This is a genomic window from Siminovitchia thermophila (assembly GCF_016909185.1).
GTDB lineage: Bacteria > Bacillota > Bacilli > Bacillales > Bacillaceae_C > Siminovitchia > Siminovitchia thermophila.
Map to the genome: position 1 here is coordinate 1 of NZ_JAFBFH010000034.1, position 51,602 is coordinate 51,602.

Sequence of the window (51,602 nt, forward strand, 5' to 3'; positions counted from 1 at the left end):
CATCATGTCCTCCATGTGTTTTTCTTGGTCGAAAACATTGTAACATGGTCATGATGGTGACCTATTCTTTTTACACAATTATATGGACTTTATCTATTCAAAACAGCTCAAATGTTAAAAAATACGCTTTCCTTGACGTTCGTAATGTAAAAGAGTGGGAGCAGGGGCATATATCCGGCGCGCTTCATATTCCACTGGGACAATTGCCAAAACGGCTGAATGAAATTCCGGAAGAGGAGCCGATTGTTGTTTATTGCGCTTCTGGTTTCCGTTCGGCAATAGCCGCCAGTATTTTGCAAGCGCAAGGGATCAAAGATGTCGTTAATTTGTCAGGCGGGTATAACAAGTGGAAACAGGGGGCGGAAGCGTCCGTCTAAGCGGATTTCCGGATCATAAGATCGTTCGCCGGCGTTTTTTGCCGGCTATTTCTGTTTTATGGAAGCATACATGTCGTCTTCATGCACCAAAGAAGGTATAATCAAATAATAGTTTGCGATTTGGTCGAAAAAATGACCGGGAGGTGCTTAAATTGAAGATTTATTCGTTAAATGTAGGCCTGCCCCAGTTGGTCAGTAATCAAAAGGGACAAGTCGTGAAGTCTGGCATTCGAAAAAAGCCGGTCGCCTCCGTCTTCCTTGCAAAAAACGGATTCCAAGGGGATGATGTCGCTGATAAAGCGAATCATGGCGGGGATGATCGGGCGGTTTGTTTTTATCCATATGAACACTATGAAGAATGGAACGATTTGGTTGAAAGAGAGCTTTCCATACCGGCTTTTGGCGAAAACATCACGATTGCCCATTTTCCGGAAACCGAAGCATGTGTGGGAGATGTAATAGAAATTGGCGAAGCGGCTGTCCAAATTACTCATGGCCGCATACCATGTGCCAAAATCGATATTTTTAACCGTGTCAATGGCATGTTTTATAAAGTGATTCAAACAGGAAAAACAGGTTATTTTGCAAGGGTGCTTAAAGAGGGGACAGTTACGGAAAATAGTCCGGTGAAATTGGCTGATCGTCTGGAATCAGCGATGACCGTTGCTCACTTAAACCATTTGTTTTTCTTCGACCGTACTAACAAGCCTGAACTTGAAAGAGCGGTCTCCATCCCCGAACTGGCAGAAGATATGAGATCCAGACTGAAGCAGTTGCTGGATAAAATATGAAAAGTGATCAACAGAAGGAAAAAAGCGCTCTCGTCAACTAATGCCCCTTGACTTTTTTCGTGATAATCATCATAATGAGTTACAAACTATGAACGTTAACGGAGGATCAGTAAGCGGATCTTTCTGTGCAAGAGAGCGAAATTTATAAGCTGGAAGATTTCGTCACAAGAAAACCGCCGAACCTGCCTCCCGAGTCCCGTGCAAACACGGGCGCGTCCTGGCGTTATCAGGGAAAGAGGAGTGCCTGCGGGCACTCAAATAATGGTGGTACCGCGGAAGAAGCTCTTTCGTCCTTATGGAAGGATGGAAGGGCTATTTTATTTTCCATTTATTTACTGAAGGATCATGTACGAGGAGAAGGATCATGAAAAAGAAAAGAATTGTCGTCAAAATAGGGAGTAGCTCCTTGACAAATGACCAAGGGGAAATAGATCAAACAAAGTTTATGGATCATGTGTACGCATTGGCAGCTTTAAAAAAGGCTAAACATGAAGTTATATTGGTTTCTTCGGGGGCGGTGGCGGCAGGTTTTAAAAAGCTAGGATATCCGACCCGCCCTGTTACGGTCAAAGGTCGCCAAGCTGCCGCTGCTGTCGGACAAAGCCTTCTCATCCAATTATATTCAGAAAAATTGAGCGAATTTCACATTGTTCCTGCCCAACTGCTTTTAACGAGGAGCGACTTTGCGGACAGATCGCGGTTTAGAAATGCGTTTGCCACGATTACAGAATTATTGGATCGCGGTTTATTGCCGATTATTAATGAAAACGATACGGTTGCTGTGGATGAATTGACATTCGGGGACAATGACATGCTCTCAAGCCTCGTGAGCGGCTTTATTCATGCGGATATGCTGATTATTTTAACGGACATCAACGGTCTGTATGATTCAAACCCTCAGACGAATCCACACGCCAAAAGATTTGACAGAATCGAGGAAATTACGGATGAACTGCTTGCCTTGGCGAACGGAACGGGTTCGAAGGTCGGAACAGGAGGCATGAAATCAAAGCTGTTGGCGGCAAAAACGGCGTTATCTTTGGGAGTTCCCGTTTTTATCGGCAAAGGGGAAGGAACAGATAAACTGCTTCAGATTTTAAAGGGATGCGGAGACGGAACTTATATTACAAATGAATCGCTCGGCTCTATTAATGCGATTCGCCAGTGGATCGCGCTCCACTCCGAGACTTCCGGAAAAATCTACGTTGATGAAGGGGCGGAGGAAGCCATTTTGTATAGGGGCAGCAGTTTATTGCCCGCAGGCGTAGATCAAGTAAAAGGAACATTTCAAAAAGGGGATGTTGTAGAAGTATTTGGTGTCAGCGGCTTGCTTGGCCGGGGCGAGGTGGAATGTTCCGCGGATGAGTTACGAGATTTTATTCAAAGTAAACGAGCGAATATAAACAAAAGAACATTGATACCGACCGTTGAGGTTATTCATAGAAACCGTTGGGTCAGTGTTTAATCAATTTAAAGGGGGATGAAAAACATGGATATTATGGAACAGGTAACAGCGGGCGAAGTGAAGAGGAAGGGAAAGGCCGCAAAAGCGGCTAGCCTAAAGATGGTGAATTTGTCAACGGCAGAGAAAAACAAAGGTTTGGAGTTGATCGCAGAACAGTTGTTGGCGCAACAAGCCTTGATTTTGACGGAAAATGCCAAAGATTTGCAGTTGGGAAAAGAAAATGGTTTGTCCGATGCCGTGTTGGACAGAATTATGCTGAATGAAAAAAGAATCAATGATATGGCGCATGCTGTAAGGTTGCTTACTGAATTACAAGATCCGATTGGTGAAACATTGGAGACGATTCAAAAAGATAACGGTCTGTCCATCCAGAAAAAACGGGTTCCCATCGGTGTGATCGGCATGGTGTACGAAGCGAGACCCAATGTGACCATCGATGCGGCCACGCTCTCGCTGAAAACTGGAAACGCAGTGATTTTAAGAGGAAGCTCATCTGCCAAATATTCGAATATGGCACTCGTCAAGATCATTCATCAAGCACTTGACAAAAGCAGTATTCCGGCAGACGGGGTGCAATTGATCGAGGATATGAGCAGGGAAACGGCGAGGGAACTTTTTCGGTTGAACGAATATTTGGATGTATTAATTCCCCGTGGAGGTAAAAACCTCATTGAAACAGTCATTCGGGAATCTACCGTGCCAGTCATTGAAACAGGTGCCGGAAATTGTCATATCTATATTGATGAACATGCTGATAAGACAATGGCGGAAAAGATTGTCTTAAATGCAAAATTACAAAGGCCTTCAGTATGTAATGCGGCCGAGTCCATTTTGATACATGAGCATTGGTTGCGGCAAAATGGCAAGGGGATTTTGGAAAAACTTGCTGAACAACAAGTGGAAATCTATGGTGATGAGCAAGTGTGTTCCAGCTTTCCAAGTGCGAAACGCGCCACTGAAGAAGACTGGGCAGCAGAATACTTGGGCCTGCAAGTCAGTGTAAAGACTGTTCAATCCGTAGATGAGGCCATTGCCCATATTAACACATACGGAACAAAACACTCCGAAGCAATTGTGACCAGCAACGAAGCCAATGCCGAGAAATTTTTAAGCAGCGTTGACGCCTCAGCGGTTTACCACAACGCTTCTACCCGTTTTACAGATGGGTTTGAATTTGGTTACGGGGCCGAAATTGGCATCAGCACACAAAAATTGCACGCGCGGGGTCCCATGGGATTAAAAGCCCTCACCTCATCCAAGTTTTATGTTTATGGAGATGGACAAATCCGGGAATAAAATGATTAAATAGAGATAAGCAGATTATGAGAGAAGGAGATAGTATCTTGAAAAGTAATCAAATTACCGTTGAAATTAGCGATAATCGAAAGGAAAAACCCGCCTTTTCGAGCCTTCAATTTGGAAAAACGTTCACGGACCATATGTTTGTCATGGATTATACGGAAGATCAAGGTTGGCATCATCCAAGAATTGTTCCTTACCAACCGATCACGCTCGATCCAGCAGCAACCATCTTTCACTACGGACAAACCGTTTTTGAGGGACTAAAAGCATATTTGTCAGAAAATGAAGAAGTCTTTCTTTTTAGACCAGAAGAAAATATCAAAAGGTTAAATCGGTCATGTGAACGACTCTGTATCCCGCAGGTCGATGAGGAAATTGCCTTGGAAGCTTTACAGAAGCTTGTTGACATTGACCGGGAATGGATTCCGAATGTCGAAGGGATGGCCCTTTATATTCGTCCGTTCATCATTTCTACGGAGCCCAATTTGGACGTGACTCCGTCAAAATCGTATACATTCATGATCATCCTTTCGCCTGTTGGTGCTTTTTACAAAGAGGGGATAAATCCTGTAAAGATAGCGGTTGAGCAAGAGTATGTCCGGGCGGTCAGGGGCGGAACGGGAAATGCCAAAACAGCCGGGAATTATGCCGGAGCCATGCTCGCCCAAAAGCAATCCGGAAAATCCGGCTATTCGCAAGTTTTGTGGCTGGACGGTAAAGAAAATAAATATATCGAAGAAGTCGGCAGCATGAATGTATTTTTCAAAATAAACGGGGAAGTGGTAACCCCGGAACTAAGCGGCAGCATTTTGGAAGGTATTACCAGAAAATCGGTCATCGAATTGCTGAAACATTGGAATGTCCCTGTATCGGAACGAAAAATTTCGATTGACGACATTTATGATGCGTATAAAAACGGACAGCTCGAAGAAGCGTTTGGAACCGGTACTGCAGCCGTTATTTCACCTATTGGCGAGTTATTTTGGAAAAGCGAAAAACTTATCATTAACGATGGAAAAACGGGAGAGTTGGCCAAAAAAATATATGATGCGTTAACCGGCATACAAACAGGTAAGGTCGAAGATCCATTTGGTTGGCGAGTGACAGTTCAATAACGAAAAAATAAAGCCTCTAAAAAGCTGAAATATGTGCTTCGGAGGCTTTTTCCATTCAAGGGAGGCATGTAATTGGAATCGATACCAGACCATATAAAAGAAAATTTGCGAGTGTTGTTTATTGGCTTTAACCCCAGTATTCGCTCCGGTGAGACAGGACACCATTATGCGAATCCGACAAATCGCTTTTGGACCATATTGCAACTGTCGGGGCTTACGGAAAGGAAATACTCGTCTGAAGAAGATTACAAACTTCTTGATTTGGGATATGGCTTGACAAATATTGTGGCAAAACCGACGAAAAATGCCGCGGAACTTACAAAAGCAGAATATGAGGCGGGTAGAAAAGCATTAATTCAAAAAATAAGCCGATATAAGCCGAAGATCGCTTGTTTTGTTGGGAAGGGAGTCTATGAGCAATTCAGCAGGCAAAAGAACATTCCCTGGGGGAAGCAACAGCGTTCGGTTGTCCCTGGAACAATTGATTTTGTCGCGCCTTCTTCGAGTGGCCTAGTCCGCATGAAAATCGTTGAAATAGCCGCAATCTACCGCGAACTAAAAGAACTGCTTTCGCAACTGGAAAAGTAAAAGCTCGGATAGAAGAAATCCGCCAAAAGCCAATAGGCAAACGGCTATAAGATCCACCTACTGGAGAACACCCGCACATATCAAAAAGGTGGAACATGAAGTAGCAAGGCTAAGAGTAGCATAGCCCTTTGTTTTTTATGACTCTTTATATTTCGGCTATGTTAAAATATATCTTAAATAATAAAAGAAATAAGGTGATTGACATGACGACTACAGATAAAAATCGAGAGCTTCCCCCAAAAACATGTACGATTGAAAGACTTGTTACTGTAAAAAGAGATGTTGAAAATGTCATTAAAGGAATCAAAACCGCAACACGAAGAAATGGACGATATGCAGACATTGGCGAAGTGATGGATTTGAATGGATATCAATTTGTCGTTCATAATGTATATTCCCAATCACTGGGAGAGATGAAGGACGAGCATGCGCAACAAGAAGGCTATGAAAGTCTGGAAAAGTATAAAGAAAATATATTGAAGCTGCATCCAGGCATGCCGTGGTCTCCCAAGATGAAAGTGTGGGTACATGAATTTTCACCGTTGCAAAAATAAGCCCTCAATCCAAATGCCGAGATATCCAAGCTGTTGCCAGGCATGCAAGAGTTTATTGCTATGTGATCCATAGGCTCGATGATGAGGTTAATCATGTTCATCGACAAATGAAAGATACAAATCTTAAAGCGCTTTTTTCCAAGCTCAAAGGATTTGGCGGCCAGAATTGTTGCTACTATTGAACTTAACGAAATTGCATTTTATTGAAAAATAATTTGGATGAGTATTTCACAAGGCTGAGATACTCATTTTTTAATCATTCAAATCGCCTATTATGCTTTTAACAAAAATATAGTGGAAAAGCTTCTGAACAAAAGACGATTAACATGGCTCCCGCCATGTAGATAACATACTTGACAACTCATTGTATTGTCGTCTGTTCGGGACTACTTAAACGATAAATTGCTGATGTGGTGGTTTTTGATTATGGGTAAAATTAAAAAAGCCGGAAATAATAATCCCATTCCGAAAAGGAGGAGGTTTTTTTATGAAACGTAAGGCGGGTAGTGAAAAGCAAACAAGCAAACAACCATTTCACCATGACGACGCGACAACAAACACTAAAAGAAAAAACCGCAAGTCTGTCCAATCTGAGAGGATGCGCTACAAAAACGCCGATGATGTATATGAATAAGAAAAGCCGTAAGATTTCCTCGATGTTTCATAATCTTCTTACTTGCTCATAAAATGGACAAGGAAGGAAATTTTTTCGGAGGGGAAACGATGTGGAAGATATAAATGTCCGTTTAAAAGGTAATGACCACTTCTTATGAGACGTCTATTCCTAACATATGCTTGTTTATTTGGCGGCGCTTTTTTGCAAGGGATGTCCATGTCCATCTTTCTTTTTCCACATTCTATTCCTTCCGGAGGGGCAGCCGGCATAGCGTTGTTATTGAATCACTGGTTTGATTTAACACTCGGATTTTCTCTATGGCTCGCCAATGCCGTATTTTTGTTGTTTGCCTTAAATTATACATGGACGTTTCGAACGATCCTTTCTGTTGCCACGACCTCAGCGACCATCAGTGTTTTAACAGCCCAAGTCACTTTTCCCCACGGGCATATTGTAATCGATCTATTAGCTGGCAGCTTGTTTTTTGGATTGGGAGTGGGGCTGCTGATCAGGGCGGGGGCATCGAGCGGAGGAATGGTTATACCGGCACTCATGATTGCCTTTCATAAAAACTGGAGCCCTGGAAAAGTGATGATGTGTATTAATTTGGGCATTTTTTTGCTTACATCGCTCGTGATAGATTATAAGATTGTCATTTTTGCGATTGTCTGTCAATTGATATCCACAAACATCATTGATTTTATATACGGGCTGAACTTTCACAAAATGTTGGCTTTAACCCCCTATTGGAGAAAAAAATAAAAAGCTGGGCTGGAACATGGACACTCGCGTGTAAAAAAGAAGGAGATCTTAAAAGATCCCCAATGTCCGATGATTGAAATTGAGTGTCATAAACTCATTATTATCAAAAGATATTTTGTTCATTTCTTTTATATCTCCGGTATTATAGTACGAAATCAAAGCTCGCGCCCATGAACCGTGGCCAAAAATCAACACGTTTTTTTGATTTTTATATTTTTCCAAACATAATTCAATTCGTTGTTTTAGATCATTCAATGATTCCCCCAATTGAATCTCTTTCGGATTGCTGGTCCATCTATCGCCAAAGGTTTCAAATAATATAGATTTATGCATACCTTCAAATGGACCGAAATCCAATTCATCCAGCAACGGGTCAATGGTGGGGCGATAACCGTATTGCTCGGCTGTTTGAACTGTTCGTTGCAATGTGCTGGCCAGCACTTTACTAAACGGTCCGAGCCGAGAAAGGCTTCTTTGGTTTTTGGCAATTTGTCTTTGTACTTCCCGTGTTACCGGTGCGATGGGTATATCTCGTCTGCCTTGCAGCTTCCCCAGTGTATTCCATTCAGTGGGAAGATGCCTTAAAATGTTAACTTGCATGCACGCTCCTCCACATAAAATGTTTCACAACGCAGCCCGCAGCGTTGCGCCTCCAGAACCAAGACATCCGCAGGTTTCACATTCCCCAAGTTGACATTCGGACCAATTTCATTTATAAAATACATTTGATGCTTGGGCAAGGGAGCTTCAAAAATAATCTTTTTGCTGTCAATTTCTTTTAGCAACTCTTGAATCAAATAAGATTTAATATCCCCGCTTTTTTCGTAAATTCCCGATGTCCCCGAATCCCTTCCTTCTGTAATCACATAGTCGCAGCCTGCCTCTAATAATTGCGCCACTTCCATTTTCCAGTCACATACCGACATTTCTTTATTCGCGTCTTTTGAACCGACTTCGGCAATAATGTGGAATTCTTCTTCCAATTCTTGGATGAGGCGCAGCCTGTCTTGAAGCGGAATATCGATCGTTCCGTTAGATATTTCAATCCAGTGAATACCCAATTCTTTTAAATAAGAAGCATATTCGGGGATTTTATGTTGTACAAAACATTTTTCGAACAATGTCCCTCCACAGTAAACATCGATTTCATATTGTTGATAAAGATTTATTTTTTTCTTGATGTTGGGAGTAATATAGGCCGAGCCGATTGCCAACTTGGCGATATCAATGAATTGTCCGAAATCCGCCAATATGTTTTCCAGTTCTCCAGTGGGTATTCCAAAATCAGCTATGGATGTAATGCCATAGGTTCTTTTTCCTGAAGTTCTTACAGGTAAAGATAGAAACTCCATTGGTAGCGCCTCCTCCGTAATTCTAGGATAGGATATTCAAAATATGGTTGAACGTGTATATCATTATGTGGTGATGGGACATTGGCCGTCTGCATAAAAAGAAAGCGGAAATCAAATAATAACCGGGACAATTTTTTTCGCCAAAGCGAGGGACAATGAAAATGCCTGAGAAAAGAAACAAGGGGTTGACCATCCTTGCCATCAGTTCAATCCCGCTTATTTTAGTCCTAGGGAATTCCATGTTAATACCTATTCTGCCCAAGATGAAAGCAGAACTGGATATTTCACAATTTAAAGTCAGCCTTGTCATTACTGTCTTTTCCATGGCGGCAGCCATCGCGATTCCGGTATTGGGCTATTTATCTGACCGATTCAGCCGAAAAGCCGTTATCATCCCGGCCCTGATCTTATATGGAAGCGGGGGAATTTTAGCCGGTGCCGCATCAGCCTGGTTTTCCAATGCGTACATATGGGTACTGGCGGGCCGGGTAATGCAAGGGGTCGGGGCAGCAGGAACGGCGCCCATTGCGATGGCATTGACGGGAGATCTGTTTAAGGGCGGGGAACAAAGCAAGGTCTTGGGGCTGGTGGAAGCATCCAACGGGTTTGGCAAAGTGATTAGCCCGATTCTTGGCTCTTTGTTGGCACTCATTATTTGGTATGCAGCCTTTTTTGCTTTCCCGATTTTCTGTCTCATTTCCATACTATTAACCATTTTCTTTGTCAAAGAAAAGAAGAAGGAAGAAAAACCCCCTTCAGCAGGAACATATGTGAAGGGATTATTGTCTGTTTTCAAAACGGAAGGGCGCTGGTTGTTTGTTGCTTACTTTGCAGGGGCAGCCTGCCTGTTTACACTATTTGGCATTTTATTTTATATTTCAGATATTCTTGAAAAGGATTATGACATTAACGGCTTGTTAAAAGGCGGGATTTTGGCGATTCCCTTATTGTTTATGACAACAACCTCTTATTTTACGGGAAGCAAAATTGGCAAAAAGATGAAGTTGATGAAGACTCTTATTGTCATCGGCCTTATTTTAATGACCGCTTCTTTTTCTACACTGATTTTTTTTAAAAGCTTGATTCCCTTTTTCTCTATTCTCGTGTTTAGCAGTATCGGAACCGGACTTGTCCTTCCCTGCATCAACAGCTTTATTACCGGATCGGTGTCAGCCAATCGGAGAGGGTTTGTCACGTCATTGTATGGCTCAGTCAGATTTTTGGGCGTGGCGGTCGGACCTCCCGTGTACAGTGCCTTAATGGATTGGTCACGGACGGGAATGTTTTTAACAACGGCTGGTTTAACGCTATTTGCGGCCATACTTTGCCTGTTTTTCATCAGAGTGGGGAAAAAAGAGACTTCCAACAAACGGGATACGCTGTTTGAACAATTAAAGTTTACGTAAAGGAGTATGTATGCCAGATGGAAATTTATTTTTCACCGGAGATTATGACACCCCATTTTCAAGTGTTAAATGTTGTGGATTCAAAAGAACGCGCCGTCGGAAATGTTGCTTTTTTATTTGCTGAAAAAAAAAATGTACGTATACGGCATTCTGGAGGAAGAAGGTGTGGAAGCAGACTTTAAAGATTTGCTTACACCGTATCTAAAAGGCATGATGAAAGCACAAGAAGGATTGGATCTGTTTTCCTGCATTTATGTTGGATGTAAAAAAGTGAAAATGAACGAAGAAGGCGCAGAAGGGGATAACGGACAGTGAATACATTCATAGAGGCCAAAAAAAGCCTCTTTTTTTGTTTGTCATTTGCAGAAGGATAAAGGACAACATTCGAAAAGCATATGATGTAAATAGGATGTCGTTAGACAGGGAAATCGTCTGGAGGTGATATGAACAATGACCGATCTGGCAAGCCGCATCCAATCTCTGTATGAACAAGTGGTGACCGAAGTGGAACGTGCTGTTGCCCAGTATCCGGTACGCCAAGGTGAAAAAAGCAGGAACAACTTATTGGCATACCATGCTCTTCAAAAGCATCCGATCAATGATTTGGAAATGCTTTTAAAGGAGCGTGGACTTTCATCTGTTCGGGAGTCACTGCCTCATATCATGTATACGTTACAAAAAATAATGGAAAATCTGGGCGTGCATTTTTTACCTCCATCTCATCTTTCGGCTTTGTCACCGTTTGAGGCCAGACTGATTTCCCGGATCAGAACCGATCTCGCCCTTGGGAATATTGTCGGCGGCCGCCATACAAGAATTATGGTGACCCTTGATTCGCGAATGCTTGATCAACCATCCATAATGGACCATTTATTAATCAATGGAATGGAAATTGCCCGGATTAATTGTGCCCATGATCATCCGGACATTTGGGAGTCGCTCATACAAATGGTTCGGGAATCTGAACAAAGGCTTCACATTCCATGCAAAATATATATGGACTTAGCAGGGCCCAAAGTGAGACTGGGAGCTTTTCATAAAGAAAAAAAGCCATTAAAAATACAGGTTCCTACAGACCTATCTGGAAAATGGAAGGAAGTTTCTGGTTTTCTTGATCTATCCGCCCCGGAATCGAAGGTGATGAAAGGAATAGATGGCCAAAATACTTTCGTGTTGGCTGTAAGAAATAAGGATATGTTCAAAGAAGCGCAAAAGGGAGATGACATTTTTTTTCGTGATGTTAAAAATCGGCCGCGAACACTCAAAATTGATGAATGTGTCAGTCACAGCCGCATGAAAGTTACGGTGGATCAAACATCACTGATTGATGAACATGTTGTTTTTCAACATAAAGCAGGCAAGTTTTCGATTCATTCCATTAATCCCAGTCCTGTTGACATAAAAGTAAAAAGAGGAGACATATTGCGATTGTATCTAAATGAGGCACGTCCTGGACACGCGGCAACCGAACATGAACCCGCCGGCGTTCCCGTCACATTGCCAAAAGCGTTCCAAAATGTGCTGCCCGATGACCGAATTTTTATTGATGATGGCAAAATCAACGGTATTGTCCATCAAGTACAAAAAGATTTTATTGATGTGAAAATTCATTTTCCGACGATTGGCTATGCGAAAGTAAAAGAGGGGAAAGGGATTAATTTGCCGGATTCACTGGTGGATTTGAATGTGCCGGCCATTACGGAAAAAGACTTTCAAGATTTGCCGTTTATTGCCAAACACGCCGATATGGTTGGTATATCGTTTGTTCATCGACCCAATGACTTAATCAAACTTCGCAAGGAACTTGAACATCTTTCCGCGGACAACATAACAGTCATTGCAAAAATCGAAACAAAATCAGCTTTTCAGCACCTTGCCCGGATTATGATCGAAGGGTTAAACTTCCAGCGTTTCGCTGTAATGATCGCCAGGGGCGACTTGGTGATTGAAACCGGGCCCGAACATTTATCTCATATACAGGATGAAATTTTGGCGATGTGTACTGCCGCGCATATTCCGGTGATATGGGCTACAGGAATCTTGGAACGATTGACGAAGAAGGGCATCCCGGCCCGTTCGGAAATAACAGACGCTTCTTACGGAAAGCGGGCGGATGCAGTGATGTTAAATAAAGGCCCCTATATTATACAATCGGTCAAATTGCTTGATCGGTTGTTGCAATCGGGCGATGAATTCATTTCAGGAAGCCCATACCGTCAGGCATGGCACCAGCCGGGGCTTTTTATTCCCTCATTTCGGAAAAAGCTGCCTGTTCGGCAACATATGTAAAACGGCCACATTGTTCTCGGTGTGGCTTCCAACTACCACAAGGTAAAAACGCTTGTATGTAATGCGTGTTCAAGACCTGACCGGCTTAAAACGAGGCCGGCATATGTGTAACTCCGTTTCCCCTTGGAACAAGCTTCATCACTTCTGGCATCGGTCATTTGTGGAACGACTTTAGGATTGACAAATGAAACCGCTTCGAATTTTTGATTCCAGCATTGATTAGTGTAGAAATGAACTGAACTTCTTGCTTGGTTTTTTGAATGCCATCATGAGGTCCAACTTCACAAATTCGAATCATATAAACGTTCCTTTCACTTTTCCATTGAATTATTTTCCAAAAAGGTCAACACATGATCGCGCGCCCCGTAAACATGCTCCTGCATGGCGGATTTTGCCCTTTCAAATTCCTGGTTTCGAATGGCTTCCATAATGGTGTTATGGACTTCATACGAACGGTATAGTTGACGGTCATGATACGAGTAGAAAGAGCGGAAAACGAGTGGGACGACAACGACTTTTGCCAAGTGAAAACCCAAGTGTTCATTTTTCGCCGCTGATAGGATGGCTTGATGAAATTGTTTATTAGCTTGAACAATTTTCTTAATGCTGGAAATATCCGCCTCTGTATATTGGTCAATTGCTTTTTTGTATAAAGAATTGGATTCTTTCATTTTCCATAAATCTTCATCTGAACGGTAGAATGCGGCTTCGCTCGCAACATAGCTTTCCAAAAGAGCCCGTAAATCATAGATTTGGCGAATATCATCTTTGGTAAATGTTCGAACAATGACACCACGTTTGAGAGGGGTGACTAAACCATCATTTTCCAATTTTTTAATGGCTTCACGAATAGGAGTCCGGCTGACATGATATTCTTCGGCCAATGCCTCCTCGGTTAATCTTTTACCCGGTTCAAACCTGCCCGTTATAATGGCATCTTTTATTAGGTTGTAAGGTTCCATTCCGACACCTCGCCATTGCTGTAGATAAACCTTATTGTATACAATGAGAAAACAGACATCAAATTTTAATGGTAAACACTTCTCATTTTTAACGAAATAAAACAGTTGTGATGATTATATAAGCTGTTTATCTGAAAATTTACATATTACAAAAAATAGCATTGCTGGTTTGTATACAAACTGCTATGATAAGTGAAATAGAGAATAAGTAGTGCAGCAATCCTGTTACGCCCCGAAAGACCCCGGATGTTCATGACAAGCAGAAATGTGTCGATACCGCTGTGTTTAACGAGCATCAAACATGATAAAAATGGAGGTTTATGAAATGAAGAGTGAAGATAGGTTGCCTTTGGAAGGGATACGGGTACTAGAATTGGGGACACTGCTTGCCGGTCCGTTTACAGGCCGGTTACTCGGAGATTTTGGTGCAGAAGTAGTCAAAATCGAAGCTCCAGACAAAGAAGATCCGATGAGAATATGGGGAAAACAAAAAGATGGACACGGATTATGGTGGCCGATTCAATCACGAAATAAAAAATCAATTACACTCAATTTAAGGGTTGAAGAGGGACAAGAAATCTTTAAAGAACTAGTGGAAAAGTCGGATATTATCATTGAAAATTTTCGGCCTGGAACGATGGAAAGATGGAATTTATCATATGAGGTTTTATCCGAAATCAATCCAGGAATTATTATGGCTCGCACATCCGGATTCGGACAAACGGGTCCTTATAAGGGTCGGGCGGGGTTTGGAAGCGTGGGTGAGGCGATGGGCGGGCTTCGCTATGTAACAGGCTTTCCTGATCGGCCGCCTACAAGAGTGGGGATTTCTATAGGTGACACACTGGCGGCATTATATGCCACAATCGGAAGTCTGATCGCCCTGCAAGAACGACAGCGTTCCGGGAAAGGACAAGTTGTGGACACGGCTTTGTATGAAGCTGTTTTTTCTGTAATGGAAAGTGTAATTCCGGACTATTTGCTGGCTGGCCATGTTCGTGAACGCACGGGAAATATTTTACCCGGCATTGCGCCCTCCAATATTTATGCGACGAAAGACGGAACGTATATTGTCATGGGCGCGAATGCGGATGGGGTATTTCGCAGGCTTGCCGAAGCAATGGGAACTCCGGAACTGGCCGCGGACTCAAAATTTGCGACACATGCTGCGCGCGGACAAAATATGAAAGAACTCGATTTTAGGATTGAACAGTGGACAAAAACAATGTCGGCAAGTGAAGCTCTTGAAATATTGGCTGAAAAGGGTGTGCCTTCCGGATTGATTTATTCGGCAAAAGACATAGTGCAAGATCCGCAATATAAGGCGAGAGAAATGATCATTGATGTGGACCACCCGGTGCTGGGAAAGTTTCCTATGCCGGGGATCGTCCCAAAGCTTGGAAGAACTCCGGGGAAGGTGAAACATCCCGGCTCTGAAGTGAGGGGCAAGCATAATCAAGAAATATACAAGGGTTTACTTGATTATAGTGAGGAAAAACTTCACGAATTAATGAAAAAAACAATTATATAATGGTCTGTCATTGGCTAAGGAGGGAGGGGGAAAATCGCTTTAATTTTTAAGTCTGTCATATAGGGTTGTAATAGAAAAGAAAGGGGATAGATATGAGAAAAGTCCAAATCAAAGAACCCATCAAAAAAAAGTGGATTTGGATTGTGCTGGTGCTGATCTTGCTTGGGGGTGTGCCGTGGTATTTGCCGACTGGCTCCATTGAACCGTTTATTCTTGGTTTTCCTTTTTGGGCATTTATTTCCGCAGTCTTTGCGATCATTCTATCTTTTTATTTAAGCTGGCTATGTTTGAATGAATGGCATATTGTCGAAGACATCGAAGAAAAGGAAAAGGAGTTGAAGGAATGAGTCTTACGTTTTCCGGTACGGATGGCATTATTATTCTTGTTGTTTACGCACTTATTATGTTGCTGATCGGATATTGGTCAGGACGTGGAGAAAAGGATTTACATAATAGTTTAAGCGGTTACTATTTGGCTGGAAAAAATCTTGGGATTATAGCCCTTTTCTTCACCCTTTATGCCACACAATACAGTGGGAATACGGTGGTTGGTTATGCCCCAACTGCGTACCGGACAGGGTTTTCATGGCTACAATCGGTGCCGTTCATGACGATTATTATCGGGGTGTACTTGCTTTTCGCACCAAGGCTGTATGTGATTTCAAAAAGAGAGAACTTTGTTACTCCTACGGATTGGATCGATTATCGCTTTCGATCGAAAGCGGTTACATTGTTAAGCATTTTTCTCATGCTTTGGGGACTGGGAAATTATTTGCTTGAGCAACTGGTGGCCATTGGACAAGCGGTGTCGGGGCTGACAGGGGGAACCATACCGTATCAAATTGCCGTCGTTGCTTTCGTTTTCGTCATGTTAACTTACGAGTGGCTAGGAGGAATGAAAGCGGTCGCGTTCACGGATGTGATGCAAGGTATCGTCTTAATGGCAGGTATTATCACTTTACTTGCAGGGTCACTGTATTTAGTCGGCGGTGATTTTGTCAGCACGACTAAAATGATCGCAGAAACGGAACCGGCCAAAGTTGGTGTTCCCGACATGATGACATTGATAAATTGGTTTAGTATGTTTCTGTTGATTGGATTTGGAGCGGCGATTTATCCCCATGCGGTTCAGCGAATTTATTCCGCGGAAAGTGAACGCACTTTAAAGCGTTCTTTTGCGCGAATGGCTTGGATGCCTCCGATTACGACCGGCTTGGTCTTTATTGTTGGAATTATAGGAATTGCCCTCTTTCCAGGGCTTGACAGAGATGGATCCGAGCAGTTAATCGGGATGATAGCCAATGAAGTTGCCGCCATAAATGGGTTATATTATTGGTTGATGGTTCTCTTTTTTGGCGGGATTGTTGCTGCGATTGTTTCAACCGCAGACTCGGTATTATTAAGCTTTTCTTCGCTTATTTCAAATGACATATATGGAAAACTCATTAACAACCAGGCATCTGAACGGAAAAAAGTACTGGTCGGAAAAATTGTTGGAATTATTGTAATTGTGGTCTTGCTTTGGATTGCATGGTATCCGCCAGCTACACTGTATGAGATTTTTGTGTTAAAATTTGAATTATTAGTTCAAGTTGCTCCGGCGTTTATCCTTGGCATTTATTGGAAACGAATGTCGGCCATGCCAGTTTTTTGGGGGATGCTGATCGGTGCCCTCGTTGCGGGCTTGATGACATTTACAGGACACAAAACGTTTATGGGCGTTCATGGCGGTGTGATTGGTCTGGCTATTAACTTTTTCATTGCGGTGATTGGCTCGTATATCGTTCCGCCAACGGCTGCAAAGCAAAAGAAGGTGGAAAATATGACATCACTTCACGTGAAATCTTCATGATCATAACTTATAAGTAAAAGAGATGAAACCTAATAATGAACATTTCGAGTTTTTCACAACAGTCAAATTACACATTGGAACCTTGGCGGATGCTCGGCTGGCTTTTTGCTGCACAGGTACTCGTTGCTTTCGTTGGAAGAAGTGTATCACCGCTGGGTGTGTTGATCGGCGAAGATTTATCACTTACGAAAGCGCAAATCGGGATGTTGCCCGCTGCTCTTTTTTTCGGACAAATGGCCGCCGCTATACCGGCCGGAATTGTGGCGGATCGCATTGATTCCCGCAAACTGCTGTTAATGTTGAGTCTTTGTCTGGGATGCGGATTTTTGCTTACAACCTTTACGTCTTCTTTTGTTTTGATCCTTCTATTAATTGCTTTGGGAGGCGTGGGATACGGCACAATCCATCCCACGTCAAATAAGGGAATTATTTATTGGTTTGATTCCAAAAAACGCGGCACGGCAATGGGCATTAAGCAAATGGGGGTAACGGCCGGCTCTGCGCTGGCGGCACTCGTTCTTTTGCCCATTGCGGGCACGTGGGGCTGGCGGACTGCCATCATTGGCGCAGCGGTTTTATTAATCTTCGTTGGCGTATTGTCGTTTCGTTTTTATCATGAACCGCCGAGCGTTGCGGAAAGAAACGGTTCGATGAACCGCGGCCATTTTTTATCCTCCCTTTTAAACATGTTTAAACATAAACCGCTATTGCTTGTCAGCCTGGGGGCTACTGGCTTGAATGGAAGCCAACTCATGTTAAATACATACATCGTCCTGTTCGCCTATCAAAAGCTTGGTATCAGCCTGTTTCTTTCCGGACTTCTGCTTGTCATTTCAGATGTGAGTGGTTCATTCGGGAGAATTGGGTGGGGGATCATTAGCGACCGATTATTTTATGGGAGAAGAATTATTATTTTGATGATCATTGCCTTGTTAACAGGTTGCGTTTCTCTGCTTGTGGCTTTCCTTCCCGCTGACACTCCTTTTTGGGTAATGGTTCCCGTTACGATAATGTTTGGCTTCTGTACATCAGGCTTTAACGGAATTTGGATGAATGCCGCAACTGAGCTTGTACCGAGGGAGCAAGCAGGTGCAGCCAGTGGCTTCAGCATTATGATTGGTTCATGGGGAACGGTCATAGGGCCGCCGCTTTTTGGTTTTATCGTTGATCAATCTGGAACGTTTTCGGCAGGATGGATCTTCCTTTCCTCCATCATGGTGTTTGTGTTTTTCACCCTGCTCTCTGCTAACATGCTAGTAAAAAAACACGGGATTAGTAGACAATAGTCCTGAACATAGATTTTAACGACGACGAATAATGAAAGCAACGTGCACAGAGCGTCTTCCAGTATCTGCGTCATATCGGCTCCCCAATGCGATGGGAACTATATTCGAAAAGCATTGACAAGCCATCTGCGGCAAGCCAGGGATAATGTAGCGCCATCAGATGTTGGAATGCTCCATGCGGATGGATCCCTGCTAGGAAAATGGCAGAAAGCAAGAATTTAACTGCCGTTGTCAGAACAGCTGCCTTTTACACGAGCTTAATAGATTGATAGCGGTTGCCATTTTCCTTTGCAAGCATAGCAGTCCGTATATTTGAGTCGCTTTAGAGAATCTTGCTTCATGATGTAAAATGACAAGGAAGACACAGATGTGAATGACATGACCGGAAAGTTGGGGAAAAGCCGCTTCATCAAGAAGCGCTTTTTTAATGGAGAGATTTTGCCCAAAAGGAGTTTTGGCGGAAAGTAAGAAAGACTCCCCATCATCGCTTGGAACAAGTGCCAGTGGTCTTTTAGGTGAACGGAACAGGGCTATAGATCAACACGATGGGGGCCGTCCAAAAAGTAACATTGCAGCTTGAAAACTAAAAAAAACAAACCCAAGATTCCCGTAAAATCAACATTCTTGGGTTTTACATTTTAATGCATTTGCTCTAATCTAAATTGGTCTTTTTAGACAGCCCCATCGTAGCTTGTGCACAACCAATGTGTCAACAAAAGCCAACTCAAAGATCACCAGGTTACCATAATTATTTTATGTAAACTAAAAAATGACGGTCAATTGCCTTCTCATCCAAAAAAAATCCATTCACTTATTTGATTTTAACCATGGTATAATGAAGCATAATTGTAAATCTATTTAGAAATATCGTTAAAATTTATTTTTTCAAAATAAGGCGGTGGGGATGCTGAAGAGCAGGATGTTATTGTTTGGGCTCGTCAGTATGTTTATTACAATCTGTACATCCGGTTTTGCGCGAATGTCATATGGCATCTTGATGCCATTTATGAAAGACAGCTTGTCATTGACGTATAAACAGGCAGGTATGTTGGGGACCTCCACGGCACTGGGGTATTTGGGCATGGTGCTTTTCGTTGGAATCATGACTTCAAAATGGGGATCTAAACGCCTCATTATTATCGGTACGTTTTTTGTCGCTGCCGGTCTTATGTATTTATATGTAGTCAATGATTTCCTCACGTCTTTAATCGGGATGGTTGTTTTGGGCGTTGGCACGGCTTTTGTATATACGCCGATGATAAATCTTCTTGTTGGCTGGTTTCCACAAAACAGGGGTGTGATGATCGGGTTCGCCATCAGCGGGATGGGGCTGGGTACGCTTATTTCCAGTATGCTCGTACCGCATTTTACTTCTTGGTTTGCGGATGATGGCTGGCGCTATCTTTGGTTATTATTTGGCATATTGTCCATCGCCATGGGGATTATCGGCGCAAAAACATTAGAGGATGCGCCGAATTCGGAAAACCAGCGGGATACAGGGGGTGTTTCTATTGTCCAGGACGTTTATTTCCATAAAGGAGTGCTATTGGTCGGCTTCATGTATGGACTTTTAGGATTTGCCTACCTTATCCCGCAAAGTTTTTTATTCAGTTATATAATGGAGTCGGGGATGAATCGTCATTCGGCTGGACAAATTATGGCATTGGGCGGATTGATGAGTATTGTCAGCGGTCCGTTATGGGGAGCCATTTCGGATAAAATCGGACGGAAAAGAGCACTTCTTATCAACCTTTTTATTGCCGGCATTTCCATTTTAATACCGATCTTTTTACCTGTTTTAAGTTGTTTTTTCATAAGCCAGTTTCTTTGGGGACTCACATTTATCGGCATGCTGTCCCTTTCCCAAGCTCTTTCAACGGAGCAAATAGATGAATTCTATGCACCGATCGCGCTAGGATATGTAACGATATTTTTCGGTGTCGGCCAGATTCTTGGCCCGGGACTGGGCGGAATCATTATAGATCGCTTTGGGAGCATTCCCGCAGCGCTTTGGCTATGTTTTGGATTAATCGCGGCAGCTTTTTTGTTGGGGACGAGATTGGCAAAAGCCGAAATTCGCGAATGGCAAAATGTGAAAGAGCATTCATCATAAATCACTGCGTACAAACCAATTTACATCATGATGGACATTGCAATCGGCGTTATCAAGCCAAATGATGGTTTTCTTTTCTTCATGAAAGTATTATAATAACAGCATTGGATTTTTTGAAAAGAGGTTTTTATCATGAAGGCATCCATATATGGAATGACGTTCGAACAGCTGGAGACTTGGCTGGCGGATCACGGTCAAAAAAAGTTTCGGGCGCAGCAAGTCTGGGACTGGTTGTACCGAAAACGCGTCAAAAGCTTTTCTCATATGAAAAACGTGAATAAAGATTGTATCCAATTACTCGAAGAGCACTTCACCATTCAGCCGCTGAAGCTCGCACTAAAGCAAGAATCCCAGGACGGCACGATCAAATTTTTGTTTGAGCTTGAAGATGGCAATTTGATTGAAACAGTGCTGATGAGTTTTCATTACGGTCTTTCTGTTTGTGTTACGACTCAAGTCGGCTGTAATATTGGCTGCAGCTTTTGTGCAAGTGGCTTGCTGAAAAAAAGCCGGGATTTAACGAGCGGCGAAATTGTTGGGCAAATCATGAAAGTACAGGAATTTCTTGATGATAGAGGGAAAGAGGAGAGAGTCAGCCACATCGTCGTCATGGGAATTGGCGAACCATTTGACAATTACAGTAATTTGATGAAATTTTTGCGCGTTGTCAATAATCCGAAAGGGCTGGCTATCGGCGCCAGGCATATCACCGTCTCAACTAGCGGTCTTGCTCACAAAATAGTTGATTTTGCGGACGAGAATTTGCAAGTAAATCTGGCGCTTTCTCTGCATGCGCCAAACGATGCATTAAGGTCACAAATCATGAAAATTAACAGGGCTTTTCCAATTAACAAGTTAATGCAAGCACTCGATTATTTTTTGGAAAAGACGAACCGAAGGGTAACGATCGAATATATCTTATTAAAGGATGTCAATGACACTGAAAAAGAAGCGCGCGAGCTGGCTGATCTTCTCGCAAAAAGGCGGCAGCTCACATATGTAAACTTGATCCCTTACAACCCGGTTGATGAACATGGCCAGTATCAAAGAAGTGAGCCTGAAGCCATTCGCACTTTTTTCGATACTTTGAAAAAGCGGGGCATCCACTGCGGTGTTCGCATGGAACAGGGTACGGACATTGATGCCGCATGTGGACAACTTCGCAGCAAGCAATTAAAAAAGAGAAAAAATGCCATTTAATCGTTGAGGACGGAAGCAGATTACGATGCTTCGTTCTTTTTTTTGGTGTTTATGTCTCGTAAACCCGTTACTGTGTTGTTTATAATGGGGATGAGGAGGGATGGGACATGTTTGTTGCTGGTCGAAGAGAAATGCAATTGATCGATCAATATGCGATAGAAAATCTTGGTCTTCCTGGGGCGGTATTGATGGAAAACGCAGGAGCGAAGGTTGCCGAAGAGGTGAGCAGTCACTTTTCGGACAAGAAAACCAAAGTGATTATTTTGGCCGGAGCCGGAAATAATGGCGGGGATGGATTTGTCGTTGCCCGCAGGCTTTTCGACATGGGCTATGCCCCTTGTTTATGGGTGCTTGTTGATCCGTCCCGTATCAAAGGGGACGCTGGGATACATTATGATGTGTTTGTCAATAGAGGGCTGCCAATCTTCTATTTGGAGAAACATTCCATTGCTGAACTGCGAAACATGATCAAACAGGCAGATGTCATTGTCGATGCCATTCTCGGCACTGGAGCGAAGGGGGCTGTAAGGGAGCCTTTTGATCAAGTGATTTCTCTCATAAATGAACAAGCTAGTGAAAAATGGATTTTATCAATTGATATTCCTTCAGGGGTCAATAGTGATAATGGACGGGTGGAAGGAATCGCCGTCAAGGCGACGAAGACGATTACATTTGTTTGTCCCAAGAAAGGATTTTTTCTTAGGGAAGGTCCGGCATATGTGGGGGAGTGGAAGGCTGTCGATATATCCATACCTCCATTGATTGCCGAAACATTGAAATTGGAGATGCCCAAAGTAATCACCCGTTCCCTGGCAGCACTTTCATTACCCGCCAGGCCGCAAACTGGTCATAAAGGCACATTTGGCCATGTCGTTGTGATAGGGGGATCACATTCCTATATAGGGGCGCCGATTTTTACGGCGAAAGCGGCACTTCACAGTGGTGCAGGGTTGGTGACGGCAGCTGTTCCCGAAAGTGTTTACCCATTAACAGCGGCTCAACTGCCAGAAGCTTTATTTTATCCGCTTGCCAGTGAGAATGGGCATTTTTCCGCCAAAGCGATTGAAGAGCTTGCATTAAAACTGGACGAATATGATGTAGCAGCCATCGGCCCGGGAATGGGCAGATTTCAAGACGGTGAACAATGGTTGGCAGCGCTCATGGACAAGTTCAGAGAACAGCCTATCATCATTGATGCAGACGCACTGACATTGCTGCGAGACCATTTACATTTGATGACATCTTATCCGGGACAAGTAATTTTTACACCCCACCCCGGGGAAATGGCCCGTTTATTACATACATCCATAAAAGAGGTGGAAACAAACCGTTTGGAAGTGGCTAAATCTTTTGCTCAAGAACATCGTCTGTATTTGCTGTTAAAAGGCCATCGTTCCATCATTGCGACACCAGCCGGCGATCTTTACATTAATCCTTACGGACATGACGCCCTTGGTAAGGGAGGCAGTGGAGACGTTTTGACCGGTCTGATTGCTTCTTTCTTGGCACAGGGGGCTCCACCGCTCGAGGCATTGATTTCGGCAAGCTTTCTTCACGCCAGGACAGCAGAGACAAAAGGGGATACATTGTCCCATTACGGAGTCACCCCGCTGGATTTGATTGCTGGCATAAAAGAATTGCTGAATGACATGGTAAAGTTGCGATAAAACGGAATGATAGAATCTTTTTACTAATCAATTTGATCAATATGAAGGGTGTGCCGAAAATCCGGCATACCATTGACAATAATTCGGCACATTTTTATTTTCGAGAAAAGGGGAATCGAATATGTTGCTCAACTTGACAGAAACAAAAGACAAAGAGATTCTCCAGGCTATTTTAAGCACAATAGACGAAGGTATTCATGCAGTAGACGCAAACGGTGTATCGATTTTCTATAATCATGTGGCAGCCAAATTGGACGGATTGGAAGGGGAAGATATACTCGGCAAGCACTTGCTGGATGTATTTCCGTCTTTGACAGTGGAAACGAGTACTTTGTTAAAAGTGATTAAGACCGGACAGCCCATCTATAATCAACATCAATCTTATTACAATATGCGGGGTGTCCTAATCGATACAGTGAATACCACGCTGCCGATCAAGGTAAATGGAGACATTTTTGGCGCGGTGGAAATTGCAAAAGATATGACAAAAGTAAAGCGGCTATCTGAAAAACTGATCGATTTACAGGCAAAAGTCGAATCGGGAAATGGTCAGAAAAAAGCCAAACAACATGAAACAGGCGCCAAATACCGAATGACCGATATCATTACGAAAAATGGCCGTTTCAAATTGATAAAAGAGAAAGCGCTTAAAGCAGCGGCAACATCCTCTCCTATCTTAATCTACGGGGAAACCGGGACAGGAAAAGAATTGCTCGTTCAGGCGATTCATAATGCATCCCCGAGAAAATCGGCTCCATTTATTGCGCAAAATTGTGCAGCGATTCCGTCTTCGCTGCTGGAAAGTATTTTGTTTGGAACGGTAAAAGGCAGTTATACAGGGGCCGTTGATCGTCCGGGTTTGTTTGAAATAGCAGATGGCGGAACGTTGTTTCTGGATGAAATCAATTCAATGCCGCTGGATATTCAAGCAAAGTTGTTGCGTGTTCTGGAAAATGGCCTTATACGCCGGGTTGGCGGGATGAAAGAGCAGGGTGTCAATGTCCGGATTATCGCCGCGATGAATGAGCCGGCAGAGAAATGTATAGAGGAGAAAACGCTGAGGGCAGATTTATATTACCGTTTAAACGTGATACATTTGCAAATCCCGCCCCTCAGAGAAAGAAAAGAAGATATACCATTATTGGTCAACCATTTTATCGAAAAGTACAATTTTCTGTTTGGAAAACTTGTAACAGGATTATCCGATGAGGTATTAAGCTTATTTTCAACATATTCCTGGCCGGGAAATGTGCGTGAAATGCAACATGCGATTGAATCATCCATGAATATGATGGATGGTGATATCATTACGTTGGAGCATATACCACATCATATCGGAGACAATAGCGCTATGACGGAAACACCTGCTCATATCGAGCCACTCCGGGATGCGCTGCTGGAAACAGAGACTCGCTTGATCAACGAAGCGATGAAGGAAACGGGAGGAAATATCCAACAGGCGGCCAGATTGCTTCGCATTCCCCGTCAAACATTGCAGTATAAGCTGACTAAACTGAACCAATAAAAGAAACCGCCCATTTTCCGGCGGTTTCTTTTATTTTTCACTTGTTTGCGGAAATGAAATTTCTTGTTGTTTGGCTGAACGTCCCGGTACGGCAACATGTTAGCACTCCTTTCCGATATTGGCATGTAAATTGCACGTGATATGTGAGGAAAAGAAGCACTGTTTCAACAAACCTCTATTTACATAAATCATCGTTTGGAAGGAGAATTCCGCATGAGCCAACCATTGGAAATATTAGAAAACACAGTTGAAAAAGAATTGCAGCATTCAAAAGCGCCACTTTACGAAGCGCTCTGTCAATATGAAGAAAGCAAGCGAACATCTATGCACGTTCCGGGCCATAAGGACGGGCGCGTCTTTGATGAGGGAGGCTATGGCCATTTTTCAAACATATTAAAAATTGATGCAACAGAGTCAGTCGGCATAGATGATTTGCATCATCCGACAGATTTCATTGCTGATGCACAAGCTTTGGCCGCAAATGCTTTCGGAGCGGATCATACATTTTTCCTTGTCGGCGGGAGCACGATTGGCAATATCGGGACAGCACTCACTTTATGCAGTCCGGGAGATCAAATACTCGTACAGCGCAATATGCACAAGTCTGTTTTTCACGGTCTGTTATTAGCAGGAGCGCGTCCCATTTATATAGCACCGGCCATTGAGCCGACCACCAAGGCAGCCATGGTGTCGGATGTGTATTATATAGAAGAGGCATTAAAGAAAAATCCCCATGTCAAAGCAGTTTGGGTAACAAATCCAAACTACTACGGTATGAGCCAAAACATTTCAGGATTAGCGGAGACATGTCATAAAGCAGGTGTTCCGCTCATTGTGGATGAAGCACATGGCGCTCACTTCGGACACGCTGATGAAGTACCGCCCTCAGCACTGGCGCAAGGCGCCGATGTTGTCGTCCAATCGACCCACAAAATGCTGACTGCGATGACAATGGCTTCGATGCTGCATGTGCGAGGCAACCGGGTATCGCGGGAAAGGTTGGCCCAAGTGTTGGGCATGATCCAATCAACAAGTCCTTCTTATCCGTTGCTTGCTTCTTTGGATCTAGCTCGAAGATACTTGGTGGAAAAAGGAAGGAAGCAATTAACAGAGACGGTGGCACGATTGGAAAAAAGACGTATCCGTCTGGCAACCGAGCTTCAATCTTTGAATATATGGGAAGGAAGCCAGGAAGTTCAATATAGGGATCCTTTAAAATGGATTATCTCCTGCAAAAATGAAACCGTCACCGGCTATCAGTTACTTGATATGTTTTATGAGGAAGGGGCAACGGCTGAAATCAGCGATCCCCGCAATATAGTCTTTTTGTTTTCGATCAATGAAAAAGAAGAGGATATTGACAGGGTTGTCAAAGCCGTCCAATCAATAGATGCCAAGCTGAAAGAAACTCCCGGCCAAAAGCAGGAACAAAAAGACATAGTCATGTTTGCGGAAGAGGGGTCAGTATACAAGCCCCACGTTTCACTGCAGGATGCTTTCCATAAGCCGCGGCATAAAGTGAGTCTGGAAAAGGCAGTCGGTTCGCTTTGCGGGGAGACGGTGTTGCCGTATCCGCCAGGAATTCCCTTGCTGACACCCGGGGAAGAAATTACAAAGAGCCATGTGGCTACTATACGGCAGTTGCATGAAATGGGCGCTTATTTCCAAAGCCCGTCTGATGATACAATGCAAACTTTATATGTCATCAAATAAAAAACGATATGGCCATAACTTTTAATATGGTTGTGGCCATGAAAAGTTCATCCAGATTCAGCCATAAAAGGAGGAAATATAGCACATGCCAAGTACCGCCAAATCAACCATCGTCATCACAGCTGAGGAGAATGTTCAACAAGCGCCACAGGAATTAAAGCGTGATTTAAAGTCGAGACACTTGACGATGATCGCTCTTGGAGGCACAATCGGAACAGGCCTTTTTCTTGCCAGCGGAACCGCCATCCATACAGCCGGCCCAGCAGGAGCCCTCACCGCATACGCCGCCATCGGATTAATGGTCTATTTTGTAATGGTAAGTCTCGCTGAAATGTCAGCATACTTGCCTGTTGCCGGTTCTTTTAGTACATATGCGACACGATTTGTTGATCCTGCGCTCGGTTTTGCCCTTGGATGGAATTATTGGTATAACTGGGCAATTACAATTGCCTCGGAGCTTGCAGCCGTCACCTTAATCATGAAGTTCTGGTTTCCTGAAAGCCCTTCCATTGTTTGGAGCGCGCTTTTTCTGGGGATCATCTTTCTATTGAATTATTTGTCTGTAAAAGGGTTTGGAGAGTCGGAATATTGGTTTTCGATGATCAAAGTGGTCACGGTCATCGTATTTTTAGTCATTGGCGTACTGATGATTTTTGGAATTATTGGAGGAGAGTACGTCGGATTTAAAAACTTTTCAGTGGGTGAAGGGCCGTTTAATGGCGGCTTTATGACAATACTCGGCATCTTTATGGCCGCAGGTTACTCTTTTCAGGGAACCGAGCTTTTTGGGGTCGCTGCCGGTGAAACAAAAGATCCCGGCAAATCCATTCCGAAAGCGGTTAGATCCGTGTTTTGGAGAATTCTGCTTTTCTATATATTTGCCATTCTTGTTATCAGCCTTCTGATTCCTTACACGACAGAAAGCCTTGCGAGCGAGGATGTCACCGTGAGTCCCTTTACACTTGTATTCGACCAGGCGGGTGTCGCTTTTGCCGCTTCTGTGATGAATGCGATTATTTTGACTGCCGTCATGTCGGCGGGAAGTTCCGGCTTATATGCATCGACAAGAATGTTATGGGATTTGGCCAAAGAAGGGAAAGCACCTAAATTTTTGGGAAAACTGGACCATCGCGGGGTTCCGGTCCGGGCATTGATCGCCACATCCCTCGTCGGGACGCTGGCATTCCTCGCTTCTTTCTTCGGTGACGGAGCTGTGTACATTTGGCTTTTAAATGCCTCGGGCATGTCCGGATTCATCGCCTGGGTCGGCATCGCCATTAGCCATTACCGCTTTCGCAAAGCCTTTATAGCGCAAGGCCGCAATTTGGCGGAGCTGCCATACCGCGCGAAATGGTTCCCGTTCGGCCCCATTTTTGCATTCGTTTTGTGCATCATTGTCATTTTGGGACAAAATTATAGCGCTTTCACACAAGGTCAGATTGATTGGAATGGCGCCATTATTTCCTATATCGGCCTGCCTTTGTTTATTGCTGTATGGCTCGGGTACAAGTTTGTCAAGAAAACACAAGTAGTTCCTCTTAAACAATGTGATTTCAGTACTGAAAAAAAATAAGCGAGTATGTGCTTTTTAATATAGAAAAGAGGTGACAAAAGCTCGAAAGATCGACTAATTGACCCTCTGTCCATCGAAGTATCAATCTGTTTTGATTTTGAGCTATCCCATTGTGTGAACACAATCCCCCGTTTGATCACCTTTTTCACGGGCATCTTTCGTATTTATCACCCGCGATGGATGCCTGTTTTTTGATTTTTCCCTTTTATCTCCCATCCTTCGTCCAGATTTTATCATCAGGCAAGCTAACACAGCATAATCATTCCACTATGGGGACTTTACTTGCTTTTGAAATCATGTTTTTGACTTTCTTTTAGGAATGATTTTAGACAAACCGCGATGATTCGTACAAGCAAACGTTATCATTTTTTAAAATTTACAATCTTCAGTAGGAAAAAAGAAAATAAACTCGAATTAATAAAAAAGATAGGCACAAAACAAAATGAGGAGGAAACGTGATGGACACGGCCGGTATTCAAAATGTCGTTGAAAACAGTTTACTTATTCAGCCACGGGAAGAAAAAATCCGTCGAACAGCAGATGGAAGCCAAGAAACGTTTGGTATGATCTTGGAAAAGTCCAAAAAAGATCCAGAAAAGTTTTGGGAAGAAGTTGCTGAACAATTATTCTGGTATCAACGATGGGAAGAAACGATATCCGGGGATCTTCCTGACTTTTCTTTTTTTAAAGGCGGGATCAGCAACGCCAGCGTGAATTTGTTGGACCGTCATATAGACAATGGATCAGGAAATAAAACAGCCATTATTTGGGAAGGTGAAAATGGAGATTCACAATTTTATACGTACAATATGCTCCTTGCCGAAGTAAACCGATTTGCAAACGCTCTCAAATCGTTTGGTGTACGAAAGGGGGATGCTGTAGCCATTTATCTCCCTAATCTGGCTGAAGCATTCATTGCGGTATTGGCTTGCTTCAGGCTCGGGGCTGTATACAACTCTATTTTCTCAGGTTTTTCTGAAAGAGCGTTAAAAGACCGGTTAATCAACTATGAGCCGAAAATAGTGGTAACGGCCGATGCGAGCTATCGCCGCGGAAGAATCATTCCGTTGAAAGAAAAAGTAGATCGTGTGATCGATTCCATTCCTTCAGTAACGAATGTGCTTGTTGTAAATCGGTTGAATACAAATCCAAATATGAAAGAAGAACGCGATGTCTGGTGGCATGATATTCGTAAAACCGTTAGTATTGAATGTGAACCCGAACGTGTGGAAGCAAATGAACCAGGAATTGTTTTTTACACGAGCGGAACAACAGGAAAACCGAAAGGGGTCGTTCACTCGGGGATCGCATTTGTCGTCCAAAACTATATTTATGCGAAATACCATATGGACTTCCAACGGGATGACGTATTCTGGTGTTCGGCAGATATCGGCTGGCTGACGATGCATATTTGGGGCATTGCGGGAGCGCTTGCGAATGGGGTGACGACTGTCATTTATGAGGGCGCACCGGACTATCCTGAAAAAGACCGCATTTACCAAATAATTGACAAATACCGGGTAACGAAGTTATTTACAGCTCCAACTGCTCTTCGCATGTTGAAAAGTTTGGGAGAAAAAGCGATCGAGCCGCATCATCTTGATTGTCTGGATGTCATTTCTCTGGTGGGAGAACCGTTTGATCCCGAAACATGGAATTGGACATATGAAGTGCTGGGGAAAAAGAAAGTATATGTCAATAATACGTGGGGCCAAACGGAAACGGCGGGAACCCCTTTGGCCGGCGCCGCATGGTTAACTCCAATGAAACCGGGTTCAGCGGGGGTGGAATTTCTTGGAATCCATATGGATGTCGTTGATCATGAAGGCAAACCGGTACCTCCGATGACCCTTGGAAATCTTGTTATCCGGACGCCATTCCCAATGCTTTGCCGTACCCTTTGGAAAGAACCGGAAAGATATTACCGTACCTACTACAGTCAAGTGGAAGGGGCTTATTTTGCCAGCGATATTGCTTTAAAAGATAAAGATGGGCATTTCTGGGTCGTGGGGCGTTCTGATGATGCCTTTAATGTTGCGGGTCACCGCCTCAGCACCATGGAGATGGAGAGCGCTGTCTTGGAAACGCCTGGAGTAGCGGAGGCCGCTGTCATCGGTGTTCCGGACCCTATAAAAGGAGAAGTTCCTTTCATATTTGTAAGGGTGTCGGAACAAGCAGACGATGAGGAGAAAATCAAAAAGAAAATTTCGGATGCTATTATTGAAAATATCGGGAAAATCGCCCAGCCAAAACAAGTGATTATTACGGAGTCATTGCCGAAAACGGTCAGCGGCAAAATCATGCGTCGCTTATTAAAAGAGATTGTATTAAAAGGTGACGTCGCCGGAGACATCACCGGGCTTGAAGATCCGGATACAGTTGCACATATTAAAACGATCATGTCGGAAGATCAAGTCATGAAATAAAACGTTCACAAGAAGACTCGGCTGTGGCCGCCGGGTTTTCTATTTTTTCACCAAGGAGGAGAAGTAATGATTGCATTGAAAGATATTGAAGAAGCAAGAGAAAGAATTGCGCATGTCGTCAAGCGGACCCCCGTCCTGAATTCCAATACATTATCGAAAAAAATCGGGAATGACTTGTTTTTAAAATGTGAGCATTTGCAAAAAACCGGTTCGTTTAAAATTCGGGGCGCTTCCAATCTAGTGATCAAAGAATCCGAACATCATGTAAAACATGTATTGGCTGCTTCTTCTGGCAATCACGGACAGGCGGTTGCTTATATTGCCAATGTGTTGGGAATTCGCTCAACAATCGTTGTTCCCAAAGATATTGCCCGTTGCAAGGAAGCAGCTATTGAGGCGTACAATGGAATAATTGACCATTGCGGTACTACATCAGGAGAAAGAATTGACCGTGCCCAATCCATATGTAAAGAAAGCGGAGCAACTTTCATCCCTCCTTATGACCACCCGTACATCATGGCAGGTCAGGGAACAGCCGGATTGGAAATCTTGGATCAGCTTGACAACATTGATGAAGTATATGTCCCGATTGGTGGAGGCGGTCTCATTTCCGGTGTCGCAACGGCCTTGAAGGAATCAAATCCAAGAATCCGTGTTATAGGTGTAGAGCCGGCGCTCGCAGATGATACCTATCAATCCTTTCAAGAAGGAAAAAGAATAAACATTGGTTCCACCACGACAATCGCAGACGGATTACGCGCTTCCATTCCGGGAGAGTTAACTTTCCCAATTGTGCAGCGCTATGTCGATGACATTGTATTGGTTGAAGAAAACGAGATCAAAGAAGCATTTACGAGTGTTTTTACGCTCATGAAACAGGTCATTGAACCATCAGGCGCAGTGTCAATTGCAGGGGTATTGAAAAGAAAGGCGGAGGGGAAAAGAGTTGTTGCTCTTGTGTCGGGAGGGAATGTGGACACCACGGTCGTTCCATCGCTATTTACTGATTGTTTGCTAAGCAGAGGATAAATGTTGATTGAATGTTCAGTTGAAGGTAAAGGTGTCTGACAAAAAAGAGCGGGAATGAAATTCCTCATAAGTTATTGACTCCTGACACTGACTGCTTCACCATACGACATGTTGGAATAAACCCCAAACTGATGGAAGAATTTGAGAAAAGAACGAAGTTGAGCTGATGAATGCGGCAAAAAGCATGACCGGTTACTGCTCGGGATGTATGTTTCAACTTGCGTACTCATATAAGCGTGACGGTGTAGCCATTTTTATACCTTATTCAATCCAGTACTCTATCAACTTTTGTTTATATCCGGAAAAAGCCAACGGGCATGTCCAAAAAATCAATTACAGGTAGTGGATGAAGAGGAAATGGAACTCTTCCTATTGGCTGCCGCTCATAAACAAAGCATGGAAGCTCGGGTATCTCTTGTCTGTATGGTAAATAGATTCCTAAAAGGGAAAAGAAGGAGAAGTATTCATGGACCGGACGGCTATTTTTATTAGTTCTGTTGCCCAAGATTCACTGACTCCCATAAGAAATTCTGTATTTGAAGAAATCCGCCATATGGGGCATGAGCCTATACGATTTGAGGATTCTATGAGATATATACATGAAGATTCTGTTCAGACTTGTTTAGAGTATGTTTCTAAAAGTGACATATTTCTTCTTTTTATCGCGGATAAAGCCGGCACTATGTTAGAGGATGAAGAAAAAACAATCACACATCTTGAGTTTTTGCGGGCATATCACGAAAAGAAGCGTTTAATTGTTTATGTATTTGATGAAGTGTTAACCACATATTTTCAACAAATTCGTCCTCAAATATTGAAAGCTCTTGAACGCTATGTACAAGAACATCATCAAGCACCTGATTCCGTGTTACGTGTAATAGAACAGTATTTGGATGTTCAATCTTTCAATGTTGAGGCTTATGTTTGGTATTTTTTATACGATGCTGAACAAAAAGGGGTGTATTTTGAAAGATGTGCCATTGGTACTGAAATGGTTTCTAATATGAAAGCCTATTTTTCTTCTTTATTTAAAGAAAGCATCCAATTGTTAAATATTCGTCCAGAAATTGAACAAAGTATTGAATACGTCCAAGTGTATGGTGATTACTATGAAAATTCCCTGGAACTCATCAGTTTACTGGATAATGGGCGAATCACGGATTGGAGGCGCTTTCTGACTATCTTGCGCTCTCAGATGACGGGGTTTGAGCTATTTACGAGAAAAACGAAATATCATCAAGAATCCATAGGTGCCATTATGGATTCAAATGCTGTAACAGTATATGAAAAAACGAATAACGACATGATCTGCATAGAATATGATGGAATAGCTACTCCTGAAAGCTTTTCTTTGGATGATTGTTCCTCCTATGTTGTACAAACGTACCATGATAAACTGAATAATGAAAAACTCTACTATTCAGTGGAGGAAAAGACATGTTATTTTCTATTTAAAGCGGGGTCTTATATTTTTTGCTTTCATCTGCCATTATTGGGCGGATGGGATCAATACAAACTCCAAACTTATCAAGATGACATCCTCAATGCTATACTGGAAGCGAAAGGATATGCTTATTGCTATTTTGTAAAAAAACTATTGGGGGGTTTGGCCATTGAAGGATAAAGAAGACGTCATTTTAATCGCCTCCGCACCCAAAGAATATGGAAAAAAAGTGGTAACAAATCGGTTGAACAAAATGAAACAGGATCGGGCCAACTTAAAAAAGAAATTATCTACTATTAAGGCATTTTCGCGTAATGTTCAGTCAAAGGATGTATGACTGTCCATAGAACACTTTTAATAGGGGGAATCTGCAGCAGGGTGATTGCTTACTGGCGGACGTGCCCGCGGCAACTGTGGTTAAGAGCATTGATGGCTAATTTGGATGTTTTTAAAAAAATCCGTTTTTGACATGACAGTTGAACGGAAAAGTCAAAATCGAAAAAAAAGAAAATGCCTATGACAATATCAAGAACAACTTGTCGTCAAGGGGGTTATAGCCGACTTGGATGATCGGTAACAGATTAATCTCATTATAAAAAACAGATCCGTTTTCCATTGATAGGCTCTTTCTCATAAGGTTGATTTTGCCAACGCATGTGTTTTTTGTCATTTTTACAATATTCAAGTCGAAAAATTGGCGTGATAGATGTATAATTATTATTTGTAGCAAGCATAAATTCCCAAAAGGAGGATGACTTTATCTGATGGAGTGGACGTTGGCTGGTTTGTTTGCTGTATCTGCGTTGTTGCTTATCATATCTTTTTCTTCTTCTCGCAAAGCGTCACAAGCCCGGCAAGAAGAAATTGATATGCTTCACATAACGAACATGAACGAAATAAATGAATTGCGGGACATGATTCAAAACATCGAGCATGACATTGAGATTGTGATCAACAAAGCAGGAATACAGCTTTCTTCAGAAGAAAGGGAAACTTTGCGTACAGTACTCAATTTGTATAAACGCAAATATTCGATTGAAAGCATAGCTCAAAAAACACGTATGACGGAAAACGAGATTAAGCAGATACTTGCTCCCTACATAACAGCTAATAGTGAAAGGAGAAAGGTTGCAAATGAAACTTAACCGACTGAGCAGCTTTGCAGCCGGCATTTTTCTGGCTACCGCCATTTCCAGTGCTGCCTACTTCACTATTGGAACGGAGGCATCAAAAGCTCCAGCTCAAACAAAGGAAGACAAATCGGATTCCGCCAGCAAGCCTTCTGATGAAAAAATGAAGGCTGAACTTGAATCTTCAGGCTATGTGGTACAAACGACCGAAGAATATAATAAAAGTTTGCAAAAAGCGAAAAAAGCAGCGCAAGAGGAAATAGCATCCAATGAACCGCAAAAAGAAGTCGTTAATGAAGTGATTATCAACGTAACCGATGGCATGACAAGCATCGATGTCGGCAGAATGCTGGAACAGGCAAAAATTGTTGAGAACGCCTTTCAATTCACGAAAGAGGTTGAGAAAAAAGGAGTGGAAAATCGCTTGCGTCCCGGCACATATAAGATTACGAGTGAAATGACGCCTGATCAGGTGATTTCCACCATTTTTAAAGAGTGACTTGCCCTTTGTAAAAAACCGATTTTCCTATTTGTAGGGAAAATCGGTTTTTCCATTTCATGAGTTCTAGAGCTTGACGAACAACATGTTATTTTGTTTGAGTCCAAAAGCGATAGGGCATTTTTCTCAAATTTTTTACGGTTATATCGTTTAAGCCAATCAAAACACTCATGGGACGTGGCGGATCAAGATGGGGGCAGTGTCATGGTCGGACAGATGACCGGCCCATTTGATTGGGAAACGATAAAACATCCTAAACCAATCAGCATGAATGCTGTTTTGAACAAGGAAAGATTACTAAGATATGTCGGTGCATAAGGAGCTGGCATTTTACTATAAATGTGCATTTTTGGGTTGGATCATATTTTACTTTATATAGACATATTATTTCCCTAAGAAATTTTCCGTATAATAGGGCCTTGAATCGGAATCAAAGGCTACCCCGACTCCTAAAGTGTTAAAATTCGTGCTTAATATATTTTCCCTATGGCCCAGTGAGTTCATTAATCCTTCATGGGCAAAAATACTGCTGGCCTGCCCGGAAGCAATATTTTCTCCCGCCGCTTGATAAGTGATGCGATCTTGTTTTAAACGATCAAATGGGGAAAGGCCATCCAAGTTATCATGGCTAAAATAGCGGTTTTTGGCCATATCCGCGCTGTGATCGCGTGCGGTTATTTTGACATGGTCATCCCATGAAAGAGGCGAGAGGCCATTTTGAACTCTTGCGGCATTTGTAAGATCAAAGAGCTGATACTCAAATCCTTCCTGTAACGCCTGATTACCGTCGGCAAAAAAATCTTGTTTTTGCTGTTCAAGATCCTTGCTGATGATTTGCAAAGCGGTAACCGTATCGTTTTCATGCTTGTCGAAAAATACGGTAATATAGCTATTGTCCAGCTCATAAATGTTGTACTCGCCATTGTTTTGAACTTGATACATGACGAGTCCTTTTTGAATCCCTTTGATCGGTTCACCAAGTTTTTCAATAATGGATTGTCTGGTGTCATTGCTTTTAATGCCCAGTTTGGATGAAATCAAATCCTGATTCGTATATAATCCGGCCACTTTTCCTTGATCATCGTATGCCGCCATAAAAAAGTTCTGATAGTTTTCATGATAAGCATGCCATTGTACGCCATATTCGTTAGAAGAAGCGCGCTTGGCTGCTCCAACCTGCTTTTCAACTTCTTCTTTTGTATCGCCAATTTCAACATTATGAATGGAAAATGTTTGTTCGGCTGGTGTTTCGAGATCCGGATTATTCACATCTTCCTGTTCCGGCTTTTCATTCGTATTTGAATCCAGTTCTTTCAGCTTTTGAGTAAGCGCCTGAAATCCATCTTCGAGTTCACCGAGAAGCTGGGCAATTTCCGGCTTGTTTTTAAACGTTTCAACGTAAGAGTAAATGTCATTAAATATAGATGGGCCATCTGCTGCCGCTTGATCTTTATTTTGGAAATATAAAAAGCATCCTGCAATGAACAAGCATATGAGAAGGGCTCTAAAAAACTTCAAATGGATTACCTCTTTCGATTTTCGGAGTTATTTGGTTTTATTTTATAATGTTTAAAAAGCAAATGGAAATAACTCGAGATTGGTAAATTAAGTATTGAACTATATTCAATTTGACATGAGGTATCCAAATTCATGTCAAAAGGCCACTTTCGCAAACGATCCTAAAAAATTAAGTCATACTATTGAAAAGGCTGGGAAACCTCTTCAGTGTTAGCCTTCGCCTTCATACAAACTTCATACTTAGCAGTGGCTTTATGACTTCTCCTTACTGTTTTAACTTACATTTTTATTTAAAAAACAGATAGGACATGACTTGTTTTATCATATCATTATACCCTTGCCTTCTTCCTGAAAAACCTGTTTTTCATATTCTTCATGTAATGTTAAGTGTAAGCAAAACGGACAGTGCAACTGTAAATTTACAAAGTATTCAACGGCAAATGCTCCCTTATGAAACTCTTGATCGGATAATGAGGTTTTGGATTTATTATATTTAATATTTTCGATTGTTTTCCCCGAACCCTTGCGTCCCTTATCAACCATTTCAGAATGCACCGCGAATTCCTTTCAGACTATCTACTGTACTTTCTAGATGTTAGTCCTTTGGAAATTTCCGCATAAAACAGAGTCGTTTTCTTTTTTTCTATTATAATAGAGTTTGTGTGATTCTATTATCTAATATGGGATACTATTATATATCGGGTTTTGAAAAAAAGGAGAATTACCGGTGTACAGAATATTTCTAATCGAAGACGATGTCCAGCTGGGTGAACTGATCCATAATCATTTGGAACGCTACGGATATGTCGTGTATCAGCCAAAGAGTTTTATGAATATAGTAGAGGAGTTTGCGGAAGTCCGACCTGATCTTGTTTTGCTGGATATTAACTTGCCTTATTATGATGGCTATTATTTGTGCAGAAGTTTTCGGCAGCAATCCAAAGTTCCGATTTTGGTCCTCTCTGCCCGGAGTCAAGAACTGGACCAGATTATGGCGATTGAGCTTGGGGCTGACGATTATATGACGAAGCCGTTTACGTTTGACATACTGCTCTCCAAAATCAAAGCAACCATCCGGAGAGTGTACGGGGAATATGCAACAAACGATGATTCAACTACTTGTGCCGGCCCGCTTTGTATTCATGCAAAAGACCTGACTTTGACATGCCGCGGGAAAAAAGTCGAGCTTAGCAAAAATGAATATAAACTGCTAAAAAAGTTGATGGCTCATCACGGCGCGTTTGTCTCGAGGGAAGAGCTGATCGAAGAGGTGTGGGATTCGGTTACTTTTGTCGATGATAATACACTCACCGTCAATATCGCCAGAATAAAGCAGAAACTCTCTGAATTGGGAGTAGGTCAAACGATCAAAAGCAGAAGAGGGGCGGGCTATATGTTGCAGGATCCGGATGTATATGAGGGACTATGATGCTGAAAGAAATATTATTGAAATTCCTCAAAGACAGAGCGCTTCTTATCGTTTTTTATATGGTGAACACGGTATGCATGATTGTTTTTTTTCATTTGAACGAAGGAGCAAACACGGAATTTTTGTATCCACTATCCATTGCAGTGTTTTTATTATTGGTCTATCTCATCATCGACTGGCTCCGCTATTATCAAACGAACCGTGCTATTGCGCTTATGTTAAGGGATCAATTTGTAGAGTTAAAGCCGCATACCGAAGAACAAAAAGCCTTTCAGCAATTGTTGCATAAAACCATTCATGAACATAGGGGCACATTCCATGAAATGCAGGAACAGAATAAGGAAAGGTTGTATTTTTTATCCCATTGGATGCATTATTTAAAAACGCCTGTTTCCGTGATAGAACTGATCATTCATAAGGAAGGAGAAGCAACGGGAACCGCTCAGGCGCTGGAAAAAATTCGGCAAGAAAATAAACGGCTGCATACATCGATCGAACAAGGCTTGACAATGATCAAAATGGAGAGTTTTGAAAATGACCTGGAATTAAAATCCATTGATTTACTCGCTTCCTTGAGAAAATTAATCAACGGCCGAAAAAGGGAATGTATTTATCAATCCATATTTCCTTCCATTGAATTCGCTGGCACGGCCGCTTACATTGTTAGCGACTTGAAATGGAACGAATTGTTATTGGACCAAATCATCTCTAACGCAATCAAATACTCAAGCGCAAAAAACGGAAGTAAAAAACTTATTTTTCACATTGAAGAAATAGAAGAGGTTACAACATTATCCATAACGGATGAAGGAGTGGGCATCCCATCTTATGATCTGGAAAGGGTGTTTCAGCCATTTTTTACGGGCGAAAATGGCCGGCAATTTCCAAATTCAACAGGGATCGGGCTTTATCTCTGCAAGAAAATCGCGGACAGACTTGGCCATACGATCATGATACACTCCAAAGTTGCCGAAGGTACAACGGTCACGATCCGTTACGTATCCGGAAAAAAACCTGACCAATAACCAGGAATAAAACATACTAACATTAGTAGTACCCACCAAGGCCAGGATTTGTGCTACTATTTTTTTATAGTAGAAGTGAAGAAAGGTTGAATACCCCCTGGGACCGATGAAGAGTCCGTTTCACACTCTTATGTGAATCAGTTTAGTATGTTAAATCCGTAGAGATAATATAAAAGAAAATGGAATCGATCAGGCGCGTCCACAAAATCAGTGAAAATTGATTTTCTGTGGCAGTCCTTTTCGGTCGTATCGTTACCTTACATTTTTGTAAGGTATTTTTAGTGTAAGCGATGGATCGGATGATGTTTGTATATTAGGATGTAGAGGGATGGCAGTTTGTTGAAACAGGGGGAAGCAACATGGTTATTTTAGAGGCTAACAAGATAACGAAAGTTTACGGAGAAGCCAGTGGAGAAGGCGCCACAACAGCACTCAGGGGAGTGAGCCTTTCTATGAATAAAGGAGATTTTATTGCAATCATGGGCCCGTCCGGAAGCGGCAAAACAACCCTGCTGAACGTATTGAGCGGAATTGATCGGCCTACTTCGGGAGAAGTGATGCTTGCGGGGCATTTCATCAGCGAAATGTCAGGAGATGACTTAGCCTTGTATCGCCGCAGGCAATTGGGTTTTGTATTTCAAGAATTTAATTTATTGGATAGCTTAACAGTTAAAGAAAATATCATGTTGCCCATGGTGCTGGAACACAAAAGCGCTGGCGCAATGGAAGAAAAGGTGCAAAAGCTCGCCCGCTTATTTGATATAGAGGATATTTTACACAAGTATCCCTATCACATATCCGGTGGCCAGCAGCAAAGAACAGCGGTTAGCCGCGCGCTGGTGAATGAACCGAGCATCCTATTTGCCGATGAACCAACCGGAAATCTGGATTCCAAATCGGCGGCGGCGATCATGGAATGCTTTGAAAAAATTGTACGCGACCTTTCGACAACGATTCTTCTTGTCACCCATGACGTTTTTGCCGCAAGTTACTGTCAAAAAGTGGTCTTTATAAAAGACGGCCTCATCCATTCCCATATTGTCAAAAAGGGGACGAGGAAAGAATTTTTAAACCAGATCATGGATAATCTTGCCGTTTTGGGAGGAAGAACCCATGACTTTTAATCAAATCGTGTGGAAAATGGCAAAAGTTCAATATAAGAAGTATCTCTTTTATTTTTTGTGCAACAGTTTTGCCATTATGTTCTTCTTCATGTTTTCCACTGTGTATTTTAACGAGCGGATCGAACAGGCAAAAATATTAGAAGGGTTACAGGGTGCTTTAATGATCCCGGCCGTCGCTCTAGTCGTTTTTACTATTTTTTTCATTGGCTATTCCCACAATATCTTTATGAAACGAAGGGGAAGTGAATTCGGGCTTTTCATGACATTGGGAATGACTAAGCGTGACATCGCCAAAGTGCTACTTTTGGAAAATGGTGTTATTGCGCTTTTATCCATTTTTTCCGGCATTCTGGGGGGCGCCGTCTTTTCCCGGCTTTTCTTTCTGATATTAATGAATAGTGTAGGATTGCAAGAAATTCCTTTTCATATAAGCGGGAAAATGCTGTTGTATACGCTCATTGCTTTTTTAGCGGTTTTTTCGACAGCCGTCGGATACTCCTTATTTCGAACGCTTCATCGCAACGTGATTCAAACGTTGAAAAGTAACAAGGTGGCAGAAACGATCAAGATGAAAAGTCCAGTGCTGGGCGGTTTTGGGTTCGTGGTCATGATTGGTTCTCTCTTGTTTTTTTATTTCACGTTTTCACAGGCTACCGATGGACTCGTGCTTTTGTGGACGGGTACGTTATTGGGAGGATTGTACTTAAGCCTTTATCAATTTACCAGCTTTTTTATCGAGCTTGCGAAAAGAAACAAGCCTTTTTATTATCGCAGATTGTTATTTTTGACGAGCCTTGATTATAGATTTAAACAATTGACATCGGTATTGATGCTTGTGACGGTCATGATCATGGTGACCCTCTTTTTTACCACCGTATTATTGGCTTTTTACCAATCAGCCAAAAAAGAAGCGTTAGAAAGAAACCCTTACGATATCGCTTTTATTCAAACCGAAACAAAAAATAATATTCCTATGGAAGAGGTCTATTCGCTTTTGGACCGGAAGGAAAATCGGGTTCAGAAGCACCTGGAAATCCCAGTCTATACCTATTACAAAAAAACAAAATGGGATTGGCAATACCAATATGTGTTTATGCCAGTGGATCATTTTAATCAATTAACTTCCGATCAGAAGACTGTCGGACCTCGTGAGTATTTGTATTTTATGAATGAGAATCCGGATTACGGAGAAAGCAATAGTGATTATGAAGAAGGGATTAGTTTGACAAGTGGAACGAAACAGATAAGCTATTCGCTGAAGGAAACGATTATAAGAAATGAAATGAATTCTAATCTTGGACTTAATGACATTCTCGTTGTAAGCAATGCCGAATGGGAGTATCTGCTAAACAATGTAAAAGGTTTTGAATCAACGATTCATTTAATAAATGTAGAAAACTGGGAAAGCTCCATGGATGCGGTGGAGGAATTGGGCAAACGGTTTACAAGTTATAATCAATCTACTCCGCCGATCACTGATGTTCGGACAGAACATATTTCTGAAGAAGAATTATTTCAGATTATTTCCAAAGTGGAGGACTACCATTCCAGTAAAAACGTCAATGGCATATTGTTTTTTGTGATGACATTTATCAGTATCATTTTTTTCTTTGGGTCGTTTATTCTCCTATACTTACATATTTTTGCCGACATTGAGCAGGAGAAGGGAAAATTTAAAAAAATATATAAAATCGGGATTACTTTAAAGGAAGTAAAAAGAATGATTACCCAAGAGTTAATGATGTTGTTTTTTTTACCCGCCATTCTTGGATCGACCTTGGCGTTCCTATTTATTGTTATTATGACGACAGATAGTGGCGGAATAATGAAAAACCTTGATATCGCTCTGCACTTTTTTATCATCGCGGCTATTTACCTGTGCATCCAAACAGGATACCTTTTGTACGCCCGGAAGAAAATGGTACAACACCTGACTGAATAAAGGCGAGCCCGATTTCGTTTAAATTGATGATGAATCAACAAATAATACATGCAGGTGGATTTTATGGTACAATGAATGTGGGTACCCCCGTAACGTATTTTAATATTTTGACCAGAAGAGGGTGAGCTTGATGAACAATACGGATGAAATTAAAGTTACACACCGATCCTCTAAAGAAAAAGAACAATTGATTAACCGGTTAAAACGGATTGAAGGCCAAGTCCGCGGTATTCAAAGCATGATCGAAAATGACCGTTATTGTGTGGACATTTTAACCCAAATATCCGCCATTAATGCCGCCATGAATAAGGTGGGGCTTCAACTGTTGGAAAAGCATACACAACATTGTGTAGCGGATGCGGTTAAAGATGGAGACGGAGAAAGTGCCATCCAAGAATTGATGGAAGTATTTAAACGTTTTTCCAAGTCCCTATAAAAAATGCCAGTGCCGTTATGCCGGCACACATTTTTATTGACATACCTATCTGGGGTATGGTAAATTGATTTGTGAAAGGAATAAAATTGCCATAACAAGGAAAAATGATAGTGGTGTTTTTACACTGTTTTTTTCTTGGAGCGTTATTTCATTACCATACAGGGGTAATGTAAAATAAAACCACCAAATGGGAGGAATGATTGTATGGAACAACAAACATTGCATGTAAAAGGGATGTCTTGCGGCCACTGCGTAAATTCGATTGAGGGCGAAGTCGGAAAACTGGACGGTGTTCGATCTGTCAAAGTCCATCTGAATGAAGGAAAAGTCGATGTTTCTTTTGATGCGAATTCTATCAGTTTGCAAGCTATTAAAGATGTCATTGAGGACCAGGGATACGATGTGGTGTAACCATCTGAATCAAAAGGAAATAAAATAAATCGTGCAGTTTGTGGCACGATTTATTTATTGAACGAAATATACCCCACTACAGTATGAGCATCGGGAGTGATGAATGTGAGTCAAAAGGAAACAACGCTGCAAATATCAGGGATGACCTGCGCCGCTTGTGCAACCAAAATTGAAAAAGGCTTGAAGAGGATGGAAGGCGTAGAAGAAGCAAACGTAAACTTGGCGATCGAAAAAACCAAAATTACGTATGATCCGGAAAAAGTAGATGTATCGCAATTTAAGGAGAAAATCCATTCACTGGGGTATGACGTTGTAACTAAAAAAGTCGAGTTTGATATTTCGGGAATGACGTGTGCTGCCTGTGCCAATAAAATTGAAAAAAAGCTAAACAGGCTGGATGGTGTGGATAAGGCCGCCGTGAACTTTGCTATGGAAACAGCTCTTGTGGAATATAATCCTGATCAGGTTTCTATTCCCGATATGAAAGAAGCGATCAAAAAGCTTGGCTATACCCTGGAGCAAAAGCAAGAAAAAGCGGGGGAACAAGTAGATCATCGGACAAAGGAGATCGAAAAACAGTTCGGAAAGTTTCTTTTTTCCGCCATCTTGTCTTTTCCATTGTTATGGGCCATGGTCAGCCACTTTGAGTTTACGTCTTTCATTTGGCTCCCTGACATGTTTATGAATCCATGGGTTCAATTCGCGCTTGCCACACCTGTTCAATTTATTGTAGGCGGACAATTTTATGTCGGGGCGTATAAAGCGTTGCGCAATAAAAGCGCCAATATGGATGTGCTTGTTGCATTAGGTACTTCAGCCGCCTATTTCTATAGTCTGTATTTAAGCATCAGGTCGATTGGATCAGATGCCCATATGGTTGAACTCTATTACGAGACAAGTGCCGTACTGATTACTTTGATCATTTTGGGCAAGCTGTTTGAGGCGAAGGCCAAAGGCAGGTCTTCAGAAGCCATTAAGAAGTTAATGGGATTGCAAGCCAAAAACGCAACAGTCGTTCGTGACGGCCAGGAAATGACGATTCCGGTTGAAGAAGTTTTACAAGGCGATATTGTTTATATAAAGCCGGGGGAAAAAGTACCGGTTGACGGCGAAATTGTTGAAGGTCAATCGGCGCTTGATGAATCCATGTTAACCGGGGAAAGCGTTCCAGTCGATAAAACCATTGGCGACACGGTGATTGGGTCAACGATTAATAAAAACGGCTTCTTAAAAATCAAAGCAACCAAAGTTGGAAAAGAGACGGCCCTTGCACAAATTATTAAGGTAGTAGAAGAAGCCCAAGGTTCCAAAGCGCCGATTCAGCGCATGGCCGACGTCATCTCGGGTATTTTTGTTCCCATTGTTGTGGGGATCGCGATTGTCACTTTCCTTGTGTGGTATTTTGCGGTGAGTCCGGGAGAGTTTGCGGTTGCCCTTGAAAAATTCATTGCTGTACTGGTCATTGCCTGCCCATGTGCTCTCGGATTGGCCACCCCCACATCCATCATGGCAGGATCAGGGCGCGCTGCGGAATTCGGGATTTTATTTAAAGGTGGAGAACACCTTGAAACGACTCATCAGTTAGACACGATTATTCTTGATAAAACCGGTACAGTGACCAATGGGGAACCTTCGTTGACAGATGTGATATTGGCGGAAGGTATGGACGAAAGCGAATTTTTAATGCTTGTCGGCACTGCAGAAAGAAATTCAGAACATCCCCTTGCCCAAGCGATTGTTGAGGGAATCAAGGAGAAAGGGATTGAACTGGGCTCACCGGACGAATTTGAAGCCATCCCCGGTTTCGGGATACAATCAACGGTCGATGGCAAACAATTACTGGTCGGCACACGCAGGTTGATGGCTAAACATGCCATCCATATTCAAGAGCACCTGCCAAAAATGGAGGAATTGGAGAAACAAGGGAAAACGGCTATGTTGGTGGCTGTCGATAACCGTTATGCAGGCATCGTTGCCGTATCCGATACGATTAAAGAAACATCGAAAGAAGCGATTGCCCGTTTGCTAGAGATGGAATTGGATGTCGTCATGATCACCGGGGACAATACCGCAACCGCCCATGCGATCGCCGAACAAGTCGGTATCAAGCATGTCATTGCGGAAGTACTGCCTGAAGGCAAGGCAGAAGAAGTGAAAAAGCTGCAACAGGCGGGGAAAAAAGTAGCCATGGTGGGAGATGGAATCAATGATGCTCCGGCATTGGCAACCGCTGATATCGGAATGGCGATTGGTACAGGCACCGATGTCGCAATGGAAGCGGCGGATATCACGCTTATCCGCGGTGACTTAAACAGTATCGCCGATGCGATTTTCATGAGCAAAAAAACCATCATCAATATTAAGCAGAATCTGTTCTGGGCGCTGGCATACAACAGTTTGGGCATACCGATTGCCGCAGCCGGTTTCTTGGCCCCGTGGCTTGCCGGAGCAGCGATGGCTTTTAGTTCTGTATCAGTTGTGCTTAACGCACTAAGGCTACAGAGAATCAAGTTAAAGGCTTAGTTTTGGATTCAGAATGGAGGAAACACCTATGAAACGAAGTGTTTTGATTTGGCTCGTTACCGGTATCGTTTATCTTGGGGCAGTGATCGCGGGCTACAGTCTATATGCAAATATGAATTCAAACACCGATGAGCCTGCTAATCATGGGGCTATGCAAACGGAGGAAAATATGAATCATTAAAGACATAAAACCGAAAGGCCTACATGATTCGGTATTGCCCATTGAGCTTCATGTTGGTAAAACACGCAGCGACCTTTATGTGGATACGGATTTAAATCAAAGGTCAAACGGTTGAATAATCCTCTTATCAATATTTCGGCATTAATGACAAAGATTTTGGTTCAAATGTCCACACAATAACGGTCATTTGAACCAAAAAAAATGTGTGAAAAAGCTTGACCCCGCATTTTTAAACTTTGAGCCGAATTCATGTTAGGCGGCCAATTTTGTAATAAAGGTTTGATAATAAATTTGAAATGGTGCAGGGAGAGGACTGGGCGCCCTTTCTTCCCAAAAAAAATGAAGGAATTCGGTTAAGGAATTTCTTCATTTTTTGCTGATGATCCTACAAAGTAATTCCAATGAAAAACATTGGCATGTTGCTTTTGCGTCATACAAAAGTTACACTTGGTATTAGGTACATCTTCATAAAAATGATATAGGATCTGAACAATTGGAAGAAAATATGAATCATCATAGACATAAAAGCGAAGGGAACCTGAACAACTGTAAACAAGTCAAATGGAGGTTGGTCCGACGATCATGTAATAAAGAAAGCAAGTGGAGAATGACACCTTTCCCTTTTCAATTTACAGGCTTTAAGCCCAGCTGCTCCAAAGCTGGTACTGCTGCAATCCTCAAAGTAACCCACGTTGGGCTCTTTCCCCAATTTTTTAGCACTGCAATGGCAATGCTCCATCCAGTCCCATGAATACCAATGATTAGAAAATTTATAATATTTAGGATCCAATAACTGAATAAGCGTATAATTGCCACTGGGTGTACTGTTTCCTACTACTTCGAGGATTTCACCACAACTGCCAAAACATCTTCTTCATTTAAATGACCTGAATTTTCTTCACTAATAGAGTTATAAAGCAAATAAAATTCTTTAACATCATCGCTTAATTGCTCAATGTCATTTTTACTATGCGCAATGTTACCATTTCCAGGTCAATCACCGCCCATTTTTAACCGTTAATGGATCTGAAATAACTCGTACTGTTAATTAGTAGACGGTATGCTTATTGTTGCTTTGCCATCTACTATTTTTTGAAAGCTGCTATGTTCCAATAGGGGCGACCTTCCATCCTGACTTTCAATATCTCATTAGGGCAGCCAAGAATTATCATTTTCATCAAAAGGTTTATAAAAAATTAACATATACACCACCACACGGAGCCAATCATTAGGTAGAATGAACATATAACCAAATTTATATAAGGAGCTGCTGAGAAGGTTTTTCTTCTTTTTCACTTCGAAGTTCTATAAAAACTGGCAGTAGGAGGGACTATAAAAGAACATACACTGATAGGAACAAGGTGTTTGTCTGCGCTTAGGGAAAAGGATTTCAATATAGTTGACTTTTATCAATTACCATTTTTTCACTTACAGCTTCCATAAAACCTAAAAGGGGAAAGGTTGAACAAATATGAACGCAAAGCAGACTGTATTTGTCAATAAATTTACAGATGGAATACTTGATCCCAATAAAGAAATGGAGTATGTCGTTCAAGATGGAGGATATATCGTCGCCAATACAACGCCTGGTTGTTGGGGACCCATGATAACGCCTGCTTTAAAAGGAGGACATGAAGTTACAAAACCAGTGTATGTGGAAGGTGCCGAAGTAGGCGACGCCATTGTTATTTATATTAAATCAATCGAAATCACTTCCATGGCGACGGCATCTGGAAACGATAAGCCAGTGGAAGGGCGTTTTAATGGCGATCCGTTTGTCGCCGCAATTTGCCCCGTCTGTAACACGGTCAATCCCGAGACAGTTATTAAAGGAATTGGTAATACGGCCATCCATTGTAAAACTTGTGATACTGATATTACTCCATTTGATTTTACACATGCTTATACGATTGCTTTCGATGATCAAAAAACAATGGGTCTGACCCTTACGAAAGAAGCAGCGGAAACGGTAGCCAAAGATGGCAGAAAATACATGTGTACGCCGGAGCAATCTATTCAAAATCCAATAGTGACTTTTGCACCTCATGATATGCCTGCGACGATGGCGAGAATCCGGGCGTTTTTAGGGCAACTAGGCACTGTTCCCGCAAGACCGATGCCAGACTCTCATAATGCTGGGGATTTTGGGCAATTTTTATTGAATGCGCCGCATGATTATGGAATTACCGAAGAGCAACTTGAGGATAGAACTGATGGCCATATGGATATTAATCGTGTGCGAGAGGGCGCGATACTCATTTGCCCAGTTAAGGTAAAAGGTGGCGGTGTCTATCTCGGTGATATGCATGCTATGCAAGGAGACGGAGAAATCGCCGGACATACAGCAGATGTTGCGGGTATCGTGAACCTGCAAGTACGAGTATTAAAAAATATGCAACTGGAAGGTCCGATCCTTTTACCAGTGGAAGAGGATTTACCTTATTTGGCCAAGCCTTTTACCGAACAAGAAAAACTGCGCGCCAAACAATTAGCAAAACAATGGAATATGAATGAAATCGAAGATTTATGTCCCATATCATTTGTAGGCACAGGCGCTAATTTAAATGACGCGACAACGAATGGCATGGAACGGGCTGCCAACTTTTTCGGCATTACGGTGCCGGAAGTGATGAATAGAGCTACAATTAACGGGGCTATTGAAATTGGCCGCCATCCTGGGGTGGTGACCGTAACATTTTTAGTTCCTGAATCCTATTTAAATAATAAAGGGTTGTTAGATTTAGCAAAAGAACAATATGAATTGTAAAGCTTAACACATCGTATAGGCGAGCTGACAGATACAGAAGTTCATTTTTTTAAAAAGAACCTAACGGCTGGGATGGTACAAAAAGTCAGTGACAGCTGACTTTCTGCGCCATCCCCTTTTTCATCTAAATATCGCGTTGAAATAATGGAAGGTCCTTTATTTTCGCTATCAATTCAATAATATTATGCTATCCTTTTATATAGGGGGTTAATGGTACCAATGCAAATAATTGATATGATGATGCTCTTAATAACGATTTCGCTTATCGTTTTTGTAGTGAGACAGAAAAAACTTGAAAACAAAATAGATTTTATATTGATTTTAATCGGGGCTGTTGCCATATTTATTGTAAATAATGTGTTTGTTTGGATCACCATTTGGGTGATGCTATTTCTTTATTTTGGGGTAAAGTATTTTATATTGAACAAAAAATCACGTTGACCAATCGTAAGTGGGAGCATTGTTCGCTCCAAAAGACGGGCATCACTATCTTGAACCTGCTTGGCCTGTTGTAGTTGATCAAACAATGACTAGAGATAGATAGGACAAGTTCATTTTTATTGGCTAAAGTCAATGTACTACTATAAACTATTATCGGAGACAGGTGTTTTATTAGGATCAGCCTCAGTAAAAGCGATCATTTATTAAGATCATAACTGAAACCGTTAAACATAGCTAAAGGAGAGGAACGTTGTTGACAGAAATTTATAAAGCACTTTCAATTGCGGGAACAGATCCAACCGGAGGAGCAGGTATTCATGCAGACTTAAAAGCCTTCCAGGAACAGGGAGTGTATGGAATGGCTGTGATTACATCGGTTGTGGCCCAAAACACACTCGGTGTTAAAAGCTTTGAGGAAATGTCCCAAAATAATATTTCTCAGCAAATAGACTGTGTAATTGAAGACATCAAGCCTGATGCCGTAAAAACCGGTATGCTTGCAAGTATAGACATTATTGAACTAGTAGCTGAAAAGTTGAAAGCGGCAAATATTCAATCATATGTGATGGACCCGGTTATGGTCGCCAAAAGCGGGCATCATTTGCTTTATCAGGATGCTATTGATCATCTTAAAAAGTTATTGATTCCACAAGCGACGGTGATTACGCCCAATATCCCGGAAGCAGAAGTAATAATCGGGAAATCCATAGAAACTTTACAGCAGATGCGTGATGCCGCCAAAGAAATTGTCCAAGTATATGGAGCTAAAGCAGCCATCGTAAAAGGCGGGCACAGGGACGGAGAAGCCCGCGATGTTCTATACTTTGACGAGAACTTTGAGGAGTTTGTTTCTCCCCGTTTTGATACGAAGCATACTCATGGAACAGGTTGTACGTTTTCAGCAGTTATTACGGCGGAGCTTGCAAAGCAAAAAAGTATAAAGGAAGCTGTTACAGTAGGAAAAGAATTTATTTCCGCCGCCATTAAACATACCCTCGGTATTGGGAAGGGACAGGGGCCTACAAATCATTTTGCGTATCGCTCGATGAATCAGCAGATAGCTAGACAACCATTGTGATTTATGAAGTAAAATTTCTTGCTTTTGCTAAAAAACACCCTTATAACTGCAGAGTCTAATGGAGAGCAGCCGGCTGACCATAATAAAAAATGAGCCGGCTGGAAAAAATTTGGGAATTTCCGATTATCCGATTAAATGTAAAAAGGAGGACAACAAGATGTTAAAAGTATTCTTGGTTCCTCACGAGTTACAATATGCCAGGTCTATCTCAGAGCTATCTTCAGAACCTGAAGTTAAGGATGCTTTAGGTCTTAGCGAAGACCATACATCCTTAAAAGGTACTGAGGATTTTATCAATTTTATTCTGGAACAGGAAAAATTAGGAAAGCAATATTCAAGGGTTATCTTAAACGAAGACCGCAAAGTAATCGGCGTGATCACACTAAAAGATATAAATAGAAACAATCAAACGAGTCATATGGGAACTTGGATAGGTCATCCATATTGGGGAAAAGGTTATAATCAAATAGCAAACCATGTATTTTGAGTGTAATAGAAAAGGATGTTTTTCTTGAATGGTATTCATATTGATTTCCGGTAAGGATTTCCTGCCAAAGAGGGAATGGAGGACAGCCGGCTAAAAAACAAATGAAGGCTTGCTTGTATAACTGGTTTGGCATTTTGTTTTTAGTTTACATAATATATATTATAGGAAGTACAGGCAGGAAAATGCATTTTGTCTCAAAACCAAAGTATACTTTAAATAGTGAGACAAACAAAAAAACACAGGTTATGAACTGGCCTGTGTTTTTTTGTTGTTCAAGTATTGGCGCGGTGTTCCCATATATTGTGTAGTCCGAACGTGCCGATCCAATGAAGTGAATTCCATATATATAGGTGCGTCGAGCAGCCATGGCACATGAGAATAAAATGATCTGTCAGCATGTATAATAAAAGATATTGCTTCCGGGAGCATTTTCTCATATTGTTTTAATTTTTCACGAACGGCAAATACATCATTTTCCTTATCGCTTAAACAAATGTTACCTTTCATGACATATTCTCCGAGTTCGGGTCTCCATTCAGCGGTTAAAATATCTTCCTGATCATGATGAACGTTTAATAAGTTTAATGCATACTTATAGCCAATGGCCAAATAGCGGTTTGATGAATGATCCGATAAAATGAATGTATATTTCCGTCCATCTACCGGATGATAAACCGTTGCAGGAGGCAAAATGGTGACAGAAAAATGTTTCGTTTGCAATTTGTTCACGCTGTACTGCACCCCCCCATCCATGTTCTATTACATAATATGACGAACGCCTACAAGGGGTGATGCATCTTTTGCATTTCAAGCAAATTGAATTTCAAATCAACAGGGTTGGCTATTTTTAGCCGGTGCACCTTTATTCCCCCACCGGTAATAAGGTTACACTTCCTATTTGGTAAGCTCAAGTTGGCGCCCCCTAAAGGAAGCGCTTCCATTTTTTCTAAATGTGTTGGCGGTGCTGTCAAAGCTTTCCTTGTTCCAGTCGCTTCGCTTGCACTAGTACCTCCTATGCGTCGCAAGCCTTCCGGCAGTTGATCCCCCAGTGGCCATCTCGTTTTCTCTCAATTTGGGGTAATACCAGCGTAGCTGACACTACCCACAAAGTAGATGGAATGAAATTAGAAATTTATCGGTTACATCGTTATATTCCTGTTGGGTATCCGTTTAGTTTATATATTGTTATAAGTCTTTCTTTTATCGGGGAAACTTTTTTAATACGCACCCGTACGTATTATTGGACACTTAACTTTTTGGAGGTGTTAACATGTTATTGTTAAGCATGGGTATTTTTTTATTTGCTGTTTTAGGTGTGTTTCTATTGAATGGAAAAGGAATGTTTCTTATTGCAGGATTTAATACACTATCAAAAAAGGAAAAAGCAGAGTACGATAAACTGGCGTTGAGTAAATTCTATGGAAAAACGTTGCTAGCTTTGTCAGTAAGCATGGTATTTTGGTTATTAAGCGACATATTACAAAACAATTTACTATTCATTATTGGTTTGATTTTATTTACAGGTATTATTATCTTTGGCTTAGTGTACTCTCGGTTTGGGGATCGATTTAAAAAAGGGGTTCTATGTCAAATGTTGGGGTGGAGTGAGATGGAATCTCACCCTACCCAACATGACTTCCAATTTTTTTATACTTATGTAAAAGAAGTATTCT

The 51,602-nt window shown here is 42.0% G+C and carries 47 protein-coding genes; 41 read left to right on the top strand and 6 right to left on the bottom strand.

Annotation, left to right across the window (positions count from 1 at the left end):
* From JOC94_RS18440 to JOC94_RS18480, 9 genes are all read left to right on the top strand, one after another.
* On the top strand, window positions 1-377 hold a 377-nt coding region (locus tag JOC94_RS18440), incomplete at its 5' end, for a rhodanese-like domain-containing protein (RefSeq protein ID WP_205180079.1).
* Between the two features lie 152 nt (window positions 378-529).
* Window positions 530-1,168 carry an MOSC domain-containing protein gene (locus JOC94_RS18445; protein ID WP_171974008.1) on the top strand — a complete coding sequence of 213 codons (639 nt, stop codon included), beginning with the start codon at window positions 530-532 and terminating at the stop codon, window positions 1,166-1,168.
* Between the two features lie 364 nt (window positions 1,169-1,532).
* On the top strand, window positions 1,533-2,633 hold the full coding sequence (gene proB / locus JOC94_RS18450) for a glutamate 5-kinase (protein ID WP_077113484.1): 1,101 nt from the start codon (window positions 1,533-1,535) through the stop codon (window positions 2,631-2,633).
* 24 nt (window positions 2,634-2,657) lie between these two features.
* Window positions 2,658-3,929: a glutamate-5-semialdehyde dehydrogenase gene (locus JOC94_RS18455; protein WP_083717681.1), complete on the top strand. Its 1,272-nt coding sequence runs from the start codon at window positions 2,658-2,660 to the stop codon at window positions 3,927-3,929.
* 26 nt (window positions 3,930-3,955) lie between these two features.
* Window positions 3,956-5,050 carry a branched-chain amino acid aminotransferase gene (locus tag JOC94_RS18460; RefSeq protein WP_408021935.1) on the top strand — a complete coding sequence of 365 codons (1,095 nt, stop codon included), beginning with the start codon at window positions 3,956-3,958 and terminating at the stop codon, window positions 5,048-5,050.
* A 72-nt stretch (window positions 5,051-5,122) separates the two neighbouring features.
* Window positions 5,123-5,638 carry a G/U mismatch-specific DNA glycosylase gene (gene mug, locus JOC94_RS18465; protein WP_077113482.1) on the top strand — a complete coding sequence of 172 codons (516 nt, stop codon included), beginning with the start codon at window positions 5,123-5,125 and terminating at the stop codon, window positions 5,636-5,638.
* Window positions 5,639-5,841: 203 nt separating this feature from the next.
* On the top strand, window positions 5,842-6,192 hold the full coding sequence (locus JOC94_RS18470; protein WP_077113529.1) for an ASCH domain-containing protein: 351 nt from the start codon (window positions 5,842-5,844) through the stop codon (window positions 6,190-6,192).
* Window positions 6,193-6,679: 487 nt separating this feature from the next.
* A complete protein-coding gene (locus tag JOC94_RS18475; RefSeq protein ID WP_171974007.1) occupies window positions 6,680-6,826 on the top strand; it encodes a hypothetical protein in 147 nt (48 codons plus the stop codon).
* 135 nt (window positions 6,827-6,961) lie between these two features.
* Window positions 6,962-7,570, top strand: a complete 609-nt coding sequence (locus JOC94_RS18480; protein WP_205180080.1) for a YitT family protein — start codon at window positions 6,962-6,964, stop codon at window positions 7,568-7,570.
* Window positions 7,571-7,618: 48 nt separating this feature from the next.
* Here JOC94_RS18480 and JOC94_RS18485 read toward each other — a convergent pair whose 3' ends face one another.
* Together JOC94_RS18485 and JOC94_RS18490 are read right to left on the bottom strand one after the other, a co-directional pair.
* Window positions 7,619-8,170 carry a histidine phosphatase family protein gene (locus JOC94_RS18485; protein WP_077113480.1) on the bottom strand — a complete coding sequence of 184 codons (552 nt, stop codon included), beginning with the start codon at window positions 8,168-8,170 and terminating at the stop codon, window positions 7,619-7,621.
* The gene (locus JOC94_RS18490) at window positions 8,152-8,922 is read right to left on the bottom strand and encodes a phosphosulfolactate synthase (RefSeq protein WP_077113479.1); all 771 of its coding nucleotides are present in this window, start codon (window positions 8,920-8,922) and stop codon (window positions 8,152-8,154) included. The genes JOC94_RS18485 and JOC94_RS18490 overlap by 19 nt, the downstream gene beginning before the upstream one ends.
* 161 nt (window positions 8,923-9,083) lie before the next feature.
* Here JOC94_RS18490 and JOC94_RS18495 point away from each other — a divergent pair, with 161 nt between their 5' ends.
* The 3 genes from JOC94_RS18495 to JOC94_RS18505 all read left to right on the top strand — a co-directional run bounded on the left by JOC94_RS18495 (window position 9,084) and on the right by JOC94_RS18505 (window position 12,617).
* Window positions 9,084-10,328 carry an MFS transporter gene (locus tag JOC94_RS18495; protein WP_077113478.1) on the top strand — a complete coding sequence of 415 codons (1,245 nt, stop codon included), beginning with the start codon at window positions 9,084-9,086 and terminating at the stop codon, window positions 10,326-10,328.
* A gap of 69 nt (window positions 10,329-10,397) precedes the next feature.
* The gene (locus JOC94_RS18500) at window positions 10,398-10,643 is read left to right on the top strand and encodes a hypothetical protein (RefSeq protein WP_236017152.1); all 246 of its coding nucleotides are present in this window, start codon (window positions 10,398-10,400) and stop codon (window positions 10,641-10,643) included.
* A gap of 135 nt (window positions 10,644-10,778) precedes the next feature.
* Window positions 10,779-12,617: a pyruvate kinase gene (locus JOC94_RS18505; protein ID WP_077113477.1), complete on the top strand. Its 1,839-nt coding sequence runs from the start codon at window positions 10,779-10,781 to the stop codon at window positions 12,615-12,617.
* Between the two features lie 311 nt (window positions 12,618-12,928).
* Here JOC94_RS18505 and JOC94_RS18510 read toward each other — a convergent pair whose 3' ends face one another.
* Entirely contained in the window at window positions 12,929-13,579 is a 651-nt protein-coding gene (locus tag JOC94_RS18510) for a GntR family transcriptional regulator (protein ID WP_077113476.1), read from the bottom strand.
* Window positions 13,580-13,904: 325 nt separating this feature from the next.
* Between JOC94_RS18510 and JOC94_RS18515 the strand changes: the two genes are divergently transcribed.
* From JOC94_RS18515 to JOC94_RS18590, 16 genes are all read left to right on the top strand, one after another.
* Window positions 13,905-15,110 (top strand): CaiB/BaiF CoA transferase family protein, encoded by a 1,206-nt coding sequence (locus tag JOC94_RS18515; RefSeq protein WP_077113475.1) that lies wholly within the window; start codon window positions 13,905-13,907, stop codon window positions 15,108-15,110.
* Between the two features lie 92 nt (window positions 15,111-15,202).
* On the top strand, window positions 15,203-15,457 hold the full coding sequence (locus JOC94_RS18520) for a hypothetical protein (RefSeq protein ID WP_077113474.1): 255 nt from the start codon (window positions 15,203-15,205) through the stop codon (window positions 15,455-15,457).
* Window positions 15,454-16,962 carry a sodium:solute symporter family protein gene (locus tag JOC94_RS18525; RefSeq protein ID WP_077113473.1) on the top strand — a complete coding sequence of 503 codons (1,509 nt, stop codon included), beginning with the start codon at window positions 15,454-15,456 and terminating at the stop codon, window positions 16,960-16,962. The genes JOC94_RS18520 and JOC94_RS18525 overlap by 4 nt, the downstream gene beginning before the upstream one ends.
* Window positions 16,963-16,997: 35 nt before the next feature.
* Window positions 16,998-18,248, top strand: a complete 1,251-nt coding sequence (locus JOC94_RS18530; protein ID WP_077113472.1) for an MFS transporter — start codon at window positions 16,998-17,000, stop codon at window positions 18,246-18,248.
* Between the two features lie 904 nt (window positions 18,249-19,152).
* A complete protein-coding gene (locus tag JOC94_RS18535) occupies window positions 19,153-20,361 on the top strand; it encodes a YbfB/YjiJ family MFS transporter (RefSeq protein WP_077113471.1) in 1,209 nt (402 codons plus the stop codon).
* Between the two features lie 132 nt (window positions 20,362-20,493).
* Window positions 20,494-21,561, top strand: a complete 1,068-nt coding sequence (gene rlmN / locus JOC94_RS18540; RefSeq protein WP_171974006.1) for a 23S rRNA (adenine(2503)-C(2))-methyltransferase RlmN — start codon at window positions 20,494-20,496, stop codon at window positions 21,559-21,561.
* 107 nt (window positions 21,562-21,668) lie between these two features.
* Window positions 21,669-23,228 (top strand): bifunctional ADP-dependent NAD(P)H-hydrate dehydratase/NAD(P)H-hydrate epimerase, encoded by a 1,560-nt coding sequence (locus JOC94_RS18545; protein WP_077113469.1) that lies wholly within the window; start codon window positions 21,669-21,671, stop codon window positions 23,226-23,228.
* 121 nt (window positions 23,229-23,349) lie between these two features.
* Entirely contained in the window at window positions 23,350-24,753 is a 1,404-nt protein-coding gene (locus JOC94_RS18550) for a sigma-54 interaction domain-containing protein (protein ID WP_077113468.1), read from the top strand.
* Between the two features lie 213 nt (window positions 24,754-24,966).
* Entirely contained in the window at window positions 24,967-26,466 is a 1,500-nt protein-coding gene (locus JOC94_RS18555; protein ID WP_077113467.1) for an aminotransferase class I/II-fold pyridoxal phosphate-dependent enzyme, read from the top strand.
* 85 nt (window positions 26,467-26,551) lie between these two features.
* Window positions 26,552-28,039: an amino acid permease gene (locus JOC94_RS18560; protein ID WP_083717680.1), complete on the top strand. Its 1,488-nt coding sequence runs from the start codon at window positions 26,552-26,554 to the stop codon at window positions 28,037-28,039.
* A 458-nt stretch (window positions 28,040-28,497) separates the two neighbouring features.
* Complete coding sequence (gene acs, locus JOC94_RS18565) at window positions 28,498-30,465, top strand: acetate--CoA ligase (protein WP_077113466.1); 1,968 nt, start codon at window positions 28,498-28,500, stop codon at window positions 30,463-30,465.
* Between the two features lie 66 nt (window positions 30,466-30,531).
* Window positions 30,532-31,494 carry a threonine ammonia-lyase gene (locus JOC94_RS18570; RefSeq protein ID WP_077113465.1) on the top strand — a complete coding sequence of 321 codons (963 nt, stop codon included), beginning with the start codon at window positions 30,532-30,534 and terminating at the stop codon, window positions 31,492-31,494.
* Between the two features lie 466 nt (window positions 31,495-31,960).
* A complete protein-coding gene (locus JOC94_RS18575) occupies window positions 31,961-33,118 on the top strand; it encodes a DUF4062 domain-containing protein (RefSeq protein ID WP_077113464.1) in 1,158 nt (385 codons plus the stop codon).
* Window positions 33,108-33,275: a hypothetical protein gene (locus JOC94_RS18580; RefSeq protein ID WP_171974005.1), complete on the top strand. Its 168-nt coding sequence runs from the start codon at window positions 33,108-33,110 to the stop codon at window positions 33,273-33,275. The genes JOC94_RS18575 and JOC94_RS18580 overlap by 11 nt, the downstream gene beginning before the upstream one ends.
* Window positions 33,276-33,702: 427 nt before the next feature.
* Window positions 33,703-34,083, top strand: a complete 381-nt coding sequence (locus JOC94_RS18585; protein ID WP_077113463.1) for a hypothetical protein — start codon at window positions 33,703-33,705, stop codon at window positions 34,081-34,083.
* Entirely contained in the window at window positions 34,073-34,567 is a 495-nt protein-coding gene (locus JOC94_RS18590; RefSeq protein ID WP_077113462.1) for an endolytic transglycosylase MltG, read from the top strand. The genes JOC94_RS18585 and JOC94_RS18590 overlap by 11 nt, the downstream gene beginning before the upstream one ends.
* A 384-nt stretch (window positions 34,568-34,951) precedes the next feature.
* Here the strand turns inward: JOC94_RS18590 and JOC94_RS18595 are convergent, their stop codons facing one another.
* Together JOC94_RS18595 and JOC94_RS18600 are read right to left on the bottom strand one after the other, a co-directional pair.
* Window positions 34,952-36,085, bottom strand: a complete 1,134-nt coding sequence (locus JOC94_RS18595; protein WP_077113461.1) for a CAP domain-containing protein — start codon at window positions 36,083-36,085, stop codon at window positions 34,952-34,954.
* 321 nt (window positions 36,086-36,406) lie between these two features.
* Window positions 36,407-36,640, bottom strand: a complete 234-nt coding sequence (locus JOC94_RS18600) for a hypothetical protein (protein WP_077113460.1) — start codon at window positions 36,638-36,640, stop codon at window positions 36,407-36,409.
* 172 nt (window positions 36,641-36,812) lie between these two features.
* On the opposite strand from JOC94_RS18600, the gene JOC94_RS23415 reads away from it, so the two are divergent.
* From JOC94_RS23415 to JOC94_RS18660, 12 genes are all read left to right on the top strand, one after another.
* Window positions 36,813-37,514: a response regulator transcription factor gene (locus JOC94_RS23415; RefSeq protein WP_077113459.1), complete on the top strand. Its 702-nt coding sequence runs from the start codon at window positions 36,813-36,815 to the stop codon at window positions 37,512-37,514.
* Window positions 37,511-38,539: a sensor histidine kinase gene (locus JOC94_RS18610; protein ID WP_077113458.1), complete on the top strand. Its 1,029-nt coding sequence runs from the start codon at window positions 37,511-37,513 to the stop codon at window positions 38,537-38,539. The genes JOC94_RS23415 and JOC94_RS18610 overlap by 4 nt, the downstream gene beginning before the upstream one ends.
* Before the next feature lie 359 nt (window positions 38,540-38,898).
* A complete protein-coding gene (locus JOC94_RS18615) occupies window positions 38,899-39,663 on the top strand; it encodes an ABC transporter ATP-binding protein (protein WP_077113457.1) in 765 nt (254 codons plus the stop codon).
* Complete coding sequence (locus JOC94_RS18620; protein ID WP_077113456.1) at window positions 39,653-41,605, top strand: FtsX-like permease family protein; 1,953 nt, start codon at window positions 39,653-39,655, stop codon at window positions 41,603-41,605. Before JOC94_RS18615 ends, JOC94_RS18620 begins: the two co-directional genes overlap by 11 nt.
* A gap of 130 nt (window positions 41,606-41,735) precedes the next feature.
* Window positions 41,736-42,041: a metal-sensing transcriptional repressor gene (locus JOC94_RS18625; RefSeq protein ID WP_077113455.1), complete on the top strand. Its 306-nt coding sequence runs from the start codon at window positions 41,736-41,738 to the stop codon at window positions 42,039-42,041.
* A 204-nt stretch (window positions 42,042-42,245) separates the two neighbouring features.
* Window positions 42,246-42,452: a copper chaperone CopZ gene (gene copZ, locus JOC94_RS18630; RefSeq protein WP_077113454.1), complete on the top strand. Its 207-nt coding sequence runs from the start codon at window positions 42,246-42,248 to the stop codon at window positions 42,450-42,452.
* 99 nt (window positions 42,453-42,551) lie between these two features.
* Entirely contained in the window at window positions 42,552-44,975 is a 2,424-nt protein-coding gene (locus tag JOC94_RS18635; RefSeq protein WP_077113453.1) for a heavy metal translocating P-type ATPase, read from the top strand.
* Window positions 44,976-45,003: 28 nt separating this feature from the next.
* The gene (locus tag JOC94_RS18640) at window positions 45,004-45,156 is read left to right on the top strand and encodes a hypothetical protein (RefSeq protein WP_171974004.1); all 153 of its coding nucleotides are present in this window, start codon (window positions 45,004-45,006) and stop codon (window positions 45,154-45,156) included.
* Window positions 45,157-46,627: 1,471 nt separating this feature from the next.
* Window positions 46,628-47,923 carry an acetamidase/formamidase family protein gene (locus tag JOC94_RS18645; RefSeq protein WP_077113451.1) on the top strand — a complete coding sequence of 432 codons (1,296 nt, stop codon included), beginning with the start codon at window positions 46,628-46,630 and terminating at the stop codon, window positions 47,921-47,923.
* 219 nt (window positions 47,924-48,142) lie between these two features.
* Window positions 48,143-48,364: a hypothetical protein gene (locus tag JOC94_RS18650; protein WP_077113450.1), complete on the top strand. Its 222-nt coding sequence runs from the start codon at window positions 48,143-48,145 to the stop codon at window positions 48,362-48,364.
* Between the two features lie 253 nt (window positions 48,365-48,617).
* Complete coding sequence (gene thiD, locus JOC94_RS18655; RefSeq protein ID WP_077113527.1) at window positions 48,618-49,442, top strand: bifunctional hydroxymethylpyrimidine kinase/phosphomethylpyrimidine kinase; 825 nt, start codon at window positions 48,618-48,620, stop codon at window positions 49,440-49,442.
* 157 nt (window positions 49,443-49,599) lie between these two features.
* Window positions 49,600-49,929 (top strand): GNAT family N-acetyltransferase, encoded by a 330-nt coding sequence (locus tag JOC94_RS18660; RefSeq protein ID WP_083717688.1) that lies wholly within the window; start codon window positions 49,600-49,602, stop codon window positions 49,927-49,929.
* 243 nt (window positions 49,930-50,172) lie between these two features.
* Here the strand turns inward: JOC94_RS18660 and JOC94_RS18665 are convergent, their stop codons facing one another.
* Window positions 50,173-50,658: a staygreen family protein gene (locus JOC94_RS18665; RefSeq protein ID WP_077113448.1), complete on the bottom strand. Its 486-nt coding sequence runs from the start codon at window positions 50,656-50,658 to the stop codon at window positions 50,173-50,175.
* A gap of 541 nt (window positions 50,659-51,199) precedes the next feature.
* Between JOC94_RS18665 and JOC94_RS18670 the strand changes: the two genes are divergently transcribed.
* Window positions 51,200-51,602 (top strand): DUF3784 domain-containing protein (locus tag JOC94_RS18670; RefSeq protein ID WP_205180082.1); only part of this gene is annotated, 403 nt, incomplete at its 3' end.

Bases quoted from the DNA above. Each gene is read 5' to 3' on its own strand.
- proB (WP_077113484.1), top strand. From the start codon at position 1,533: ATGAAAAAGAAAAGAATTGTCGTCAAAATAGGGAGTAGCTCCTTGACA.
- JOC94_RS18455 (WP_083717681.1), top strand. From the start codon at position 2,658: ATGGATATTATGGAACAGGTAACAGCGGGCGAAGTGAAGAGGAAGGGA.
- JOC94_RS18460 (WP_408021935.1), top strand. From the start codon at position 3,956: ATGAGAGAAGGAGATAGTATCTTGAAAAGTAATCAAATTACCGTTGAA.
- JOC94_RS18470 (WP_077113529.1), top strand. From the start codon at position 5,842: ATGACGACTACAGATAAAAATCGAGAGCTTCCCCCAAAAACATGTACG.
- JOC94_RS18475 (WP_171974007.1), top strand. From the start codon at position 6,680: ATGAAACGTAAGGCGGGTAGTGAAAAGCAAACAAGCAAACAACCATTT.
- JOC94_RS18480 (WP_205180080.1), top strand. From the start codon at position 6,962: ATGAGACGTCTATTCCTAACATATGCTTGTTTATTTGGCGGCGCTTTT.
- JOC94_RS18485 (WP_077113480.1), bottom strand. From the start codon at position 8,170: ATGCAAGTTAACATTTTAAGGCATCTTCCCACTGAATGGAATACACTG.
- JOC94_RS18490 (WP_077113479.1), bottom strand. From the start codon at position 8,922: ATGGAGTTTCTATCTTTACCTGTAAGAACTTCAGGAAAAAGAACCTAT.
- JOC94_RS18495 (WP_077113478.1), top strand. From the start codon at position 9,084: ATGCCTGAGAAAAGAAACAAGGGGTTGACCATCCTTGCCATCAGTTCA.
- JOC94_RS18500 (WP_236017152.1), top strand. From the start codon at position 10,398: ATGTTGTGGATTCAAAAGAACGCGCCGTCGGAAATGTTGCTTTTTTAT.
- JOC94_RS18505 (WP_077113477.1), top strand. From the start codon at position 10,779: ATGACCGATCTGGCAAGCCGCATCCAATCTCTGTATGAACAAGTGGTG.
- JOC94_RS18510 (WP_077113476.1), bottom strand. From the start codon at position 13,579: ATGGAACCTTACAACCTAATAAAAGATGCCATTATAACGGGCAGGTTT.
- JOC94_RS18515 (WP_077113475.1), top strand. From the start codon at position 13,905: ATGAAGAGTGAAGATAGGTTGCCTTTGGAAGGGATACGGGTACTAGAA.
- JOC94_RS18520 (WP_077113474.1), top strand. From the start codon at position 15,203: ATGAGAAAAGTCCAAATCAAAGAACCCATCAAAAAAAAGTGGATTTGG.
- JOC94_RS18525 (WP_077113473.1), top strand. From the start codon at position 15,454: ATGAGTCTTACGTTTTCCGGTACGGATGGCATTATTATTCTTGTTGTT.
- JOC94_RS18530 (WP_077113472.1), top strand. From the start codon at position 16,998: ATGAACATTTCGAGTTTTTCACAACAGTCAAATTACACATTGGAACCT.
- JOC94_RS18535 (WP_077113471.1), top strand. From the start codon at position 19,153: ATGCTGAAGAGCAGGATGTTATTGTTTGGGCTCGTCAGTATGTTTATT.
- rlmN (WP_171974006.1), top strand. From the start codon at position 20,494: ATGAAGGCATCCATATATGGAATGACGTTCGAACAGCTGGAGACTTGG.
- JOC94_RS18545 (WP_077113469.1), top strand. From the start codon at position 21,669: ATGTTTGTTGCTGGTCGAAGAGAAATGCAATTGATCGATCAATATGCG.
- JOC94_RS18550 (WP_077113468.1), top strand. From the start codon at position 23,350: ATGTTGCTCAACTTGACAGAAACAAAAGACAAAGAGATTCTCCAGGCT.
- JOC94_RS18555 (WP_077113467.1), top strand. From the start codon at position 24,967: ATGAGCCAACCATTGGAAATATTAGAAAACACAGTTGAAAAAGAATTG.
- JOC94_RS18560 (WP_083717680.1), top strand. From the start codon at position 26,552: ATGCCAAGTACCGCCAAATCAACCATCGTCATCACAGCTGAGGAGAAT.
- acs (WP_077113466.1), top strand. From the start codon at position 28,498: ATGGACACGGCCGGTATTCAAAATGTCGTTGAAAACAGTTTACTTATT.
- JOC94_RS18570 (WP_077113465.1), top strand. From the start codon at position 30,532: ATGATTGCATTGAAAGATATTGAAGAAGCAAGAGAAAGAATTGCGCAT.
- JOC94_RS18575 (WP_077113464.1), top strand. From the start codon at position 31,961: ATGGACCGGACGGCTATTTTTATTAGTTCTGTTGCCCAAGATTCACTG.
- JOC94_RS18585 (WP_077113463.1), top strand. From the start codon at position 33,703: ATGGAGTGGACGTTGGCTGGTTTGTTTGCTGTATCTGCGTTGTTGCTT.
- JOC94_RS18590 (WP_077113462.1), top strand. From the start codon at position 34,073: ATGAAACTTAACCGACTGAGCAGCTTTGCAGCCGGCATTTTTCTGGCT.
- JOC94_RS18610 (WP_077113458.1), top strand. From the start codon at position 37,511: ATGATGCTGAAAGAAATATTATTGAAATTCCTCAAAGACAGAGCGCTT.
- JOC94_RS18615 (WP_077113457.1), top strand. From the start codon at position 38,899: ATGGTTATTTTAGAGGCTAACAAGATAACGAAAGTTTACGGAGAAGCC.
- JOC94_RS18620 (WP_077113456.1), top strand. From the start codon at position 39,653: ATGACTTTTAATCAAATCGTGTGGAAAATGGCAAAAGTTCAATATAAG.
- JOC94_RS18625 (WP_077113455.1), top strand. From the start codon at position 41,736: ATGAACAATACGGATGAAATTAAAGTTACACACCGATCCTCTAAAGAA.
- copZ (WP_077113454.1), top strand. From the start codon at position 42,246: ATGGAACAACAAACATTGCATGTAAAAGGGATGTCTTGCGGCCACTGC.
- JOC94_RS18635 (WP_077113453.1), top strand. From the start codon at position 42,552: ATGAATGTGAGTCAAAAGGAAACAACGCTGCAAATATCAGGGATGACC.
- JOC94_RS18640 (WP_171974004.1), top strand. From the start codon at position 45,004: ATGAAACGAAGTGTTTTGATTTGGCTCGTTACCGGTATCGTTTATCTT.
- JOC94_RS18645 (WP_077113451.1), top strand. From the start codon at position 46,628: ATGAACGCAAAGCAGACTGTATTTGTCAATAAATTTACAGATGGAATA.
- JOC94_RS18650 (WP_077113450.1), top strand. From the start codon at position 48,143: ATGCAAATAATTGATATGATGATGCTCTTAATAACGATTTCGCTTATC.
- JOC94_RS18660 (WP_083717688.1), top strand. From the start codon at position 49,600: ATGTTAAAAGTATTCTTGGTTCCTCACGAGTTACAATATGCCAGGTCT.